The organism is Lentzea flaviverrucosa (assembly GCF_003350445.1).
In the GTDB taxonomy this organism is placed as follows: Bacteria; Actinomycetota; Actinomycetes; order Mycobacteriales; family Pseudonocardiaceae; genus Lentzea; species Lentzea californiensis.
The window spans coordinates 173,015-228,489 of sequence record NZ_QQAU01000008.1; the positions used below are offsets into that span (position 1 = coordinate 173,015).

At 67.5% G+C, this 55,475-nt stretch carries 55 protein-coding genes, 6 tRNA genes and 1 pseudogene (2 of these 62 running past the window's edge); 39 read left to right on the top strand and 23 right to left on the bottom strand.

What is annotated here, in order from left to right; genetic code table 11:
* From DFR72_RS24955 to DFR72_RS24965, 3 genes are all read left to right on the top strand, one after another.
* Positions 1–278, top strand: the 3' portion of a protein-coding gene (locus tag DFR72_RS24955; protein ID WP_090066896.1) for a hypothetical protein. The gene continues 382 nt to the left of window position 1, outside the view; only the last 278 of its 660 coding nucleotides appear in the window; its start codon lies off the left edge, out of view; it ends in the stop codon at positions 276–278.
* Positions 279–730: 452 nt separating this feature from the next.
* The gene (locus DFR72_RS24960; protein ID WP_090066897.1) at positions 731–1,075 is read left to right on the top strand and encodes a hypothetical protein; all 345 of its coding nucleotides are present in this window, start codon (positions 731–733) and stop codon (positions 1,073–1,075) included.
* 50 nt (positions 1,076–1,125) lie between these two features.
* On the top strand, positions 1,126–3,420 hold the full coding sequence (locus DFR72_RS24965) for a tetratricopeptide repeat protein (RefSeq protein WP_211335523.1): 2,295 nt from the start codon (positions 1,126–1,128) through the stop codon (positions 3,418–3,420).
* Between the two features lie 160 nt (positions 3,421–3,580).
* Here DFR72_RS24965 and DFR72_RS24970 read toward each other — a convergent pair whose 3' ends face one another.
* The 9 genes from DFR72_RS24970 to DFR72_RS25010 form a co-directional block, all read right to left on the bottom strand.
* On the bottom strand, positions 3,581–4,528 hold the full coding sequence (locus tag DFR72_RS24970) for a C40 family peptidase (protein WP_245983473.1): 948 nt from the start codon (positions 4,526–4,528) through the stop codon (positions 3,581–3,583).
* 3 nt (positions 4,529–4,531) lie between these two features.
* Positions 4,532–5,563 (bottom strand): replication-relaxation family protein, encoded by a 1,032-nt coding sequence (locus DFR72_RS24975; protein WP_090066898.1) that lies wholly within the window; start codon positions 5,561–5,563, stop codon positions 4,532–4,534.
* Between the two features lie 27 nt (positions 5,564–5,590).
* Positions 5,591–7,981, bottom strand: a complete 2,391-nt coding sequence (locus DFR72_RS24980) for a type IV secretory system conjugative DNA transfer family protein (RefSeq protein WP_177224580.1) — start codon at positions 7,979–7,981, stop codon at positions 5,591–5,593.
* A gap of 114 nt (positions 7,982–8,095) precedes the next feature.
* Complete coding sequence (locus DFR72_RS24985) at positions 8,096–8,884, bottom strand: GP88 family protein (protein ID WP_170176385.1); 789 nt, start codon at positions 8,882–8,884, stop codon at positions 8,096–8,098.
* Between the two features lie 18 nt (positions 8,885–8,902).
* The gene (locus DFR72_RS24990) at positions 8,903–10,687 is read right to left on the bottom strand and encodes a VirB4 family type IV secretion system protein (protein ID WP_090066901.1); all 1,785 of its coding nucleotides are present in this window, start codon (positions 10,685–10,687) and stop codon (positions 8,903–8,905) included.
* Positions 10,684–11,763: a PrgI family protein gene (locus tag DFR72_RS24995; protein ID WP_090066902.1), complete on the bottom strand. Its 1,080-nt coding sequence runs from the start codon at positions 11,761–11,763 to the stop codon at positions 10,684–10,686. The genes DFR72_RS24990 and DFR72_RS24995 overlap by 4 nt, the downstream gene beginning before the upstream one ends.
* Positions 11,760–13,535 carry a TrbL/VirB6 family protein gene (locus tag DFR72_RS25000; protein WP_143086768.1) on the bottom strand — a complete coding sequence of 592 codons (1,776 nt, stop codon included), beginning with the start codon at positions 13,533–13,535 and terminating at the stop codon, positions 11,760–11,762. The genes DFR72_RS24995 and DFR72_RS25000 overlap by 4 nt, the downstream gene beginning before the upstream one ends.
* Positions 13,536–13,537: 2 nt before the next feature.
* Complete coding sequence (locus tag DFR72_RS47760; protein ID WP_342768671.1) at positions 13,538–13,954, bottom strand: pilin; 417 nt, start codon at positions 13,952–13,954, stop codon at positions 13,538–13,540.
* On the bottom strand, positions 13,945–14,883 hold the full coding sequence (locus DFR72_RS25010; RefSeq protein ID WP_090066904.1) for a hypothetical protein: 939 nt from the start codon (positions 14,881–14,883) through the stop codon (positions 13,945–13,947). The genes DFR72_RS47760 and DFR72_RS25010 overlap by 10 nt, the downstream gene beginning before the upstream one ends.
* Positions 14,884–15,753: 870 nt before the next feature.
* Between DFR72_RS25010 and DFR72_RS25015 the strand changes: the two genes are divergently transcribed.
* The 4 genes and pseudogenes from DFR72_RS25015 (at position 15,754) to DFR72_RS47130 (ending at position 17,589) form a co-directional block, all read left to right on the top strand.
* On the top strand, positions 15,754–16,236 hold the full coding sequence (locus DFR72_RS25015; RefSeq protein ID WP_090066905.1) for a hypothetical protein: 483 nt from the start codon (positions 15,754–15,756) through the stop codon (positions 16,234–16,236).
* Positions 16,229–17,080, top strand: coding sequence for a DNA methyltransferase (locus DFR72_RS25020; protein WP_090066906.1), 852 nt, complete (start codon positions 16,229–16,231; stop codon positions 17,078–17,080). Before DFR72_RS25015 ends, DFR72_RS25020 begins: the two co-directional genes overlap by 8 nt.
* A 22-nt stretch (positions 17,081–17,102) precedes the next feature.
* Positions 17,103–17,300, top strand: a pseudogene (locus DFR72_RS47125) (DNA cytosine methyltransferase); the annotation flags it as partial.
* A 55-nt stretch (positions 17,301–17,355) separates the two neighbouring features.
* Positions 17,356–17,589: a hypothetical protein gene (locus tag DFR72_RS47130; RefSeq protein ID WP_245983522.1), complete on the top strand. Its 234-nt coding sequence runs from the start codon at positions 17,356–17,358 to the stop codon at positions 17,587–17,589.
* Between the two features lie 29 nt (positions 17,590–17,618).
* Here the strand turns inward: DFR72_RS47130 and DFR72_RS25030 are convergent, their stop codons facing one another.
* A complete protein-coding gene (locus DFR72_RS25030) occupies positions 17,619–18,320 on the bottom strand; it encodes a TIGR02391 family protein (protein WP_090066907.1) in 702 nt (233 codons plus the stop codon).
* A gap of 168 nt (positions 18,321–18,488) precedes the next feature.
* On the opposite strand from DFR72_RS25030, the gene DFR72_RS46420 reads away from it, so the two are divergent.
* Positions 18,489–18,788 (top strand): hypothetical protein, encoded by a 300-nt coding sequence (locus tag DFR72_RS46420; RefSeq protein ID WP_211335524.1) that lies wholly within the window; start codon positions 18,489–18,491, stop codon positions 18,786–18,788.
* Entirely contained in the window at positions 18,766–19,044 is a 279-nt protein-coding gene (locus DFR72_RS46425; RefSeq protein WP_211335525.1) for a hypothetical protein, read from the top strand. The genes DFR72_RS46420 and DFR72_RS46425 overlap by 23 nt, the downstream gene beginning before the upstream one ends.
* Positions 19,045–19,085: 41 nt before the next feature.
* Here DFR72_RS46425 and DFR72_RS25040 read toward each other — a convergent pair whose 3' ends face one another.
* Complete coding sequence (locus DFR72_RS25040) at positions 19,086–19,445, bottom strand: helix-turn-helix domain-containing protein (RefSeq protein ID WP_245983475.1); 360 nt, start codon at positions 19,443–19,445, stop codon at positions 19,086–19,088.
* 312 nt (positions 19,446–19,757) lie between these two features.
* On the opposite strand from DFR72_RS25040, the gene DFR72_RS25045 reads away from it, so the two are divergent.
* The gene (locus tag DFR72_RS25045) at positions 19,758–19,940 is read left to right on the top strand and encodes a helix-turn-helix domain-containing protein (RefSeq protein WP_245983518.1); all 183 of its coding nucleotides are present in this window, start codon (positions 19,758–19,760) and stop codon (positions 19,938–19,940) included.
* Entirely contained in the window at positions 19,937–21,286 is a 1,350-nt protein-coding gene (locus DFR72_RS25050; protein WP_090066909.1) for a site-specific integrase, read from the top strand. Before DFR72_RS25045 ends, DFR72_RS25050 begins: the two co-directional genes overlap by 4 nt.
* Before the next feature lie 120 nt (positions 21,287–21,406).
* Here DFR72_RS25050 and DFR72_RS25055 read toward each other — a convergent pair.
* The 4 genes from DFR72_RS25055 to DFR72_RS25070 form a co-directional block, all read right to left on the bottom strand.
* Positions 21,407–21,478, bottom strand: a tRNA-Val gene (locus tag DFR72_RS25055).
* Positions 21,479–21,534: 56 nt separating this feature from the next.
* Positions 21,535–21,957 carry a TIGR02611 family protein gene (locus DFR72_RS25060; protein WP_090066910.1) on the bottom strand — a complete coding sequence of 141 codons (423 nt, stop codon included), beginning with the start codon at positions 21,955–21,957 and terminating at the stop codon, positions 21,535–21,537.
* A 22-nt stretch (positions 21,958–21,979) separates the two neighbouring features.
* A complete protein-coding gene (locus DFR72_RS25065; protein WP_090066911.1) occupies positions 21,980–22,765 on the bottom strand; it encodes an anti-sigma factor in 786 nt (261 codons plus the stop codon).
* A complete protein-coding gene (locus DFR72_RS25070) occupies positions 22,762–23,382 on the bottom strand; it encodes an RNA polymerase sigma factor (protein WP_342768672.1) in 621 nt (206 codons plus the stop codon). The genes DFR72_RS25065 and DFR72_RS25070 overlap by 4 nt, the downstream gene beginning before the upstream one ends.
* Before the next feature lie 256 nt (positions 23,383–23,638).
* Between DFR72_RS25070 and DFR72_RS25075 the strand changes: the two genes are divergently transcribed.
* The 10 genes from DFR72_RS25075 to DFR72_RS25120 all read left to right on the top strand — a co-directional run bounded on the left by DFR72_RS25075 (position 23,639) and on the right by DFR72_RS25120 (position 31,001).
* The gene (locus tag DFR72_RS25075) at positions 23,639–24,064 is read left to right on the top strand and encodes an SsgA family sporulation/cell division regulator (protein ID WP_030477975.1); all 426 of its coding nucleotides are present in this window, start codon (positions 23,639–23,641) and stop codon (positions 24,062–24,064) included.
* Between the two features lie 107 nt (positions 24,065–24,171).
* Positions 24,172–24,244, top strand: a tRNA-Gly gene (locus DFR72_RS25080).
* Positions 24,245–24,284: 40 nt separating this feature from the next.
* Positions 24,285–24,356: transfer RNA gene (locus DFR72_RS25085), tRNA-Cys, on the top strand.
* Position 24,357: 1 nt separating this feature from the next.
* Positions 24,358–24,429: transfer RNA gene (locus DFR72_RS25090), tRNA-Val, on the top strand.
* 206 nt (positions 24,430–24,635) lie between these two features.
* A tRNA-Gly gene (locus DFR72_RS25095) sits at positions 24,636–24,708 on the top strand.
* A 1-nt stretch (position 24,709) separates the two neighbouring features.
* Positions 24,710–24,781 (top strand) — tRNA-Val (locus DFR72_RS25100).
* Positions 24,782–24,941: 160 nt separating this feature from the next.
* Positions 24,942–25,550 (top strand): TIR domain-containing protein, encoded by a 609-nt coding sequence (locus tag DFR72_RS25105; protein WP_090066913.1) that lies wholly within the window; start codon positions 24,942–24,944, stop codon positions 25,548–25,550.
* Positions 25,535–27,175 carry a KGGVGR-motif variant AAA ATPase gene (locus DFR72_RS25110; RefSeq protein WP_090066914.1) on the top strand — a complete coding sequence of 547 codons (1,641 nt, stop codon included), beginning with the start codon at positions 25,535–25,537 and terminating at the stop codon, positions 27,173–27,175. Before DFR72_RS25105 ends, DFR72_RS25110 begins: the two co-directional genes overlap by 16 nt.
* A gap of 11 nt (positions 27,176–27,186) precedes the next feature.
* Positions 27,187–27,795, top strand: a complete 609-nt coding sequence (locus DFR72_RS25115) for a hypothetical protein (RefSeq protein ID WP_090067095.1) — start codon at positions 27,187–27,189, stop codon at positions 27,793–27,795.
* Positions 27,792–31,001, top strand: a complete 3,210-nt coding sequence (locus tag DFR72_RS25120; RefSeq protein ID WP_090066915.1) for an ATP-binding protein — start codon at positions 27,792–27,794, stop codon at positions 30,999–31,001. The genes DFR72_RS25115 and DFR72_RS25120 overlap by 4 nt, the downstream gene beginning before the upstream one ends.
* A 41-nt stretch (positions 31,002–31,042) precedes the next feature.
* Here DFR72_RS25120 and DFR72_RS25125 read toward each other — a convergent pair whose 3' ends face one another.
* The gene (locus DFR72_RS25125) at positions 31,043–31,657 is read right to left on the bottom strand and encodes a hypothetical protein (RefSeq protein ID WP_090066916.1); all 615 of its coding nucleotides are present in this window, start codon (positions 31,655–31,657) and stop codon (positions 31,043–31,045) included.
* Positions 31,658–31,873: 216 nt separating this feature from the next.
* Here DFR72_RS25125 and DFR72_RS25130 point away from each other — a divergent pair, with 216 nt between their 5' ends.
* A complete protein-coding gene (locus DFR72_RS25130) occupies positions 31,874–32,053 on the top strand; it encodes a hypothetical protein (protein ID WP_090066917.1) in 180 nt (59 codons plus the stop codon).
* Positions 32,054–32,156: 103 nt separating this feature from the next.
* Complete coding sequence (locus DFR72_RS25135) at positions 32,157–33,341, top strand: helix-turn-helix domain-containing protein (protein WP_090067096.1); 1,185 nt, start codon at positions 32,157–32,159, stop codon at positions 33,339–33,341.
* Here the strand turns inward: DFR72_RS25135 and DFR72_RS25140 are convergent.
* Positions 33,332–36,193, bottom strand: coding sequence for an AfsR/SARP family transcriptional regulator (locus DFR72_RS25140; protein ID WP_245983478.1), 2,862 nt, complete (start codon positions 36,191–36,193; stop codon positions 33,332–33,334). The two genes, DFR72_RS25135 and DFR72_RS25140, sit on opposite strands and share 10 nt — an antisense overlap.
* A gap of 173 nt (positions 36,194–36,366) precedes the next feature.
* Here DFR72_RS25140 and DFR72_RS25150 point away from each other — a divergent pair, with 173 nt between their 5' ends.
* Both DFR72_RS25150 and DFR72_RS25155 read left to right on the top strand, forming a co-directional pair.
* Positions 36,367–36,939: a vWA domain-containing protein gene (locus DFR72_RS25150; RefSeq protein WP_090066919.1), complete on the top strand. Its 573-nt coding sequence runs from the start codon at positions 36,367–36,369 to the stop codon at positions 36,937–36,939.
* Between the two features lie 88 nt (positions 36,940–37,027).
* The gene (locus tag DFR72_RS25155) at positions 37,028–37,960 is read left to right on the top strand and encodes a hypothetical protein (RefSeq protein ID WP_143086770.1); all 933 of its coding nucleotides are present in this window, start codon (positions 37,028–37,030) and stop codon (positions 37,958–37,960) included.
* On the opposite strand, the gene DFR72_RS25160 is transcribed toward DFR72_RS25155, so the two are convergent.
* Both DFR72_RS25160 and DFR72_RS46430 read right to left on the bottom strand, forming a co-directional pair.
* Positions 37,955–38,356, bottom strand: coding sequence for a PPOX class F420-dependent oxidoreductase (locus DFR72_RS25160; protein ID WP_090067097.1), 402 nt, complete (start codon positions 38,354–38,356; stop codon positions 37,955–37,957). The two genes, DFR72_RS25155 and DFR72_RS25160, sit on opposite strands and share 6 nt — an antisense overlap.
* 33 nt (positions 38,357–38,389) lie before the next feature.
* The gene (locus DFR72_RS46430) at positions 38,390–39,409 is read right to left on the bottom strand and encodes a hypothetical protein (protein WP_177224572.1); all 1,020 of its coding nucleotides are present in this window, start codon (positions 39,407–39,409) and stop codon (positions 38,390–38,392) included.
* Positions 39,410–39,491: 82 nt separating this feature from the next.
* Here DFR72_RS46430 and DFR72_RS25170 point away from each other — a divergent pair, with 82 nt between their 5' ends.
* The 8 genes from DFR72_RS25170 (at position 39,492) to DFR72_RS25205 (ending at position 46,704) form a co-directional block, all read left to right on the top strand.
* Positions 39,492–39,992: an HAD domain-containing protein gene (locus tag DFR72_RS25170; protein ID WP_090066922.1), complete on the top strand. Its 501-nt coding sequence runs from the start codon at positions 39,492–39,494 to the stop codon at positions 39,990–39,992.
* Positions 39,993–40,081: 89 nt separating this feature from the next.
* On the top strand, positions 40,082–41,203 hold the full coding sequence (locus DFR72_RS25175; protein WP_245983481.1) for an ABC transporter substrate-binding protein: 1,122 nt from the start codon (positions 40,082–40,084) through the stop codon (positions 41,201–41,203).
* Positions 41,204–41,277: 74 nt separating this feature from the next.
* Positions 41,278–42,117, top strand: coding sequence for an ABC transporter permease (locus DFR72_RS25180; protein ID WP_090066923.1), 840 nt, complete (start codon positions 41,278–41,280; stop codon positions 42,115–42,117).
* Positions 42,105–42,908 (top strand): ABC transporter permease, encoded by an 804-nt coding sequence (locus DFR72_RS25185; protein WP_245983482.1) that lies wholly within the window; start codon positions 42,105–42,107, stop codon positions 42,906–42,908. The genes DFR72_RS25180 and DFR72_RS25185 overlap by 13 nt, the downstream gene beginning before the upstream one ends.
* A gap of 4 nt (positions 42,909–42,912) precedes the next feature.
* Positions 42,913–43,944 carry an ABC transporter ATP-binding protein gene (locus DFR72_RS25190; protein WP_090066924.1) on the top strand — a complete coding sequence of 344 codons (1,032 nt, stop codon included), beginning with the start codon at positions 42,913–42,915 and terminating at the stop codon, positions 43,942–43,944.
* Positions 43,941–45,071 carry a low temperature requirement protein A gene (locus DFR72_RS25195; protein ID WP_090066925.1) on the top strand — a complete coding sequence of 377 codons (1,131 nt, stop codon included), beginning with the start codon at positions 43,941–43,943 and terminating at the stop codon, positions 45,069–45,071. Before DFR72_RS25190 ends, DFR72_RS25195 begins: the two co-directional genes overlap by 4 nt.
* Before the next feature lie 76 nt (positions 45,072–45,147).
* Positions 45,148–45,543, top strand: coding sequence for a VOC family protein (locus DFR72_RS25200; RefSeq protein WP_090067100.1), 396 nt, complete (start codon positions 45,148–45,150; stop codon positions 45,541–45,543).
* The gene (locus DFR72_RS25205; RefSeq protein WP_090066926.1) at positions 45,544–46,704 is read left to right on the top strand and encodes an MFS transporter; all 1,161 of its coding nucleotides are present in this window, start codon (positions 45,544–45,546) and stop codon (positions 46,702–46,704) included.
* 15 nt (positions 46,705–46,719) lie between these two features.
* Here DFR72_RS25205 and DFR72_RS25210 read toward each other — a convergent pair whose 3' ends face one another.
* Positions 46,720–48,162: an LVIVD repeat-containing protein gene (locus DFR72_RS25210; protein ID WP_425459914.1), complete on the bottom strand. Its 1,443-nt coding sequence runs from the start codon at positions 48,160–48,162 to the stop codon at positions 46,720–46,722.
* A gap of 232 nt (positions 48,163–48,394) precedes the next feature.
* On the opposite strand from DFR72_RS25210, the gene DFR72_RS25215 reads away from it, so the two are divergent.
* Positions 48,395–48,997: a DUF305 domain-containing protein gene (locus tag DFR72_RS25215; RefSeq protein WP_090066927.1), complete on the top strand. Its 603-nt coding sequence runs from the start codon at positions 48,395–48,397 to the stop codon at positions 48,995–48,997.
* 51 nt (positions 48,998–49,048) lie between these two features.
* On the opposite strand, the gene DFR72_RS25220 is transcribed toward DFR72_RS25215, so the two are convergent.
* Complete coding sequence (locus DFR72_RS25220; RefSeq protein WP_030477998.1) at positions 49,049–49,375, bottom strand: antibiotic biosynthesis monooxygenase family protein; 327 nt, start codon at positions 49,373–49,375, stop codon at positions 49,049–49,051.
* 79 nt (positions 49,376–49,454) lie between these two features.
* On the opposite strand from DFR72_RS25220, the gene DFR72_RS25225 reads away from it, so the two are divergent.
* Positions 49,455–50,045, top strand: coding sequence for a TetR/AcrR family transcriptional regulator (locus tag DFR72_RS25225; RefSeq protein WP_090066928.1), 591 nt, complete (start codon positions 49,455–49,457; stop codon positions 50,043–50,045).
* Here the strand turns inward: DFR72_RS25225 and DFR72_RS25230 are convergent.
* The gene (locus tag DFR72_RS25230; RefSeq protein ID WP_090066929.1) at positions 50,038–50,862 is read right to left on the bottom strand and encodes an SDR family NAD(P)-dependent oxidoreductase; all 825 of its coding nucleotides are present in this window, start codon (positions 50,860–50,862) and stop codon (positions 50,038–50,040) included. The genes DFR72_RS25225 and DFR72_RS25230 overlap by 8 nt on opposite strands.
* A gap of 3 nt (positions 50,863–50,865) precedes the next feature.
* Positions 50,866–51,774, bottom strand: coding sequence for an SDR family NAD(P)-dependent oxidoreductase (locus tag DFR72_RS25235; RefSeq protein ID WP_090066930.1), 909 nt, complete (start codon positions 51,772–51,774; stop codon positions 50,866–50,868).
* Between the two features lie 70 nt (positions 51,775–51,844).
* Here DFR72_RS25235 and DFR72_RS25240 point away from each other — a divergent pair, with 70 nt between their 5' ends.
* The 4 genes from DFR72_RS25240 to DFR72_RS25255 all read left to right on the top strand — a co-directional run.
* On the top strand, positions 51,845–52,753 hold the full coding sequence (locus tag DFR72_RS25240) for a LysR family transcriptional regulator (RefSeq protein ID WP_090066931.1): 909 nt from the start codon (positions 51,845–51,847) through the stop codon (positions 52,751–52,753).
* A gap of 78 nt (positions 52,754–52,831) precedes the next feature.
* On the top strand, positions 52,832–53,725 hold the full coding sequence (locus DFR72_RS25245) for an ABC transporter ATP-binding protein (protein ID WP_090066932.1): 894 nt from the start codon (positions 52,832–52,834) through the stop codon (positions 53,723–53,725).
* On the top strand, positions 53,709–54,434 hold the full coding sequence (locus DFR72_RS25250; protein ID WP_090066933.1) for an ABC transporter permease: 726 nt from the start codon (positions 53,709–53,711) through the stop codon (positions 54,432–54,434). Before DFR72_RS25245 ends, DFR72_RS25250 begins: the two co-directional genes overlap by 17 nt.
* Before the next feature lie 9 nt (positions 54,435–54,443).
* Positions 54,444–55,475 carry the 5' portion of a sensor histidine kinase gene (locus DFR72_RS25255; RefSeq protein WP_090067102.1) on the top strand. 123 nt of this gene lie beyond the right edge of the window, so 1,032 of the gene's 1,155 nt are visible here — the first part of the coding sequence; the start codon lies at positions 54,444–54,446; the stop codon falls past the right edge of the window.

Consider the following 55,475-nt stretch of genomic DNA (forward strand, 5'->3'; position numbering starts at 1 on the left):
GAGAGCCCAAGTTCGGGATCGGCCTGGGAGAACAGTTCCTCGACCCTGGCCATGCATCCAAGGTCCGAGCGCTTGCTGCTGGACTCACCTACCTCTTCCTGTTGCTCGGCACCATTGCGTTCACTGCCTTCGTGCTCACGAAGGCAGCACAGAACGACGCGGGCGCGTGGGCCGTGTGGGGAGGCGCGGTGTGCTCGGGTCTGTTGATCCTCATCGCCGTCTGGAACCTCGCCCTCAACGGGAAACGGCCGGAAGTGAAGCGCGCGGAATCTGTCTGACGCACGTTCGTGTATGCCCCGCGTCAGGGAGCTGTTCGGTGCCGTTGAACGGTGGTTTGGTGCAGTTGGGCACAGTTCAGGTCGATTCAAGGATTCTTTCTGAGCGAACTACGGCATCGATGCCGCGCTGACCTGCGGAAACAAGACTCCTGCAGGTCAGCGCGGGTCCGTTTAAGTCCATTGAGGACCGTTCGGGCATGTTCAACACACGGAGTTACTCCCACTCCGTGCTCCCAAAGCCTCATCGGGTCTGTCTCGCGTCTGAGGCCGGCGTGCACGCCCCGCGGCATGAGGGAGCATTCGCTGCGGAGCGGAATTTCTGGTGCAGGTGTAGCACTATGCGGCTGAATCACGACTAGTCCGTGCGGATGGTTGTGCTGTGGCGTAGCGCAGGGGGCTTTGTGGTTGGTCGTGGGCGCAGTTGGTGGTTGGCGGCTGCTGGTGGTGCGGCCGTGGGTGGCGTGGTGATGTGGGCGGTGTTGCGGTTCGGTCTGCTCACATGGCTGGGCGATGAGGAGAGCAAGACTCGGCTGGTGGTGGAGGGGTTGAGCTGGGTCGCGGGTATCGGAGGTCTGCTGGTCGGGGCGGCGGCGTTGATGGTCGCGGTGCGGCAGGGGCGTGCCGACGCTGTCGGAGCCCCTGTTGTCGCTGAGCCAGGGCCCCTGCAGACGGGCTCCGATCGAGGCGTAGTCATCAACGGTGGTGTGTCGGGTGGTTCCGGTTCGGGTTCGACGGTCGGGGTGAACTTCGGGCAGGTCGGCGCGCCGCCGGACCCTTCGCCACCGGCGCGGGGATAGGCCGTCCCGCGCCGGGGACATCTGCCGGGCCGGTGGCGATCGAAGGTGGAGTGAGCAGCATCGTCGGTCCCGCTGTGGGTGTTGTGCAGGGCGACTTGGTGCTCATTGGCTCAGGTGCGCCGGCGATGGAGTCGCTCTCGGCGGTGCCGGGTGTGGGTCGCGTCTCAGCGGAGCCTGGCGTGTTCGTGGGCAGAGTGGAGGAGCTGGCACGGTTAGAGGCCGCCGTGGCCGGATCTGACGGCCGCGCGGTGGTGATCGCGGTACATGGCTTGGGCGGGGTGGGCAAGAGCACCTTGGCCGCCAGATTTGCGGAGCTGAACGCTGACCGGTTTTCACCGGTGTGGTGGCTGACAGCGGATTCACATGTAGCGGTCGACACCGGGCTGGCCGAGCTGGCCGCTGCGCTGGCACCGGAGACAGCGGTGTTGCCGTCGGAGCAGAGGACAGAGCTGGGCGTGCGATGGCTGGTGACCCATGATGACTGGTTGCTGGTCTTGGACAACGTAACCAGCCCACAGGATGTGGCAGGGTTACTGAAACGAGTGCGTACTGGCACAGTCGTGATCACCAGCCGTCAGCGCTATGGGTGGCGAACGGTGCAGGCGGTGCCGCTGGACGTGTTGTCCGAATACGAAGCGGTGGAGTTGCTTACCCGGATCGTACTTTCGGACTGGCCCGACGCGGACCTGACCGACGCGGACCGGTTGTGCACGGAGCTCGGCCTGTTGCCGCTGGCAATTGAGCAAGCTGGCGCCTACCTGTCCCAGACCCGCACGAGCCCTGCCGCGTACCTCAAGTTGCTGGCGCGGTTTCCGGCGCGGATGTTCACCGTGACAGCGGAGGGTGGTGACGCGCAGCGGACGATGGCAAGGGTCTGGCATGTAACCCTCGACCTCCTGGCTGACGCTGAGGTCACGGGGCAGGTGTTGCGGCAGCTGGCGTGGTTCGCCTCGGAAGGCATCCCGCGCGCGCTGCTGGCTGGTGCTGTGGAGGAACCGGAGCTCTCGGAGGCGCTTGGCCGCTTGGCGGCCTACAGCATGATCACCCTGACTGCTGACACAGTCGCCGTCCATCGCCTGGTTCAAGCCGTCACTCGCACACCCGACCCTGCTGATCCCCACCGACAGCTCGCCGACATCGCCTCTGCACGCGACACTGCCACGACCATCTTGGCCACCGCCCTCGTTGGAAGGCGCCCGAACAATCCTGCCGACTGGCCTGTCTATCGGCTGGTCTTGCCCCATGCGCGGATTCTGCTGGAACACACCACGTCCGATACCGACACCACGCAGACCGGCTGGCTCCTCAACGAACTAGGCCACTACCTCGACGAGCAGGGCGACGTGACCACCAGGATCGCCTACTTCATCCGCGCCCGCGATAGTTTCCAACGTCTCCTCGGCCCTGATCACCCGGACACGCTGTCTTCGCGAAACAATCTCGCGCGTGCTTACCGGTCGGCGGGTGACTTGGACCGGGCGATCACCTTGCATGAGGCCACTCTCGCCGATCGAGAGCGGGTGCTGGGATCTGATCACCCGAACACGCTGACCTCACGGAACAACCTCGCGAGTGCTTACGAGTCAGCGGGTGACTTGAACCGGGCGATCACGTTGTACGAGGCCATCATCGTAGATAGTGAGCGGGTGCTGGGATCTGATCACCCGGACACGCTGACTTCGCGGAACAACCTCGCGGGTGCTTGCGAGTCGGCGGGTGATCTGGATCGGGCAATCTCGCTGTACGAGGCGAATCTCACCGACATCCGGCGGGTGCTGGGATCTGATCACCCGAACACGCTGGCTTCGCGGAGCAACCTGGCCTACACCTACCTGTCGAAGGGTGACCTGGATCGAGCGATCTCGCTGTACGAGGCCATCATCGTAGATAGTGAGCGGGTGCTGGGATCTGACCATCCGAACACGCTGACTTCGCGGAACAACCTCGCGGGTGCTTACGAGTCGGCGGGTGATCTGGATCGAGCGATCTCGCTGTACGAGGCCAACCTCGCAGACAGCGGGAGGGTGCTGGGATCTGACCATCCGAACACGCTGACATCGCGGAACAACCTCGGGAACGTCTACCAGTTGGCGGGTGACCTGGACCGGGCGATCACGTTGCACGAGGCCACTCTCGCCGATCGAGAGCGGGTGCTGGGATCTGATCACCCGAACACGCTGACCTCACGGAGCAACCTCGCGCGTGCTTACGAGTCAGCGGGTGATCTGGATCGAGCGATCTCGCTGTACGAGGCCACTCTCGCAGACAGCGAACGGCTACTGGGATCCGACCACCCTGTAACCAAGGCCGTTCGCGCGAACCTCAACAACGCGCGATCGACGTGAACTGTCGCCGCATCGTAGTAGCGGAACCGGCTTATTGCAGCGCCGAACTTCCGCTCATGGGCATGAGGGTGAGTTGGGATCGGGGAACTGTCCTCGATACTTGATCAGGTGCTCATCTCGTGGTCCTCTGCGCGCGGAAGCGGTCAAGTGTGCGCGGAAGCTACAGCACATCACCTGCAGTTGGCCGGGATGCCGCGAGATAATCGTCCCCGCCCCAACGGAACGGGCTGATCTGTACGGGCTGGCCAAATGTCGGAGCGTGAACCATCTGTCCGGCGCCGAGGTACAGGCCGACGTGGTGGACATTGATCGGCGTGCCGTAGAAGACCAGGTCTCCAGGCATGAGTGGTTGGCCGGCGGGCACGAGCGGACCAGCTTCATACTCCGGTTGGGTCGTTCGAGGGATGACGATGCCCGCAGCACGGTAAGCCGCCGTGACGAGACCTGAGCAGTCCCAACCGGTTTCGCCGTTGCCACCCCAGACATAGGGCTCGCCTAGCTGGGCACAGGCGAACGCGATTGCCTTTGCTGCGACAGCGTTCGGTGCTTGGATGTTGTTGCAGTCGCCGGTGCCGGTCATTGCGTCGCCGTACTTCTTGGCCTGCGCGAGCACGTCGTTGACGTACCAGTCCGCGTGGTTGTAGGCCCAGATCGCCTTGCGGATGTCCTTCTGGGCGCCGGAATCGCAGAGGTAGTAGGCGGCGGCGTGGATCGCGTCGTGCTTGTTCCACGGTGAAGGCGGCTTCTGGCCACCTGGCGGAAGCGGGTGCCGGGCAATGACACCGTCGAATGTGGGCTGGAGGAACTGCATCGGCCCTCGTGCGCCCGCGTAGTTCTCGGTTCCGTTCGCGACGCCAGCCAGTGGGCTGCGGCCGTGATCGCTCTCGATCTTGCCGATGGCGGCGAGGATCGACCAGTCCAGACCGGGACATGTCGGGGCTGCTGCCTGGTAGAGCGCGAGGTAGTCGCCGGGGATGTCGGCGAGTGCTGCCGTGCTCGGCTGGGTGCTGCTGTTGCTGAACAGCCCTTTGACCATGACCTGTCCGATTCCGCCGAGCAACAGAGGCAGGGCAACAACTACCGCGGCGACGGTGATGGCGATCTTCACGGGTCACCTCCCGAAGTTGCTGATGGGCAGCGGTGGTGGAAGAGGCTGCGGAGCGGCTAGCGCACTTGGCGCCTCGCCAGCGGGGACCGCAGGCGAGACCGGTGCCGCCGATGGAGCGGCCTGAGGCCAGAGCTGTGCCAGCTCGGCGAGCCGTAGGCGGCCCGGTCGTCGTGAGGCGGAGCCGGAGATCGGGAGCCACCTGGCAGAGGCCGGATCGAGTTCGCCCGCGACGTCCGTGGCACTGGTAGCCACCGGCACGAGTGCAGGGTGGTCGAGCTGGGCAAGCGCGGTGGCGAGTGCACCGCGTGCGCTGGTTTCGCGGCGGTTGGTAGGTAGCCACACAAGTACCGGGGTGCTGATTCCCGTAGCGGTCGCGAGCTTTTCGTAGTCGTGGAGCTTGCTGCTGAGGATGGCGAGAGCCTCGGTGCCGAAGTCGAACTCCAGGAAGAACTCGATCTCGCGCTCGTCTTCGCGCCAGCGACCGTAGGCGTCGGGGCGAACCATGTCGCCGAATAGGCGCATGCAGCGCAGCTCAGACCACCACGCGGTCAGGCGGCCGTTGGTGCTCGGCTGTTGGCTGAGCGCTACCAGGCTGGTGAAGAAGCCGTTGACCCCGACGGTGTGGGCCAGGCGCAGGGAGTACGCGAGCCCTATGGCGTCTTCGTGTCGGTAGCCGATCTTCTTCGGGTCCAGGCCGTCCTCGTAGGCGAGAGCTGCCGCGCCGGCGATGTCGAGCACGTAGTGCATCGGCGCGGCGCCCTTGCTGACGAACGGTTGGAAGCGGTCGACGACGCGCCACGTGAACAGGTCGCGCAGGCGGTGATTGGCCGCGCGCTTGCTCGGGTAGCAGAGTTCGATGATCTGCTTTGAGGTGAGGACTTTGTGCTCGTAGAGCATCCTGGCAAGCCACCGGTCACGTGGCGTGAGCCGTCGGGCCAACTGGGCGTGGTGTTCGCCGGTGGTGGCCGCTCGCGGCGTGGGGCGTTGCGGCATGTGCCCTCGCAACGCTCGTTGAGGGGTGGGGTTCGAGATCATGGAACGCACCTCCCATGCGTGGAGGGACTAGGCAGCGCGGCGTGGATCCACAGTGGACGACTTCGGTTCGACGGCATCTGACATCGGAGGGCGCGTGTTCACCCTGGCCGCCTTGCGAATGGCTTTGGCGCGTCCGGGAATGGCCGGCCTGAGCTTCTCGGTCACCGCGGTGAACGCTGGGGTCTCCTCGCCGCCGACTACGAGGCGGGCTGCGACGTGGTAGACGCCGAGGTTTGAGAGGTCGTGTTCGGAGAGCCTTGGCATGGTGTGCCTCGCGAGGCGCCTGGCGTCTTCCGGTGAGACGTTGAAATAGATCTTCGATCGAGCGTTTGTGCTGATGCCCTCTTCGAGTTCCTTCGTGAGCTGGTTCATGTACTGGTGCGCGAGGCTGGTGGACAGCTTGTAGGCGCGTGCCTCGGCGAGCATGTCTTCCGCCGGATAGGGCAGGTTCAGGAAGTTGTGGCACTCGTCGATGTACAGCCCGCAGTGCCGTCGTTGGCGCTTGGGGATGTTGGCGCGGCGAGTGGCGGCCTGCCAGGTGCGTGCGACGACGATCGAGCCGACCAGTTGTGCGGTTTCCGTGCCCAGAGCATCGCGTGCGATGCGGACCAGGCAGATTCCGCCGTTGTTGAGCACGTCGTCCATATCCACGGTGGATTCGCCGCCGGCGATGGCCGCACGGACGAAGGGCCGGAGCAGGAAGCCGCGGACCTTGTTCATCAGTGGTGCGATCACCTGGGCGCGGTTGGCTTCGGAGAGGTCGTCGTACCAGGTCCAGAAGCCTTTGAGTACCTCGTCGTCGATGTGGTCGCGTGCGCGTTGGCGGAATGCCTGCACGGTGAGCAACTTGGGCAGGTCGACCAGGGTCGGGGTACCCGGCATCGCGGTGAGAGTGAGCAGGCTTGCGCGCAGGATGTCCTCGGTACGGGGTCCCCATGAGGACGCGTAGATGCGAGAGAAGATGCTGACCAGGTTGTCGACTGCGCGGACCTTGTCCCTGCCGTCCAAAGGATTGAGCACCGGCGGGCGGGTTTTGGAGTCAGCGTCGAACAGCACGACCTTCTCGCCGAGTTCCTCCGGTAGCCGCATCAGGATGTCGGAGACGAGGTCGCCCTTGGGATCGATGACCACGACGCCGCGGCCGGCTTCAGCGTCGGCCAGGATCATCTGGGCCATGAGTTCGGACTTGCCGGAACCGGTGGCGCCGAGCAGGTGGACGTGGTGCGCTGCGTCCGCGACGTGCAGGCCGACCGGACGCGAGTGACCGGAGTCCGAGCGCCCGATCGGTTTGATGTGCTCGCCGACGTCGGCGATTCCTGGCGGAGGCGGTACGGCCTTCGCTCCGGCCCGTTGCAGTCCTGGAGTGGCCTCGTCGATCGGCAGGTGCGCGAGTGCTGCAAGCTCGCGGATCGAGAGCAGGTCCCCCTTGCCGAATCGGCGATCGGCCAGGGCGGCGGCTGGTCGGCGGAGCCGGGCTCGGCGGTAGTAGTTGTGCTCGGAGTAGGCGGCGAACGCCGAGGCGATCGCATGCCCGCGGCCACGCAGAACCTCCCGCGCAGCTTGGACTTCGCCCGCGGTCGCGTTGTCCGGCACGGTCGTGGTCACCGCGTACCTGATGCGGGTCTCGAACTGGTTCGCCCGCAACTTCTCGACAACAGCGCGGTCTTGAGCTGCGTACTCCAGGCCGGCCTGCCGGTCGAGGCCGTGGATTCGAGTCCTCGGCGACGACTTCGGCGTCTTGCCCGGCGTGACGAGGTCGAGGAGTCGACCGATCAGGTGTGGCGATCCTCCTGCGTGCACGCGCCGGGCAGCTCGCCGCGCTTTAGCTACGCGGTGGCCGGCGACGGGTCGGGCAAGGACCTGTACGCAGGCCTTCTCGTGCGGTCCGAGTCCGACCGGGGCGCCGAGGAGCGCTCGGATCGGATCCACAGGGTGTTCGGTGCGGATCGGCAGAGCCTCGGCCCGCGCGAGTCGGAGCTCACCGCCGACGGCTTCGGCTTTCCGGCCCGCTGCGACGTCAGGGATCGACTTCGCGGGCGAGGTCCGGGTGTGGGCGCCGGGCCAGGCGGCCTCGATCGCGCGCTCGACCATGCCGGGCGGCACGAGGCCAGGCACCCAGAACTGGATCTGGACGCCGTCCGCGGTGAACGTGAGCTCGAAGGCGAGGTGTGGCTGGCCGGAGAAGCGGCGCAGCCACCCAGGCCTGAGCAGCCCGACCAGGTTGGACCACAGGGTGAGCGCGCCGGACGGGTCGACCGTGGGCGGAGCGAGCACGGTGATCAGGCGGGCGTCGCTCATCAGCCGCTGGTGGTACCGGCGTTGCCAGCGACGTCGCGCGAGGATCAAACCTGTCAACGTGATCACGAGCGCAGGGCCGACGACCGGGCCCCAAGTCAGCACGAGTTCGCGCAGGTGCATCACTGCGCGCTGGAACGCACCCAGTGGGTCGCGCAGATAGTCCTGGACGGGCGAGAAGTGGCTGGGGGAAAGGGAAAGCACGAGACCTCCCGTGGAGCGGTCGGAGGGAAGCTGTCAGGCCGCATCAGCCAGCCCGGTGTCGTTGACGACCAACCGCAGGTGACGACGGTGCCGCGACGCGGTGCGCTCGGCGTCCACTTCGGCCTGCAATTCGGAGAACCGGCGTCCAGCGAGCCGCTTGAGGAAGGCCGGAATCCGATTGGCAGGAACGCCAACCAACTGCGGACCGAGCACCGCGAGCAGGTCGCTGGCCTCTTGAGAAGACCAGCCGGCTTCCGCGATCGCGGCCTCGTCCGGGAACACATCGGCCACGCGGTCGACGACCGGATTCAGCGCGAAGTCCTGCGTCCCGCCGTACGAGAAGACCCACAGGAAGTTCGGCGGTGGACTCGGCTCGACAAGGCGGCGGAACCGGTCGACTTCCTTGCTGTAGGCGTAGAAGTTGGTGTCCGGTCGAGCGCGGCAGATGTGCAGCCACGCCTGGAGGTATGCGTCGGAGAAGAAATCGCCGCTGTCGTGGATCCGGACCCACGCACCGCGGAACTTGGCGGCACCCAGCTCGGCGACCATGGCGAGCTCCCAGCCGGGCAGGTCGTCGAGGACGAACATCAGGTTTGCTTGGTGCTTGGTGCGGACGACGGGCCAGGTGTAGGTGCCGTGACGGGCGTAGCAGGCCTGCGCGCAGACGCCTGCGCTCGGGCAGGTGTTGTAGGTGCGGCCGTCCGGAAGCCGACCGGCCCAGGCCGGCAGCGACCAGTTCCACGCGCCGATCTGGCGCATCTCGCGGTTCTGTGTGAGAAGCCGAGCCGGCCGACGACCGGCCTCGGGCAACGAAGCAGGCATGGGTGTCCCCTCAGAGCGCTAGGCGGCGTCGAGCTCGACGAACGCGGACTCGATGTCCGCTGCGGTGCTGGGCATTTCGGCGACTTCTGCCGGGTCCGACGTGACCAGGTAGTGCTCGGCCGGTGAGGCGATCGCCTGGAAGGCCACCCGCTGCGTTCCGGTGCTGAGAAGCCCTTGGCCGCGGTCGGCGGACAACAGGAACTGGCGTTCGCCCAGGGAGAGGTTGAAGACGCTGCAGATCTCGTCGATCGCCTGCGGGGACTGCCGCAGCAGAATCTGGGTCGCGGCGTTCGCGACGACCGCCTTGCCCAGATGGGACGCCAGGAGGTCAGGAGTGTCCTGCGTGATGGCCACGAGACCGGCCTTGTGCTTCCTGAACGTTTTGGAAGCGCGGAACAGGAACTCCGCGCCCGCACGCTCCTTCATCAACAGCCACGCTTCGTCGACCACCACCAGCCGTCGTTTGCGGATCGCCGGGTTGGAGACCTGCCGCCACACTGCGTCGAGTGCCAGCAGGGTGCCGATCGGCTTGAGCTCGTCGGACAGGTCCCTCAGCGCGAACACCACCAGGTGACCTTCGGGACGCGTCGTCGTCGGCCCCGAGAACAGACCGGAGAACGAGCCGGAGACGTAAGGCTCCAGCCCTGCCGCGAGCTGGGTACCGCCTGTTGCCTCGAGGATCTTGGCGAGGTCGGCCAGCAGCGGTGCCGAGCGCGTCCAGGTCCGCGGATCCGAGGTGATGCCGACACGTTGGTAGGTAGCGGCGATGGCCCGGTCCAGCACGGCTCGCTCGGCTGCTTCCAGTTCGCGGCCCAGCAACACCGCGACCACGGTGTGCAGGAACAGCGACCGGCGGACGAGCGCGTCGCGGGGCGCGGTTCGGCGGCCGTCCGGGCGGGTGTGGATCGGCAGGTCCATCGGGTTGAGCCGGACCCCTTCGGCACCGAGACGGATCTGATTGCCGCCGACGGCCGCTGCCAGCCGCCCGTACTCGTCTTCCGGGTCGATGACGTGTACTTCGATCCCGCGGTACAGCGAGCGCAGCAGCTCCAGCTTCACCAGGTACGACTTGCCCGCGCCGGAGCGACCGAGGATCACCGAGTTGTGGTTGTCCAGCGCGAACCTGTCGTGGTGCACGAGGCCCTGGCTGCCGATGTTGAACCCGTAGAGCACGCCGGTCGGGGCACCGACCGAGGTCGGGTCCGGTGGTGGCAGATCCGGCGAAGTGAACGGGAAAGCCGATGCCAGTGCGCTGGTGTCGAACGTGCGGCGCATGCCGATCAGGTCCAGGCCCATCGGCAGGCTGGTGATCCAGCCCTGCAGGCTCCGGTAGGTCGTCGGCTTGCAGTCCAGCAGCAACGACGCCGCGAGCGACCGGACCGCGGCTACCTCGTCGCCGAGCGCCTCTTCGGTCGGCGCGTGCACGGTCAGGTAAAGCCCGAACCTGTACAGCTTTCCCTCACCGCGGGCGACCCGCGCGGACAAGTCGTAGGCGTCCTCGGTGGCCGCCTCGACCTGTGGGTCGAGCAACCGTCCCTTCTCGCTGGTGTGCCGACGTCCGGACTCCAGTTTGGACAGTTGCTTCTTGAGCCGGTTGGCTGCGGTGACGGGATCGATCGGCTCGATGTGCAGCGAGACGTCGACTCGGCCGGGGTAGGTGAGCAACGGTTGCAACCAACCGGGATGGACCTCGCGCGGGTAGCCGGTGACGGCGAAGGACGCGAGCCACTCACCACCGACCTTCAACGAGCGAGGGTGAACGGAGACGGCATCCGGGACGAAGGCGCTGGTCTTGGTGTTCATCGGCCGTACCTCTCGGCGGTGTCGAAGTCATCGGGGTCCTCGGCGGAGTCGTCCCACTCAGGCTCGGGCGCGGTGGTGATGACGTCGTCCGAGCCGGCCAGACCGGAGTTCGGCGGAATCAAGCTGTCGGGGTCGCACGCCGAGGCCAGCACGCCGGTGGCTTGGCCGGCATCCAGCGGGGTGACCACGATTCCCGCAGGGGAGAGCAGCTCGGCAGCCTCTCCGAGGCGGCGCGCGAGCCTTGTCTCTGCGGCTCGCCGAGCAGCCTCGTCCACCACGTTGGTTCGCTTGGAGGCCTTGCGTTTGGCCATCAGCGCCGTGAGAGGGGAGCCACCGCCAAGGCCGTCTGTAGGACCGATGAACAGTGGTTCGCGCAAGATCAGCAGAACCTGACGACGGAGCAGCTCAGTCGCTCGGCCGAGCTGGTCGAGGTACTCGGCGTGCTCGAACGCTGCCTGTTCCAGCGCGGGGTGCGGCAGACCTCCTGCCTGTTCGCGGAGCTCGACGATCTGACCTGACAGGTCTAGTCGCTCGGTGCGCACGAGCACCTGAACCGGGGCGGTGAGGGAGTGCAGGTACCGGCCGAACGAGGCGACGAGCGACTCCTGCTCGGTGTGAGTGCGCAAGCTGAAGTTGACCGTGGAGCACACGGCGACGACCGCGACGCCGTCCTTGCCGAGGTCGATCACGCCGGTGTCGGCGACGCCCTCGGCCGGAAGTCGCAACGCGGCGGGCGACGGCATTGCGGCATCGCCCAGCCACTCCGGAACGTCGTGGATGCCTTCGGGTGCCGCGACACGGTGCCGTGGGTTCGTCCGCTGTCGCAACGCCGCCAGCGCCAGCCGATCCAGGGTGACGCCGTCGCGCTGACCGAGCGCAAGGAACGCGGCCGTGGCGCCGATCGGGATGGCGACGATGAGGAACACCGCCAGCGGCACGAACGAACGCGTGACCGTGTACGTCGCGTACAGCACGATCCCGGTGACGGAGACGATGAGCAGCTGCCGCGCGGTGAGTGGGCCGAGCACCCGGTCCGCGCGATCGACGTCCGAAGGAATTCTGACTGGCTGACTCATTTCCCTTCACCTCCTGGTGGCTTTGGTGCGCGGAACACCGGCGGTGCAACGGAGTGGGTGCGCCGACGGGCATCGCCGATGCGCGGCGCGGGTTGCGCTTGCCGGAACACCGGCGCGGACGGCGCGGCTGCCGGCTTGGGTGTTGGCGCTGCCGGAGGCGGCTGATTTGCCGGGCGGAACTGCAACTGCGGAGGCACGGAGGCCACGCGGACCGGCCGAGCCACCTTGGGTGCGGTCGTGCGACGGCGAGGTCCACCGGCGACCTGGAACTGCGGAGAGCTACCGGGCTTGGGCCCTCGCCGGGGTCGAGTCATGGGTGCGTCCGGGGCGGCGGCTGAGCTGAACTCCGCCTGCGTCGGTCCGAGCGTCGCCGGTACGACGGCGGGATCGTGGATCGTCTGCTGGGGTTGGGGTTGCAGGAACTTCGGGAGCTGGGATGGCACTCGCGGCCGACGGGCGGTCCGCAAGCGTTCCGCGTCGTAGGACTCCTTGAGGCGTTTGGCCACCATCTCCGGAGTCGAGGCGAAGCGAGGTTGCGCCGGCCATGGAGGATCTGCGGCCGCGGTGCGGCCTGTTGTGCTGCTCGACCGTGTTGCCGCGCGGGCTCCTACTGCAGCGGCGCGGCCACCACCGACGAGTGCCATCGCTTTGCCGAACGCGAACGCGTACGCCAGGCCACCGAGGAACGAGCGACGTCCGCCTCCGACTCGCACCTGGTTCATGACCCAGGTCGGGATCTTCACCAGGATCCAGATCAGCGCGATGAGGACGATCAGGTTGATGATGCCGTCTGCGGTCGGCATGCCGAAGAAGTTGAAGCCGCCTGGCTCCAGGAACACTTTGAGTGCCACGACCAGCGCAAGGCTCTGTCCAACCTGGATGCCGAGTACACCGGCACCAGACCGCCAGAACCAATGCGCGACGCCCTCCAGCTGTGGCAGGCCGTGGCACATGAGCGCGAGCGGTGCTCCAGCCAGCAGGATGGCGGTGAGCCCGACCCGCACGACGTAACCGACCAGCAGCCCGATCAACAGGATGGTCAGCGCGAGCGACAACAGCCCGGCGAACAGACCGCCGTCGACCATAGACCGGGCCACCAACGCCACGAACAGTTCCGAGATCGCCTTGCCTGACGTTTGCGGATCCAGGCTGTCGCCGAGCACCGCCATCGACGTGGCGTTGGCGAACCTGATGGCCTGATCACCCAGCAACAAGCTGAGGTTGGCGGCGATGAAGCCCACGACCACACGGGGTGCGATCTCGCGGAACGTGTAGCGCGTCTGGATGCTCTGGTGACCCATGACCAGGATTCCCGCGAGCAGCACCAGCAGGGAGTAAGCGGCGACGACGAACAGCCGGGACTGCTCCCAGATCTCGCCGATGCGTGGCAGCTGGTCGAGCGTCGGCGTCGACAGGAGAGTTTGGCCAAGCATGCTCAGCAACCAGTTCAGGGACTCGCCGACCAGCAGGTTGATGAACGACGAGAAGCCCTCGTTCACGCACGCCGACAGGTTTGTGATGCCGCACTCCGCGCGTTCAGCAGGAGGTTGCTGCGGGCTGATGGTCGGAGGCGGCGTAGTGGTCGGCGCCGATGAGGGCGGCGTTGAAACGGTCGGAGGCGCGGTTGGCGTTGGCGCGGTGGGTGTTGGTGCGGCGGGCTGGGCGGAGGCAGTCACGGCGAGCGCGCCTAGCAAGCTGACGACGATGCACAACACCAGCAAGCCCGCGCGCCACCGACGTCCCTTTGCCCGGGGCGGGGTGATGACGGCCATCGTCAGGCACCCACGATCCCTTTGAGGATCTCGACGACCAGCGGCGCGAGGGCCGCCAATCCGTAGCCCCATCCCGCGGACCTGAACGCGGACTTGGCCTTCTCGACCTCGCCGGGGTCGTTGCCGCCCACGATCCAGCGAGCACCGCCGATGGACAGGAACACCGTCGCCAGGCCGGCGAGGATCCCCATGATCCAGTTGCGGATGTTGTTGAGGACCTCGTCGACCGACTTGGCCAACGCGACGACCATCGTGTCGGCGCCGGCTGCCGAAGCGGACGCCAGCAGTACGAGGACTACAGCTCCCGCGATCACCGCGATGCGCGACCAGTTCGTCAGCGTTGTCGACTGTGGACCGTCGCCGACGAGAGCTTTACTTGACCTGCTTACAGTGGCGGAGAAACGATCGATCAGGCGCATTGGGACCCCTCCGAAGGCCGGGATGAGTGCGGGTGAGTCCCGCATCCCTGAACTCCGGAATTCGTGTCCGTTTTGGACACGCGACCCTGAACTGTCTGCTCCGTATCGCCTTCGACGGCAGCCACGGAGGGTGACGGGCGCGGCAAGTCGCGGGCTGGTCGGACTGTGCGCGCGAGGGCTACCGAGGCAGCCACCTGGTCAGTCAGCGTGTCGGTCGGATCGGCCTCGGCGACGGCCTCGCGGAGGTAGTCGACAAGCCTGAGCTCGGCGCGCTTGCGCGTCTTGTAGACCGCCCACTCGCCGATCTCGTGTTGCGCGGCCCAGTCCGCGACGGACACGTTCTCCAGCCGAGTCGCACCGATCAGCGCCGCCTCGGTCTGGGTCAGGACTCCGTCCGCGACCGCACGAGCGAGCACCAGATCGGGATGCCCCCAAGGAGCGTGCGGCGGTGCCGATCGGAAGCCCGGCGCAACAGGAGTCGGACTCGACAACGCCTCGGAAAGTGCGTCGTGACCAGACCGGTAGGCAGCCCACCGCAGCCGCAAGATGATCCGCGGAGGACGCAGGTCGATGGTCGACAACGCGGCGAGGAAGCCACGCAAAACCTCCGCGTGAACGTCAGCTGGGTCGCCGGCGAACCGGTCCGACAACGTGGCCGCTACCGAGGTCAGTGCGGGCAGCGCAACCCCCACTGCCGCGACGGTCCAGGTCGCTCCCTCAGTCCTGGAGCGCAGCACCAGGTGCGCCCACACCGCGTCCCGCGTCGCCTGCGAACAGCGGCGTGCCAACAGCCGGTCGCGGACCTCGTCGAGCGGGATGTTCCGGTTAGGAAGCTCCGTGAAGAGGCGGCCGTTCAGCGAGACCGGATGCGGCCCGGTGACAAGCCAGTTGAATGCGTCCCGCGCGATGTCCAACGAGTTCGTGGTCATGTCTTGACTCCTGCAACGTCGATGCGAACAGCAACGACGTCAGGAAGCCATGAGTGATACCAAGGAAATACCAAGCCGCTACTAGATAATGACCAGTAGATTCTCGCCAGCCTACCAACTATCTGCTATGCGGGTTCGCGAGTGTGTCTTGGATCGGAGCCCTGCTGGGGTGGTGAACTGCGAAGTTAGTAACCTGCTAGTACCTCACGGTCGGCTCATCGGCGACATCTTGTAGCCCGCGAAAAGAATATTGCAGTCGGGTCGGGCAAGTGAAGATTGGATGCGGGGACAAAAACTTGCTGAGCATGTCCAAAAAGAAGCGCAAAAGCGGAGTTAAGGGGTGTCGGAAAACGCGCCACCATCCGTCGGAGGAGATACACGATGACTCCAGCACACGGAAACGACTCCGCTGAAGGCGACTCGGCGAGCCTCGACGACACCCACCCCTCGCCTGCCCCGATTCCACTGCGGCCTACCCGGCGAACACGCCGTCGGCGCGGCCTGCCGTTCGCGCTTCGCCATGTCGTTCCCGGACGTCCGAGCACCGTCTGGCCGTGCGCTCAGGACGACCTCTGCGAAGGCACAGGCTTGCTCGCAAGCTGGTTGCTGACCGCAGTCGTGAAGATCGTCACCACCTACTCCCAGCCCGGCCAACGAGTGCTCCTGCTCGAACCCACGACCCACCTCTCGGCGTTCGGACCGCACACGGCAAACGACGGCCACGGGCAGTCTCGACCCGGCCCGTACGCCGGACTGCACGAGGCTGGTTGGACGGTCATCCGACTGGGCCGCGGCGTACAAACGCAGACCGCTGTCGCACATACAGAGCAAGTAAGCGAACACCTCCGCTGGGAGTCCGAAACCGGACCGATGGAGTCCGTCAACAGTCCGACCACCGACCACCTCGTCGCACCATCGCCGTACGCGAACTCCGAACCGGATCCAGCTCCGAGCCGACCCAGTCCGGACGCGTACGACCTCGTCATAGCGGCGGCAGAACCGGCCACCCTCGACCGGCTCCGACCGGCTGACTGGAGCAGCTTGCTCACCCCGGCCGGCATCCTCGCCGTCATCACTCACGGTGATCGCTCTGGCAACCGACTCGTCGACCCAGCCAGCTCGTTGGTGCGCGCTGCCGACCAGGCAGGGCTGCGCTACCTCGACCGAATCGCGTTGTTGCGCGCACCCGTCCGTGACACAGCACTCGCCGTCGCGGCGCCAACCAGCCACACCTGTTCGCACACCGCGACGCGTCCGTTCGCAACACCTGTCCGGCACGTGCAGGTGCACGACGACCTCCTGGTGTTCACCCGCAAGCTGACTGCGGATGGACAGGTGAGCTCCGATGCCTGACCACCTCGAGGCTCCTTTGTCGGTCTGGCTGACGGGACAGCGCTATCCGTTCGTACAGTCGCGTGCAGCCGGTTACGTGCCTGGTACCGAGACCGACACAGAGCGAATTCCACCCGCTGTCGCCGCACATGCAATCGCGACTTACACGCGCCCTGGCGACCTCGTCCTGGATCCGGACTGCGGTACGGGCACCGTGCTGACCGAAGCACTGCGGGCAGGACGACACGCACTCGGACTCACCACCAACAACCGATGGTGGTCGCTCGCTCGCGCCAACGTCACCGCCGCAAAGTCTGCAGGTGCCTGGCGCGACGGCTCCGTACTCGACGCCCGCCCGAAAGTTCTCGCGACAGCCCGCGCGGCCGGACTGACCGGCAGAGTCGGTCTCGTCCTGACCGCCATGCGCACGGTCTCGGACCGCCCGAACAGTCCGAACCACGATCCGGTCGAACTCGCCAGGACACTGCGCTGCTGCGAACCGCTTTTGCGCACTGGCGGGCACGTTGTGGTCGTCGCGCGCCCTCACCGGCACTCGGACGGTTCACTCGCAGACCTGACCACCCAGGTCATCGCGGCAGGCACTGCGGCGGGGCTGACACCGGTCGACCGGTGCGTCGCGCTGACCGCGGAGTTGCGTGGTGGCCGGCTGATCACGCGAGCCGCGCTCGCCGAGCGGCGTGCAGCTCGCGCCACCGCCTCGCCAACCTCGCTCGTGGCCCACCACGAAGTGCTCGTCTTCCAGTTCGCCCACGACGCCGAACTTGCTGCCGCGGCAGTCTGCGGTGCCGACGCTTTCAATCTGTTGGACGAGATGGCGGGACGTCGTTGTGACCTCGCTGCGTGAGATCGTCCTTGGCGGCACCGACGTGACTGTCGGCTCGCTGTGCACGGGCTACGGCGGTCTTGATCTCGGCTTGCTCGCGGCTCTCGGCCGCGGACGAATCGTGTGGGTTGCCGACAGCGACCCACACGTCGGCACGATCCTCGCTTACCGCATGCGAGAGGTGCCCAACCTCGGAGACGTGCGCCAGATCGACTGGTCCTCTGTGGAACCGGTTGACGTTCTTACCGACGGCTTCCCATGTCAGGACATCTCCGCTGCCGGAAGGCGGGCGGGCAGTGTTGCTGCTCGCGTGCGAACGCGTGATCCCGCCGTTCGATTGCGCGCTGTTCGCCGACACGCGGTGGGAGCCTCGTGCTGTCTACGCGAACCTGGAGCGGTTGGCCGATCACGCCGAGCGCGCCGGCATACCGGTGCGCATCGTTTCGGCGGGCGACATCCGCACTGACGCTCGACCCGCACCAAGCGCCGACTCCGGCGACCAGCCGTCGCCCTGGGGATGCCGACTCTGAACGGAGGACCTCCAGGGAGGGTCACTAAGTCAATCGGCTGCAACGTTGCACTCATCAACAAGGCGGGCAAAAACACTGAGCGTGGCGAGCCGTTCGAGGGCGATCTGCTCGTCCCATTCCTCGTCTTCATGCGAAGCGGGATTGCGGATGACCCAGATGCAGCCCTGGCCCAGTTGGAGGGCTCCACGCTGTCGGCTTTGGATGCTTTCGTCAGTCGGATCACCTGGCAGACGCAGGCGCGGCTTACCTGGTTCGGGCGCACGGTCGGACAGCACGTCCTGGATCAACTTCACGTCCGAGAGGTCGCGTCGTCCAACCTTCTGCTGCAGCTTGGCGTTGATCGAGGTCGCCGCCGCTTGGACAGCCTGACGAAAATGTTGGGACGACCACAAAGTCTTCGCAGAGTCCCACACCCAAGGATGAAACTTGTCTGCGGACAAGCTAGGGGAGTCCGGAGCGAGCCGGATCGCCCATTCGCCACGATCAAGTGCAAGACCGAGGCAGCGCTCTGCCTGTGCCTTCGCTTCGAACTCGGGAGCCTGGTTGTCCTCCATCCACTCCAGCGTGAACCGTTCCGCCAGCGAAGGCGCCATCGCGTTCATGATCGCTCTGACGGTAGCCTCTCGCCTCCGCAGCGCGGGCATGCAGTCGTTCATCGGCCGAAGCTCCAAGGACTCTTCACACAGCTCGATGAACTCCTCAAGCTTCTGCTGAATCCAGTCAATGTCCACGAGCGGTCAGCTTACGAGCTGCAGTGTCCTGCAACTCGCAAGACGCAAGAGTCCAACCGTCGCTGCCGATGCCACGTCGATGCTCGGCAATTTGGAGTGGTGGAGCTACCCCGATGCGCCAAGCCAGCTCTAGTGCAGATAAGCCCCAGCGAGTACAACATCACCCCGTTGAAGCGGGCGGCTCGACACCTTCTCGGCTATCCGCATCCGCGCCGAGTACCGCGAGGGGTCTATGCGGGGCAGGCGATCGGCATCAGCACCGACGAGTTCGCGCGGGCGAAGGACTCCGGTGTCAACTTCCTGCGGAACGTCTTCCCGCTGCTCGACCTCGGTTGGGATCAAGCTCGTTGCCTCGAGTACCTCGTGGAGCGAGGCTTCGGCCAGACGGTGAAGTCCGCCTGCGTCGGCTGCCCGTTCCACGGCAACGCAGGCTGGCGATGGATCAGTGACCACGATCCTGACGGCTGAGCGCAAGCGGTGGAGTTCGACAAAAGCCATCCGCCACGGCTATCCACACGCAACGGATCAGGGCCAGCCCCTGCGTGGTCAGTACTTTCTGCATCGCTCCTGCAAGCCGCTGGACGAGGTCGATCTCGAGTCGCGCACCAGGGCGAGGCGTCTCCATCTCGTCGCCGTTGATGCGGCGGAGGAAGCTGATCCCGACGGCTGCTCGCCGTGGGCGTGCCGCTCTGGCCCAGCCGTCAGCGGGGAGATCGCGGCATGACGTATTCGTTCGAACGGCGTCGGCTGGCGGTGGCGCTCTGGTCAGTCCGCGTGGGTCGCGTCCGTGGCTTCGGATTCGTTGACCAAGGAGACCTCGCGTGGGGGCGTCACGCCGTAGAGCTCGTTCGGCGTGCATCGCAGCGCGGTGCACAGGGCCTGCAAGGTTTCGGTCTTCATCTGCGTCGGCTCGTTGTTGATCAGCGCGTACACCGACGGCGCGGACAAGGTGAAGTTGGCGCGTTGAGTCAGCAGCTCCCGCAAGTCCTTGCCTGTCCACACTTCGCGTGAGGCCATTACCTGCCTGAGGCGCCATCGAAGCTGCACCGTCACGCCCTTCCATGGTCGCGTGTGCGAGGCGCTCATGAAGCGCGCCAAGTGCGGCTCAGTCTTCCCGATGCGCACCGATGCCTCGTGAGGCTGGCCGTCCCGTCTCATGAGGAAAGGCACTGGCTATCTCAGTTAAGTCTCACCTGTCTCAGTAAGGTGCTACCTTACTTGAGGCGCAGTCGTTGGCCTTGTCGGTGGGCGGAAGCGCACATGCCCGCTGCAGCGGCGGGAGAAGTGGTCCCGCGTGAGGTATGCGGGCTGAAGTTGATGTTGACGCCATCCAGGCACACGAGCCGATCCGTACCACCGCGTCGGCTATGAGCAGCGCTCCGTGTGTCCAGAGTTCGTCTGGAGATCACAGTGATTGATAACGATGGTCCTGCGCTCGTGTCCGTTCCGGAGGCAGCCCGGCTGCTGGGTATCAGTCGAGCCTCTGCTTACCGGTACGCGGATTCGGGTCTGCTGCCGGGCGTTCGCCGGCTGGGACGGCGAGTGTTCGTAGTTCGCGCCCGGCTCGTTGAGTTCCTGGAACCAGAACAGGACAGCGGTGCTGGAGTTGAGGCCGCATGACCGGCAAGAAGAAGCGGCGCGGCAAGCCTTCCGACGGGTCGGTGTTCCGGCGCGGCCGCAAGTGGGCGTACGCGTTTCCAGGACCTCCGCACCCACTGACCGGGGTCCGTGACCGCATCACGAAGAGCGGCTACGAGACCGAAGACGAAGCGTGGGAGGGGATGGAGGAAGCGCGCTCGGCGCTCGCCACGGAGACCTACGTGAAGCCGTCTCGCGCCACTATCAACGAATTCTTCGAGGCGTACTTCCCGTACTTGCGTCTCACTGTCGAGGCGACGACGGCTGCCAACTACGAGACCATGGCGCGGACCTACGTGATGCCCATCGTCGGGAAGCGCCTCGTGCAGGATTTCGTGCCGTCCATGGTCGCGGCGCTGTACGAGTACCTGCTCACCGAAGGGCGGCAGAAGCGTGACACCAATGGCGAGATGTACGCGTTGTGGAAGGCCGCCGGTGTTGAGGGGCGGGAGATCCGGCCGCGAGAGATCGCGGACAAGGTCGGGTTGACCTATGCCGCCGCGCGGCGTGCGGTTCGGCGTTACGAGGTCGGCCGGATCCCGAAGCCGTACGAGCCGGGACTCTCGGCGAAGACGGTCAAGAGCGTGCACATCATGCTCAGTTCGGCGATGACCGTGGCGGTTGTGTGGAAGTACATCAACCTCAACCCGATCCGGAGCGTGAAGGCTCCGTCGGTGCCGAGGCGGAACCACAACACGTGGACGCCCGAGCAGATGATGGTGTTCCTCGAATACGTGCAGCACCACCGCTGGTACGCGTTGTGGGTCCTCGAAGCGTCGACCGGCGTGCGTCGTTCAGAGCTGTGCGGCGTGGAGCTCGCGGCGTTCGATCTCCAGAAGAAGCTCGTTCGCATGGCCGAGACCACGCGAGTAATCGCTGGCGGGAAAGCGGTCAAAGGCACGGGCAAGAGTCAGAAGAGCCGTCGATCGATGGCCCTGGACAGCTTCACGTGCGGAGTGCTGACCGTCCACTTTCAACAAGTGGAGAGGGATAAGGAGGAGTGGGGCGAGACCTATCAGGATCACGGGCTGGCGTTCTGCTGGGAAGACGGTCGGCCGATCTACCCGGACACCATCACCGAGGAGTTCAACCGGATCGTTGATTTCCTCGGGCTGCCGAAGATTCGATTTCATGACGTACGCCACACCTACGCGACTATCGCGCTGCGCACAGGAATCCACCCGAAGATTGTCAGCTCACGGCTGGGGCACGCGACCGTGGCGTTCACCTTGGACACGTACTCGGCGGACGTCGAGGACCTCGACCGCGACGCTGCCGAGGCAGTGATTGGTCTGTTCCTGCCGTCCTTGGCGAGGGGGCTGATCTGACGTGGGAAAACGCCGATCTGCTACCACTTCTGCTACCGATGCCCCCAAAACGGGGTTGTCACGGTATGCAAAAAACCTGAAAGCCCCCGACCTTCGCAGGTCAGAGGCTTTCAGGTTGTGTGGGCGATACTGGGATCGAACCAGTGACCTCTTCGGTGTGAACGAAGCGCTCTCCCGCTGAGCTAAACGCCCGTGTTCTGTTGTCGTGCTGTCCCGCTCTCGCGGTGTGGCCATAGCCTACAACATCATCAACGAGAACCAAAAATCGGGCTCTGCAACCAGGTCCACTCCAGGCCGAACCAGCCGCCTACCAGCGCGAACACGTTCAGGAAGTAGCAGGTCACGAGGACGATGGCGCAGACGCCCGCCATCACCAGGCCGCGGACCCAGGACGGCTGGCGCTTGAGCCAGGCGACCCAGCGGTCGTAGTAGCGCTTGGCGAACTTGAGGACTCGGCCTGCCCACTCGAACTCCGTGGCGAGGATGGCCAGGCCCGCGAACACCACGAGCCAGCCCGGGCCCGGGTACGGGATCATGATGATGCCCGCGATCAGGACCAGGCCGCCGATCACGCCCACGCCGATGCGGTACGCCAGGTTCAGCGCCGGGTTCCTGTGGAACCAGTGGCGCCAGCCCTTGTGCTCTTCGGGCTTCACGTCGGGCTTCGTCATGTGTCGATCATCCTGTTGGGATTCAGGCGGGTGCAACCTGGCCGCCCGCTAGCACTTCCGAGGGTTTCGGAGGGGCCTGGCGGCCTGGTTCGAGCGACACCGCGAAGGTCGTGTGCTTGTGCGCGTCGGAGGACCAGGCCAGCAGTTGCGGGTCGGTCGAACCGGCTCGTACGTCGAACACCGCCAACGGTACCGGCGCCGGGGTGCTTGCGCCCCAAACTACGTAAACGTGTCCCGAGTCGTTGGGTTTGAGGCTGGTCGGCATCACTGCGGCGGAGGTGGGGTTCGAGAGGACCACTGCCACCTCGTCGCCTGAGCCGGTGCGCAGGACCGCTCTGTTCGTCGCCGGGTCGGCGGCCAGGGAGAGGGCCTTGTTCAGGTCGTCGGTGCGGGCCTCGGAGGCCGTTACCTGGTTCGAGAGCTGGTTCACGCGCACGCCCAGGTAGCCGGCGCCCGCCAGGACGGCCAGTGCTGCCGCGGCGGCCAGCAGGACGCGGCCCGTGCGGCGGCGGTGTTGCGGGCGCAGCAACGGGATCGGCGCCGCGTGGCGCGGGGTGTGCGGCTCGGGCACTTCCTGGGGGATGTGCTCGATCTGCTCCATCAGCTTCGCGCGCAGGCGCGGTGGTGGTTGTTCCTGGTGGACCGCGCTGCCTATGCCCGCCAGCACCTCCTGCGTCGCCTGCACGGTGCGCTGGCACGTGGCGCAGGTCGGCACGTGGTCGCGTGCCACTGCTTCCTCGTCTGGCTCCAAGGAGTGCATCGCCCAGCCGACGGCGAGCTCCTCGTGAGCGCACAGGTCGCCGTTCACCGGTGAACTCCTGTCGTCTCGCCGGTCTCTCCGGCCCACAAGTTCCCCAACGTGCCTCTCAGGCGTCTGATCGCCGCGAACGTGCGCGATTTCACAGTCCCCAGCGGGACGCCTGTCAACTTTGCCACCTCGCACTGCGTGTAGCCGCCGAGATAGGCGAGAGCTATTACTTGGCGCTGTTCTTCCGGCAACGTGTGCAGGGCTGCTCTGACCTCGGCGCTCACCACGCTGATCAACGCTGCGTGGTCGGAACCTTCGGCAGGAGGGGAGATGTCGTCGGTGAGGGGAACAGTCCGACGACGCTGAGTGTTCTCTTTACGTACGGCGTCGACCGCGCGGTGGTGCACCAAAGTCATCAACCAGGTGCCGAAACTTCCGCGGGCGGGGTCGAACCTGGCGGGGTGCCGCCAGAGTGCGAGGAAGGCTTCTTGGACGACGTCCTCGGCCAGTTCCGGGTCCACGCAGATGCGCCTGGCCAGCGAATATGCTGGTGTGCCGTACCTGTCGTACAGCTCACCGAACGCCGACCGATCGCCCTGTGCGAGTCTTTGCACGAGCTCGAAATCGGTCGGCCGGCCGTCGCTCGACGCAACGGTTGGGCCGGGCGAGTCAGCCACCAGAGATGTCCTCACGTCCAACATTCGCGCAACAGCCGGTACCGGGTTCAGGTTAGACCCAGCAAGATGGGAGTCGCTGAACACCGGCTAACGAGCGAGGAGGCCACGGAGCGCGTGCAAACGGTCGCGTTGCGGAGTCGAGCTGACCCGATGGGGTGATCTGCACCCGATTCGCGAGCGTTCCTCGCCACATGCACGTCACAACTAAGGTGCTCGGTCGTTTCATTGACCGGGAAGGGAGAAGAGGGTAACGACGATGCGCAACGATCACGTGACGCTCCGCTCGACAGCGGTCTTCGACCTGCTGGCACCGAGGACCCCTGCGGTCCCGGTTCAGGTGGAGCTTCGATACGACACGAAGGACCCGTACGCGGTCGTCGCCGCGTTCCGCACCGGCCGCGCCGGTTGGGTCGAGTGGGTGTACGCCCGCGACCTGCTCGCAGACGGTCTCATCGCCGACGCCGGCGACGGTGACGTCCGGATCCGCCCCGCCGCCGACGACCCCGAGGTCGTCGTGATCGAGCTGAGTTCGCCTTCCGGGCACGCCATGTTCGAGGCGTCCGCTCAGGAGCTCGCCGATTTCCTCGACCGCACCTACGACGTCGTCGTGCCGGGCAACGAGCACCTCTGGGTCAACGTCGACGAGGCGCTCACGCACCTCATCTCGAACGACCTGAGTTGAATAATCCGAGGTAGGGGGCCCGCGATGGCGAAGCGGGCACCCCCGGTGAAACTCGCTTGAACCCCTCGTATAAGCTTCGTTTCAACATCATGAAGTCAGTGATGTACGCGGATGTAGCGCAGTTGGTAGCGCATCACCTTGCCAAGGTGAGGGTCGCGAGTTCGAGTCTCGTCATCCGCTCTATGGTTCCACGGTGTACTTTGCGTGGGGTCATGCTCCTGGCGGAGTGGCCGAGTGGCTTAGGCAAGGGCCTGCAAAGCCCTGTACACGGGTTCGATTCCCGTCTCCGCCTCGGACGATTAGCTCAGCGGGAGAGCACTACCTTGACACGGTAGGGGTCACAGGTTCAATCCCTGTATCGTCCACGGTACTCGGGGCGAGTTGTGTTCGCGGAAAGCGCGAACCAGCTCGCCCCGTAGTGTTTTCCGGGGGTGCAACCCCCCAGACCCCGCCCGGCGGGCTTCGCCCCCGGACCCCCGCCCAGGTTCGTCAGGCTCGGGATCAGCCGATTTGGAGCTTCCGGGGACCGTCGGATAAAGTTCCTCTCGCACCACGGGAAACCGAGGCGCACGCGGATGTAGCGCAGTTGGTAGCGCATCACCTTGCCAAGGTGAGGGTCGCGAGTTCGAGTCTCGTCATCCGCTCGGACGATTAGCTCAGCGGGAGAGCACTACCTTGACACGGTAGGGGTCACAGGTTCAATCCCTGTATCGTCCACTCAGCGCAGAAGCCCTCGATCGAACATGATCGGGGGCTTCTTGCTGTTCTCGGCCCCTTCTCGGTCGCCCAGTTTTTGTCCAATTATTGGTCGGAAGGGCTGAAAATGCCCACTTTTTTGTCTTTTATCGCGGCATAGTCGCATCTACTGTTGGTCGCTGTGTCCGGCTATCAGTTCGATTTCTTCATCAGCTACAGCCGCCAGGGCAGTGTGCAGAAATGGCTGCTGAACCACTTCTACAACAAACTCGTCGAGTGTCTTGCCGACGAGTGCGCGCCCACGCCCAAGGTCTACATGGACCGGTTCATGCCGAAGGCGGTGGAGTGGTCGCACAACCTGGAGACCTCGCTGCGGCGCAGCAAGATCATGATCCAGGTCATGACGCCGCACTACTTCACGTCCGGCTGGTGCATGACGGAGCTCTACAGCATGCGGGCGCGGGAGAACATGCTCGGCTTCGCGAGCGCCAAGATCCCCCAGGGGCTGATCTACCCGATCCTCTACTCGGATTCGGAGAACTTCCCTATCGAGGAACGGATGCGCAGTTGGCACGACTTCAAGGAATACGCGCATCCCGATCCGGTTTACCAGCAGACCGTCCACTACTTCCAGTTCCACAAAGAGGTGAAGCAGCTGGCGCGTGATCTGGTCGAACTGGCGGACCAGGTTCCCGACTGGCGACCTGACTGGCCGATCGTCGAGCGTCCTGACCCGATCGTCACTCCGCGACCGCCCTTACCGAGGTTCAAGCCATGTCCGGAACCGTGATCACGTTCTACTCCTACAAAGGCGGAGTCGGGCGCAGCTTCACCTTGGCCAACACAGCGGTGTTGCTCGCACGCTGGGGTTACCGGGTGCTCGCCGTCGATTGGGACCTGGAGGCGCCAGGTCTTCACCTCTACTTCCGCCCGCACCTTTCCCAGATGCCCGACAGCGGCGTTGTGGATCTCGCGCACGACTTCATCAGAAAGGTCGAAGCGCCTGGACCGCACACGGTCCGGGTCGACGTCGAGGGTGGCGTGCTCGACCTGATGGCCGCCGGCAAGGTCGTGGGCAACAAGCTCGACGCCTCCTACACGTACCGGATGCAGGAGATCGACTGGTCGGACCTCTACGAACAGGGGTTCGCCGCGTTCCTCGAAGACCGCCGCGACGAGTGGACGGCCAAGTACGACTTCGTGTTGATCGACAGCCGGACCGGTGTCTCCGACATCGCCGGCATCTGCACCGCTCAGCTGCCGGACCGACTGGTGGTGGTGTTCACCGCCAACGAGCAGAACCTCAACGAGGTGGTGGACATCGCCCACCTCGCGGACATGGCGAGGGATCGGCTGCCCTACGACCGGCCGCGTCACCAGGTGATGCCTGTGCTGTCCCGGCTCGACAACCGGATGGAGTACCAGCGGGCCGAGGAGTGGCAGCAGAAGTGCGTCGGGGTCGTCGCCCCCTTGTTCGACAACTGGCTGGTCAAGGGCGTCACCCCGGAACAGATGGTGCGGCACTTGACGGTTCCGTACATCTCCTACTGGAGCTTCGGGGAACTGCTCCCCGTGATGGTCGAACGTCCTCCGTCGCCGGACCAGATCTCCTTCGCGCTCGAGACCGTCGCCGCGGTCATAGCGCACGAGTTCGACCGGACCGATCTGCTGGCAGACAACCGAGACGCCTATGTCGCGGCCGCCCGCTCGCGGCGGCGCAAGTTCGACTGGGACCTCCTCGTGTCCAGTCCGCGGACGCTGTGGCGCACGGGAACGGAGCTGATCACCGAGCTGCGGCTGCTCGGGCTGACGGCGGACAGGTCGGTGTCGGGTGACCCCGAGTTCCTGGACCGGACCGGTGACCCCGCCGAGCACCTCTGCCTCGTGGTCGACGGCGAGCTGAGCCGGTGGCAGCTGACCGAGGCGGAACGGTTCGTGCGGCGCACGCTCGGGCCGGATGGTGCCCAGCGGCAGATGTTCTGCCTGCTGACCCGCGGCACGGATCGCGAGCGGCTGCCCGGCTTCCTGCGCAGCCTGAGGCACCTCGAGTTCGACCCGACCTCGCGTCCTGTCCGGGTGGCGCGGGAGCTGCACGACCTCATCAAGGCGACGCCGGCGCCCGAGACCGAACCGGACCTCGAAGCGCTGCGCGGTGCCGAGGCGGCTCTGCGGGAGCTGCCCGAGCTGCTGCCGTACGCGGAGAGGTTCGCGCTCATCGACGAGACGGTGCTCGGCATGGTCTCAGCGCTCGACGACGGGGACATGGACCTGCTGCGCGACCGATCGGCTGACCTCCTGCTGCTCAGCAAGTCCCACCGCGACAGGGCCGGGATCGAGGTACCGGCGCGACTGCGTGCCGAGGTGGGCGCCCTGCTCACCCGGATCGATCGACGAATCAACGCGTTGACGAACTGAAAGGCGGCGTGATGCCGGAGACGTACGGCCCTCAGGCACGGGCGGCACTGATGCAGCTGATGCTGGAAGACCGCGCCATCGAGCACAAGGAGATGACCGACCGGTTCAAGATCAAGCTGCCGCCCAAGGAACGCGGTCCGCTGAACGACGACGAGCTGATGTCGACCTCGAAAGAGGGCCGCAGGCTGGTGCACGAGATCACCGACAAAGGTGTCGAGTGGTGCATGAACGACCTCGTGGGCGGGGAAGGGCCGGCCCGCTCGGGACCGCTGGCGCGGGCGCACACCGAGATCCTTCGCCGTGCCATCGGGTTCCTCCACCGGCGTGGCCTGCTCTCCGAGGCCGTGCGCTCGGGTGACCTGCAGTCGTTGATCCGCGCGGCCTACGCCGATCTGGCCACCGCGCCGGAGGACTGGATCCGCCTGGCCAGGGTCCGTCCCCGGTTGAACGGCGCCGGCAAGAACGAGGTGGACGACACCCTGCTGGAGATGATGAAGACCGGGACCGTCCACCTGGCACCGGACTCGAACACCAAGATGCTCACAGCGGAAGACCGTGCCTCGGCGGTTCGGATCGGTGGTGAGGACTTGCACCTCATCGCGATCGAGGAGTCGTCATGACCGCCCAGTTGCGGGAAGCGCTGGCCGCACTGCGCTTCAACTCCGCCGAGACGCCCGACGACGTCTGGCAGACCTCGCCGTCCCACGTCGACGGTCTGCACCCGAGGGCGGAGCACCGCATCAGCACCGGTATCGCGGATGCCAAGGCGAGCAACGGTCCCAGCCCCATAGGGCTCGCGTTGCAGGGGCGCAAGGGCATCGGGAAGACCCACCTGCTCGGTTCGGTGCGTCGCATGGTGCAGCGGGAAGGCGGGTACTTCTTCCTGATCGAGCTCACGTCCGGTCAGATGTTCTGGGACGACGTCGCCGACGCGATGCGCAGCGAACTGCTCAGGACCAACGATGACGGCGACTTCCAGCTGACGGTGTTGCTGAAGCAGTTGTGCGAGCGGGCGAACGCCTCGGAGGAGGTCACTCGGGCGGTCCTCGGTGAGGCTCCGCTGATCCCGGACGACCTCCGCGCGTTGCTCAACGGCCTGCGCCAGGTGGACGGCCGGATCGCGGTCGAATGCGGTGACACGGTCAAAGCGCTCGTGTTGTACGCCTCCGAGCACGCGGAGATCGGTCGTGCCTACCTGGAAGGGCTGGACGAGTCGCAGGACGAACGTCGTCACTGGGGCCTGCCGGTCAAGCCCAAGCGCCCGCAGACACTCGTGCGGGACATCTCCCGCATCCTCGCGCTGACGGGTCCGTGCGTGGTCGCCGTCGACCAGCTGGACACACTCGTCAACAAGAGCCAGGAAGCCTTCGACGAGGAGACGACGAACAGCGAGCTGGCACAGGAGATCGCACTCATCTCCGACGGGCTGATGCAGCTCCGCGAGACCACGAGGCGAACGCTGACGGTCGTGGCGTGCCTGCCCAACACCTGGGTGAGGCTCGGGTCGATCGCGAGCGACACCGTGGGCGACCGCTTCACGACGACCCCGATCCTCGTCGCCATCACGGATGCCGAGCTCGCCCGCGTGCTCGTGGAGAAGTGGCTGGGCGCCATCTACCAGCGCAAGGGAATCACACCACCGCACCCGACGTGGCCAGTCGCTCCCGAGGCGTTCGGTTCCTGGCAGCCGATGACTCCACGAGAGCTGCTCAAGCGCATCCACGCGCACGCGGAAAGCTGTTTCCACGGCGACATCAGGGAACTGCGCTCGTTCGAGGAGCAGCCCCCTCAGGAGCAGCCGGCCCAGAAGGCGGCCCAGAAGGCGCCCCAGAAAACGGCACGGAAGTCGGCTGGGAAGCCCGAACAGACTCCCGCCACATCCCCGGAGCAGGAGCCCGACGACCTGGCCGAGCTCGACGCCGAGTTCGAGAGACTGCGCGCACTGGCCAGTCTGGCGGCATCGGACGTCAAGCCGCACAACGAGGACGAGGTCATGCCGGCGTTGCTGCTGGCCGGTCTGAAGTCGTGGGTCACCGAGATCGGCAACGACGACCTGACCTGGCATCCGGAACCCCAGGCCGACGACAACAGCCTGCACGCGGGGCTGCGCCACACCGTGGACGAGGAGAGGGACGTCGAGGAGCGCTGGGTGTTCCGGCTCATCGCCAGCAGTCACGGCAACCGCGTGCTGCGCAGGTTGCGGGACGCCCGTGCCGCGGCGGCGAACGTCCGGGGCCGCCACCTGATCCTGATCCGCAACGGTTCCAAGGGGTGGACCGGCGCCAAGACGCGCGGCGAGGTCGCGGAGTTCGAACGCGCCGGCGGCAGGAGCATCGACGTCTCCGATGACGACCTGCGGACCTTCGGTGCGCTCAAGGAGATGTGGTCGACGCAGAGCTATCAGCTGTTCGCGTGGCTCGCCGCGCGCAAACCGGCCAGCAGCACCACGTTCCTGCGGCAGATCATGCCTGGTGCGGTGCGGACCACCGCGAGGAGCGGTCACCAGGAGACACGGCCTCCGCCGGCGCCGGAGACGCCACAGCCGGAGAACCAGCCCGCTAAGCCGGAGGGCCAGAGTGCGAAGCCGGAGCCGCTGCAGGAGCAGGGCGACGGTGAGATCGTGCTCGGGATGGACGGGGAGATCCGGATCGAGCTCGAGTCGTTGCGCAAGCACGCGATCGTGTTCGCCGGGTCCGGTAGCGGCAAGACGGTGTTGTTGCGCCGGATCGTCGAAGAGTGTGCGTTGCAAGGGGTTTCGGCGATCGTGCTGGACCCCAACAACGACCTGGCGCGGCTGGGGGATGCCTGGCCCGAGGTGCCGGAGGAGTGGCGGGCCGGGGACGAGGCCCGTGCCGCCGAGTACCTCGCCGGCACCGAGGTCGTCGTGTGGACGCCTGGACGGTCCGGTGGGCGGCCGTTGAGTTTTCACCCCTTGCCTGATTTCGCGCTGGTGCGCGGGGACGAGGACGAGTTCGGGGCGGCGGTCGAGGCTGCTGTCGCCCGGCTGTTGCCTCACGCGCGGATCGCCAACGGGACGAAGTTCGCTGTTCGGGGGCGGGCTGTGCTCAAGGAGGCCTTGCGGCACTACGCGCGCAACGACAGGCGGGACCTGAACGGGTTCGTGGACCTGCTGGCGGAGTTGCCGGACGGGGTCAGCAAGTTGCACTCCGCGGCGGCCACGGCGGCTGATCTCGCGGAGACCTTGCGGGCCGCGATGGTCAACGATCCCCTGCTGGCCGGGCAGGGGGAGCCCACGGATCCCGGGGTGTTGCTCTCGCCGTCGGAGGGCAAGAAGGCGCGGGTTTCGGTGATCAGTTTCGTGGGGTTGCCGTCCGACGAGCAACGGCAGGGGTTCATCAGCCAGTTGCAGCTGGAGGTGTTCGCCTGGATCAAGCGGAACCCGGCGGTCGATCGGCCGCTCGGCGGGCTGATGGTCATGGACGAGGCGCAGACGATCGCGCCGTCCGGTCAGGCTACGGCCAGCACGCAGACGACGATCCTGCTGGCGTCGCAGGCCCGCAAGTACGGGCTGGGGTTGTTGCTCGCCACCCAGGCGCCGAAGGGTGTGCACAACCAGGTCACCGGTAACGCGACCACGCAGTTCTTCGGGCGGTTGAACAGTCCCGCTCAGATCGCCGCGGCCACGGACATGGCGCGGGCCAAGGGGAGTTCGATCGCGGACATCTCCCGGCTGGAGCGGGGGCAGTTCTACGTCACCGGGGACACGTTCGGGTTCCGGCGGATGCGGGCGCCGTTGTGCCTGAGTCATCACCCGCCGAGTCCGTTGCGGCTCGAGGAAGTGGTCGAGCGAGCCGGCAGGCAGTGAAAAGGGCGGTGTCCCCGACGGGGGCACCGCCCTTTTTCGCGTTACGAGGCCAGCATGTCCTCGATCCGCTGGTGCAGCGTGGAGAGCAGGTCGGTGGTGCCGCCCAGGACGACGAAGTTCACGGTCTCGTCGCGGGCTTCCACCGCGTACACGGTGTCGCCCGCGCGTTCGACGCGGACGGCGATCGTGGTGTCGCCGAGGTGCAGGGTGCCGGAGAGGTCGCGGTGGGCGCCCGCGGCGGCGAACTGTTCGGCCAGGGTACGCAAGGGGCTCGTGGTGGGTGCCTCTTCGGTGGTGGGCGCCACCTCGGCCTCGGTCGCCACCTGAGCGACGGACACCCGTTCCCTGCCCGCGGTCTCAGCCGCCTCCACGCGGCTGACGAGCGTGTCGACCAGACCTTCGTCCGTGCGCAGGAACGATGACGGCGCGGGGGCGTCACCTGTCAGCACCGGCAGCACGTGCTCGTCGCCGTTCACCGCCAGTTCGTCCACACTGGACACGAACGGCACGAAGAAGCGCACTCGTGCCTCTGGCAGGTCGTTGCCTTCCAGCACGGTCAGGCCGCGTTGCCGGCACGCCTCGACCACCTCGCCGACCACGGCGCGCTGCTCTTCTGCGAACGACACGGCGATGTCGTAGGTCGCGGATTCGGTCACTCCAACCTCCTCGATGAGGCCGGCCGGCGGCCGGGTGCGCGCAGCATCCACGCAGGGTGTCGATCAGAAGTGGATGAGGAGTGGACGTGTTGACCACCTCGGTGGGCAACGGGAAACACCTGTTTTTGCGAATTCTGAAGATGAATCCTCGAAGTAGCCCGCAGAACGGCGGGCGAAATTCCGAAATCAATTGCGATTTCCTTCGGAGGATTCGTCATGTCCAAAATCGTGTCCACTTTCGTCGCCGGTGCCGCCACGCTGGTGACCGCTCTCGCGGTCGCCGCCGCTGTTTCCGGTGGCGGCACGGCGAACGCGGACGACACCCCGCCGCCGCCTCCCACCACCACGACCACCACGGAGAACCAGAACGGCGGCGGCAACCCGTGGCACGGATGACGTAGTCGCTAATGCGCCCTGGCCATTTTTTGTCATGGCCAGGGCGATTGCGTCGGACAGACCCTGGTGATGTACTCGGATGACGCCGGAACGGGAGGCAGTCGTGGCCGGAAGTTTTGGTGAGTTGCTGCGTGAACACCGCATCGCCGCGGGTCTGTCGATGGGGCAGCTGGCGAAGTCGATCCATTACAGCAAGGGCTATCTGAGCAAGATCGAGAACGATCTGAAACCACCGACGCCGACGGTGGCCCGTCTGTGCGACGGCGTGCTCGGCGTGGGCGGGCGGCTGATCGAGGCCGCGATGCACGGCACCCCGGCACTCGCCCGCCGTCAGGTGCTGGTGGCGGGCACGATGCTCGGCGCGGGCGTGCTCGCCGGCAGCGGGCTCCGGCCGGCCCCGGACGCACAGGTGGTCGCGGGGATGCGCACCTCGTTCGAGAACCTGCGCGCACTGGGTCTGCGCACCAGTCCGATGGTGCTCATCGAGCCGCTGAAAGCGTTGCAGCACACGGTGCACGGAATGGCGCGGGAGAACACGGGCTCGATCGGCACGGGGTTGCTGAAGCTCGCCGCGCGCCTCTCCGAGTACACCGGCTGGATGAGCCAGGAGGCAGGCGACGAACAGGCGGCGCTGTGGTGGACCAGGCAGGCCTCCGAACTGTCGCGCGCGGCGGGGGACGCGGACATCGCGAGCTACTCGTTCGTGCGGGAGGCGGGGATCGCGTTCTACCGGCAGGACGCCCGGAGCACGATCAACCTCGCCCAGCAGGCGCAGTGGATCGGCAACGCCGGCTCACGAGTCCTCGCGCTGGCCGCCCGACGTGAGGCGCAGGGCCACGCACTCGCCGGAGATCGCTACGCCGCCGAAAGCGCGTTCGACCGCGCCGTGCGACTGATGGACTTCGCGCAGCCCGACAGCCCGTACCCGGCGCTCGGCCCCAGCGCGCCCGATCCGCTGGAACTGGCCAGGGGATGGGCGTTGAGCGACCTCGGGCTCAACGCCGAGGCCGCCGTCGTGCTGGACCGGCAGTTGGCGCTGGTGCCCGTCACGTCGCGCCGCACCAGGGCCCGCTTCGGCACGCGCAAGGCCCTCGCCCAGGCGTTGTCCGGTGACGTCGACCAGAGCTGCCGCACGCTCACCGCCACGATCGACGACGCGGCGCACGTCGACTCGGCCACCGTCCGGACGGATCTGCGGCAGCTGGCCAGAACCCTGGGCAGGTGGCACAACCACGCGGCGGTGCGCGAGGTCTACCCCGACCTGAAACGGCTCCTGTCTCACCGCTGACCGCACGCACAGGTCATCGCCGCACGCTCGGCCCGCACCTCCTGCGCCTCCGGCTGGTCGAGCTCGGTGAACACGGCCTCGGCCGCGTTCCAGTGCGCCGCCGCGTCGGCATGCCTGCCCAGCGCGTGCATCGTCCGTGCCACACCGATTTCACCGTGGGACTGGTGCGTGCGGTTGCCCGTGCCGGTGGCCACGTCCAGCAACGCCAGGTAGAGGCGCAGCGCGCCGGCCAGGTCGCCTCCGTCGCGTGCCGTGGCGGCCCGGTCGCGGAAGAGCCTCGCGCGCAGGTCGGCGTCTGCGAGATCTGCCGCGGTGGCGGAGGCCAGTTCGTGGTGGTGCAGTGCTTCGCTCAGCCGGCCGGCGAGCCGGTGGGCGTCGGCGATGTTGGTCAACGCGTAGGCGGCCACGCAGTCGTCACCGAGCTCGACCGCGATCTCGTGCGCCTCCAGGTGGTCGGGGATGGCGTCCTCCAGCATCCCGAGGTGCTGCCGGTTCGCACCGCGGTTGTTCAACGCGTGCGCCAGCCCCTGCTGGTGTCCGATCTCCCGCAGGATCCGCACGGCCTCCCCGTGCTGCCGCAACGCGATGTCGTACCTGCGGTGCTGTTCGTTGAGATAGCCCAGCATGCTGAGCGCGTGGGCGCGGCCCCGGAGGTCCCCGCACTGCTCGTACTTCGTCAGTCCGGCTTCGAAGCACCGGACCGCCTCGTCGTGGGAGCCGAGTTGCATCGCGGACATGGCCAGCGCGCACAGCGTCGCCGCCTCGCCCGCCACGTCGCCGAGCCGGGACCACCTCTTCAGCGCCTGTTCGGCGAACTCGAACGCCTCGCTGTGCCTGCCGAGCCTGTCGTGGGCGGTGGACAGGCGCAGCAGCACGTGCGCCTGGCCGTGGTCGTCCTCCGGGCGAACGGAGTCGACGGCCTCGATCCAGTCCTCGAACCGGTTCGCCGTGTTGAAGTGCCGCCAGATCAGCGCTGCCAGCCGCCACGCGTGGTCCGGGCCTGAACGCCGGATGGCGGCCATCAGGTTGTCGCGCTCGGAGGTGATCCACGCCAGCGCCTCGTCCTCGCGGGTGAACCGCAGACCGAGCGGGCTCACGCGGTCCACCGGCGGCTGGACGGTGCGGTCGAACGGGTAGGCCGCGCTCACGGCGCTGCTCAGCGACACGAGGTAGAAGTCGAGCAAGCGCACCAGTGCGTCCGCGGGCGGGGGTTCGAGAGCGGCGAACTCCTTGATCGGGTCGAGCATCTGGTACCGGTCCGGCGCGACCTCCTCCAGCAGGCAGACCTCGTGCAGGTCGTCGAGCAGCTCGCGGGTGGCGGCGACGGTGAGCCCCGCCAGGGCCGCGGCGCCGACGAGGTCGACGTCCGGTCCGGGAAGGTGTCCGAAGAGCCGGAAGAGCTGCTGCTGCCGGTCGTCGAGTTGCCGGTAGGACGCCAGCACCGCGGCGTCTTCCCGCAACGGCCCTTCCTCGTCCATCAGGCCGAGCAGGTGGTCGAGCGACCACCGGTCGTGCCTGCGCAGCAACGCCGCCGCGACCGTGATCGACACCGGCAGGTACCCGCAGCGCTTCACCAGGCCCGCGATGTCCGCCGCCCTGCCGCGCACGCGGAACGGGTCGGTCAGCCGCCGGAACAGCGCGGACGCGTCGGCCGCGGGCATCGGGGCCAGCCGCACGTGTTCGCTGATGTCCGGCTCGCCCATCCTGCGGCTCGTGACGATGGCGAAGCAGTCGTGCGCTTCGGGCAGCAGCGGCCGGATCTGTTCGGGTGACGCCGCGTTGTCCAGCACCACCAGGGTTTTCGTGCCGTAGAGCTGGGTCTGGTAGAGCGATGCCTTGCGGCCCACCGTGTCCGGGATCTGCTCGGCCGGCACGCCCAGCTCGGTGAGCAGCTGGCTCAGCGCGTCCGAAACGGACATCGGCGCGACGTTCGGGGTGAACCCGTTGAGCCGCAACAGGAGCTGGCCGTCCGGGAAACGGGGGCGCAACCGGTGCGCCGCCTCGACGGCCAGGCCGGTCTTGCCGACGCCGAGCGCGCCGCTGATCCACACCGCACGTCGCTCGTCCGAGCCCGCCGCGGCCGCCTCGATCGTCTCCAGTTCGCTGGACCGACCGGTGAACCCGCCTGGGCGGGATGGCAGCGAGCTGACCGGCTCACCGTGTTCCGCCCGCGCCGCGAGCTTGCGCAGCGCCGACCCCGGTTCGTAGCCGGCTTCTGCGAGCGCCGCGCAGGCGTTCTTGTAGACCCGGATGGCGCCCACACCGTCAGCACCCGCGATCAGCGCGCGCATGAGGAGTTCGGCATACCTCTGGTTGGCGGGGTCTTTCGGCAGGGCGCGGCGCATGCGGTCGCGCGCGGAGCGGTGGTCACCTACGAGCAGTTCCAGTTCGGCTACGTCACCCAGTGCGTCGGCGAAGCTTTCTGCCGGTGAGATCACCGCAGCGCCGCCGACCCGGTCGATGTCGATGTCCTCCAAGAACCTCCCGCGCCACAGGTCGACTGCGGCACACAGCAGATCGACGGCCTGACGCTGGTCGTTGTTCCGCAAGGCTTGTGCGGCTTCCGCACGCAACCGGTCGAAGCGCACGGTGTCGATCTGGTTCTCGTCGACGCGCAGCACGTAGCCGGTCGGTGTCGTGTCGATCGCGGCGTCGGTGTGTTCGAACGCCTTGCGCAGTTTGTTGATGTAACCGCGGACCAGCGTTCTGCGTTCGGGGTTGTCGGGCCACACGGTCTCTGTGAGCCGTTCGGGTGACACGGGCTTGTTCGCGTGCAGCAGGAGGACGACGAGGATGAAGCGTTGTTGCTGGTCTCCCAGGGGCACGGAAGTGTTGCCGTGCCAACATTCCAACGGACCCAGCATACGAAATTCCACGCCGTCCTCCCGGTGCACGAGCTGCCATCTGGGTGGAATGTCGCGCAAAGCCCCGTTGGCGTGTCAGCGAATCAGCTTTTTGTCCACGTTTGATCAACGCGATCCGGTAACGGTGTTTGCACCACGCATCGTGTTGAGGGGGAAGTCCGATGGTTCTCGATGTGTTGCCGTGCTATCTCGTGTGCGACGTGTCGTTCTCGATGAGCGACCACATCGACGAGGTGAACGCCGGGATGCGCGAGTTCCGCGGGGTGGTGCACGCGGATCGGCACGCCACGGCCCAGATCCGGCTCTGCGTGGTCGTCTTCGCGGACAGCCCGCTGGTCGTGCGGCCGTTGCTGCCCGCACTCGACCCCGCCGAGGAGATCATGCCGCGCGAGGAGCCGGGTTCTGACTTCGGTGCCGCGTTCACCCTCGTGCGCACCATCGTCGAGCGCGACGTGCACCGCCTCAAGACACAGCGGGTCCAGGTGCGCAGACCGCTGCTGTTCTTCGTCTCCGACGGCAGGGCGACCGATCCGGCGTGGCCCGCGGCACTCGCGAGGCTCACCGCCACCACGCTGTGCCCGGAGATGGTCGCGTTCGGGCTCGGGGCGGTCGACCAGCAGGCGCTCGGCCGCATCGGCAGCTCGCGCGTCTTCCTCGGCTGCGACGGTGTGCGCCTGGGCATCGCGCTGGCCTCTTCGGTGGCACGGACCGTCCTGCGACCGGAGCACGTCTGACCGATCCACGGCGTGTCCACTTCTCGTCCACACGCCCGCCGCAACCTGACTCCGCCGCACGTGAGCGAGCAAGGGGAGGAGAGCGGAGATGTTGAGGAACCTGGTCCGTGAGCTGAAGACCCTCCGTAAAGGACGAGGCGTGCACGCCGGACGGATCGTGGACAAGATCGGCCCGTCGCTGGCCGCCGCCTGCGGGATCACCAGCGCGGACGGCTCGGTCGCCGCGAAGCAGAAGCTCGTCACGAGGCTGACCGAGCTGATCGAGCAGCTCCCCGACGACCTGCAGCTCGCCGCGCGGGCGGCGTTCGGGCTGATCGCCGACGTCCGGCAGCCGCTCTACCAGGAGCGCGTCACCTGGGTGGCCGCGCGGATCGACCGCGACTCCCGCACGGTGCGCCGTCGTGTGGACGAGGCCGTGGAGCAGTTGGCCGAACTGGCGGCCACGACGTCTCCGCGTGCCGACGGCGGCTGGCACACCTCGGAGCTCAGCGTCGCCGTGGTGCTGGACCAGGGGCAGCCGGAGGTGCTGGAGCGCTACCAGGTCGTGGTGGACCAGGACGGCGTCGAGTCGCTGGACTTCGCCTCGGTCTTCCCGGTCCGGCGGCGCGACGTCGACGTGCACCTGCTCTACGGAGGCACGCTGCGGGAGCGCGGTGACGGCGGGCGTCCCGGCTTCACGCTGGTTCCGGCCGAACCGCTGGTGCGCGGCGAGATCCACGACTTCGCGATCCGCTACCGGATGTCGCACCGCGACGCCATGCACCCGTGCGTGCTGCACGTGCCTGAACGGCCGTGCGACCTGTTCGACCTGCGCGTGCGGTTCGAGCACGACCGCAAGCGACTCGTGCGGGCGTTCGACGGCGTGCTGGTGCAACGGTCCGATGCCGAGCCGGCCGGGTCGCAGCGGACGGTGGACCGGGCGGGGGAGATCCACCTGCGGTTCCGGCGGCTGCTGCCCGGACTGCTCTACGGCGCGCGGTGGGGCAGCGCGGCGGTGTGCTCGGCGCGCAGGGCCTCATGACCGGCGGGGCTCGTACCAGGTCTCGCCCACCGGTTCGCCCGCCATGTTCCACGCCCAGACGCGGGTCGGGGTGATCCGGCTGTAGACGCCGGGGCCGACGACGCCGGTGCGTTCGGCCGGGTCGTCGGCGATGCCGTAGATCCGGATGGCTCTCGCGACGAACGGGCTGAACGAGACCAGGTCGTCGACCACGAGCGACACCTGGCGGCGGCCGGCGGTGATGTTGCGGAACTTGCGGGTGTTCCTGACCTGGTCACCCGCACCGCCGACCCAGATGTGCGTGCCGTCGCACTCGAACGCCAGCGGCACCACGTCGGGCTGGCCGTCCTCGTTGACGGTCGCGAGGCGGGCCAGGGGCTGTTCGCGCAGGTAGGCGATCTCCTCATCGGTGAACATGCCTCCCATACGAACAGAAACCCGCGTTTTCGACTACTTGGCGTCGCTGTTGAACGTGAAGAGGCACCAGCCGTCGGACTCCTTCTTCAGGAACCCGCCCGCCTTGGTCTCCGTGCCGTTCAGCGTGTACCAGAGCCGGGCCTGGCCGGAGTCCTCCGCCTTGGTCGTGACGACCTTGTCGTGCAGCCGCAGCTGCCCGCCCGCCGCGATGGCCTTCTCGGCCCACGTGTTGACGGCGCGCGCCGTCGAGCAGATGTAGAGACGAGCGGCCGCGATGTCCTTGGCGTTCACCGCCTTGGCGAAGGCCTGAACGCGGCCCGTCGGGCTGGTCGGGTCCGGGTCCGGCGGCGGCTCCTGGGTGGTGGCCACCGGCACGAAGCCCATCTCGCAGACGACGTACCTGTTGTCCTCCTGGAAGAGCGCCAGCACACCGCGCCGCTTCTCGGGCCCGCTGTCCGTCGGGTACTCGACGGACATGATCGCGACGGTCGCGTCCTTGTTCCCGTCGTTGTAGACCGGGTCGCTGGGCTTGATCTTGCGGACCTCGTCGACCTTGAAGACCGGCTTGGCGTCGCTCTTGCGCTTGGGGTCGAGCGGCTGGACGTCCCGGTAGAGGGTCTCCTCGGCGAGTGAGATGTCCTTGTTCTCGGCTTTGTTGCGCCCGTCCTTGCACGTCAGCACGTTCACGAACTGGTCGATGTCGCGCCGGTTGAGCGCGTCCTCGACGGCCTTCGCGGCGTTTTCCGGCGTGGACTGGTCCACCTGGGCGGAGCTGGTCGCCGGTCTCTGCTTCATCCAGCCCGGCCAGAGCAGGCCCGTGCCGAGGACGCCGGCCGTGCCGAGCAGCAGGGCCACCAGGCCGATCACGACGAAGACCACCGGGGACTTCTTCTTCGGCGGGCCGGGCGGCATCGGTGGCATGCCGGGGTGGGGCTGACCCCAGGGCTGTTGACCCCGCTGCTGCTGGTCCCACGGTTGCTGACCCTGCGGCTGCTGGTTCCACGGCTGCTGTGGTCCCTGCGGCGGTCCGGGCTGGTAGGGCGGCTGCGTCACGCCGGTCAGTCTGCCGGAGCCGGTGGCGCGGTGTGGTCTGAACGGCCGAACGTCCACCTGAGACGTGGGCTACCGTCGGGGCATGCCGCCTGACGCGAGACCGCTGATCGTGATCGACGTCGACGGTCCGCTCAACCCGTGGGCGGCGAACCCCAAGGCGGCCGGCTACCGGCTGTTCGAGATCAAGGTCGGCTGGCGCCGCAGGCTCCGCATCTGGCTCGACCCGGAGCACGGAACCCAGTTGAGACAGCTGGCGGAGGAGACCGGCGCCGAACTCGCGTGGGCCACGACGTGGCTGCACCGGGCGAACACCGAGATCGGACCGCGTCTGGGCCTTCCGCCGCTCAAGGTCATCGAGTTCCACGACGCGACCGGCTGGAAGTACCCCGCGGTCGCGCGGTACGCCTACGAAAGGCCCCTCGTCTGGTTCGACGACGACTTCGGGCTGCACGCCGAGCGCCGCGAGCAGTTCGTCCACAAGCGACGGCACCTGACCACCGCGCTGATCCACGTCGATCCCGGTACCGGGATCTCGGCGCAACACCTGGGTGAGGCACGGAAAGCATTCAGCGGCAACCCGTAGGCCGCCGAGAATTCACGGTTGGAGTCGAGAAGGTCTCAACCGGCGCGGCTGGCTTGACAACGAAAGCATCCCGAGCCAATCCTCCGCTGGTGCTGAAGCGAGGGAACGTCACGACGAAGTTGATCGGCGTCGGTGCGCTGGTGCTGGCGGTGGCCGCCTGTGGCGCCCCGCCCGCCAAGGAGACGCCGGCTGGTGCCGCCGGAACCGCGAAGTCGGCGAGTGAGCTCGGTGGCATGGACAAGCTGGTCGAGGCCGCCAAGAAGGAGGGCAAGCTCAACGTCATCGCGCTGCCTCCGGACTGGGCGAACTACGGCGAGATCATCAAGGCCTTCGAGGCCAAGTACGGCATCAAGGTCGACTCCGCGCAGCCGGACGCCTCGAGCCAGGAAGAGATCAACGCCGCCAAGCAGCTCAAGGGCAACGACCGCGCGCCCGACGTGTTCGACCTCGGTCTGAACGTGGCGCTGGCCAACAAGGACCTGTTCGCGCCCTACAAGGTCAGCACCTGGGACGACATCGCCGCGGAGCTCAAGGACGCGGACGGTGCGTACTACGGCGACTACGGCGGCTTCATGTCGATCGGCTACGACGCCGCGAAGGTGCCGGCGCCGACGAGCGTGAAGGACCTGCTCAAGCCCGAGTACAAGGGCAAGGTCGCGCTCAACGGCGACCCGACGCAGGCCGGTGCCGCGTTCTCCGGGGTCGTCATGGCGGCGCTGGGCAACGGTGGCTCCGCCGACGACATCGCGCCCGGTGTCGAGTTCTTCAAGCAGCTCAAGGCGGCCGGCAACTTCCAGCCGGTCGACCCGTCGCCCGCGACGATCGAGTCCGGTCAGACGCCCGTCGTCATCGACTGGGACTACACGAACGCCGCCCAGACCGACAAGCTCAAGGGCAAGCTCGACTGGAAGGTCGTCGTCCCGGCCGAGGCCCAGATCGGCGGCTACTACAACCAGGCCATCAGCAAGGACGCGCCGCACCCCGCGGCCGCTCGCCTGTGGCAGGAGTTCCTCTACTCCGACGAAGGCCAGAACCTCTACCTGAAGGGCATGTCCCGCCCGGTGCGCCTGGACAAGATGGGCGACAAGGCGGACGCGGCCGCGAAGGAGAAGCTGCCCAAGACCGACGGCAAGCAGGTGTTCCAGACGCAGGCCCAGGCCGACAAGGCCAAGGCCGTCCTGACCGCGACCTGGGCACAGGCCATCGGATGACCTCGGTCGCTCCTGTAGCGGCGGCAAAGCCCGGCGGTCCCACCCCCAGGGGTGGGGCCGCCGGTCGGCCATCTGTGGCCGCCTGGCTCGTCGCGGTGCCGTTCCTGGCCTTCGTCGGCACCTTCCTCGTCTACCCCACGGTGCTCGTGCTGTTCGGTGCCTTCCAGGACTCGAACGGCGCGTTCACGCTCGACAACCTCACGACGCTGTTCACGGGCGTCGTCTTCGACGCCTTCGTGCGCAGCATCGAACTCTCCGCGCTCACGGCGGTCATCGGCGCGATCTTCGGCGCGCTGCTCACGTGGGCGATCGCGGTCGGCAACCCCGACGGGATGCTGCGCCGGACCGTCGTCGCGGGCAGCGGTGTGCTCGCCCAGTTCGGTGGTGTGCCACTGGCGTTCGCGTTCCTCGCGACGGTCGGCTTCGAGGGCCTTGTCACGAAGTTCCTGCGTGACAACGTTGGCATCGACCTCTTCGCCGGCAGTGCGTGGCTGTTCGAGCTGCCCGGCCTGACGCTCGTCTACACGTTCTTCCAGATCCCGCTGATGGTGATCGTGTTCCTGCCCGCGCTCGACGGCCTGCGCCCGCAGTGGCGCGAGGCCAACGCGAGCCTCGGCGGCACGAGCTGGACGTACTGGCGCCACGTCGGCGGCCCGATCCTGACGCCGCCGTTCCTCGGCGCGCTGCTCCTGTTGTTCGCCAACGCCTTCAGCGCCTACGCCACGGCCGCGGCGCTCGTCTCGCAGGGCAGTCCGATCGTGCCGCTGCAGATCCGCGGGTTCCTCACCGGCGAGGTCGTGCTCGGCCAGGAGAACCTCGGCAAGGCGCTCGGCCTCGGCATGGTGATCGTGGTCAGCATCGCCATGGGCGTGAACGTGCTGCTGCAGAAGAGGGTGGCCAAGTGGGTTCGCTAGTGAAACAGCGCGTCCTGCGCACGATCATCCTGCTGGTCCTCGGCGTCTACTTCATCCTGCCGTTGATCGCGATGGCGGAGTTCTCCACGCGGGGCAAGGACGACACGCGCAGCCTCGAGTCGTGGACGTCCATCGTCGACGACGAAGGGCTGATGGAAGCCCTCGTGAACTCGCTGCTGTTGTCGGTGACGAGTGCGGTGCTCATGTTGGTGCTGCTCGTGCCGACCATGGCGTGGATCCGGCTCAGGCTTCCCCAGCTGCAGCGGCTCGTCGAGTTCCTTTGCCTGCTGCCGCTGGCGATTCCCGCCATCGTGCTCGTGGTCGGCATGGCGCCGCTCTACGCGTGGGTGAACTACTTCTTCGGCGACTCGCCGCTGACGCTGACGTTCGCGTACACGATCCTGGTGCTGCCGTTCGCCTACCGCGCGGTCGATGCCGGACTCGCCGCCATCGACCTGAAGACGCTGGCCGAAGCCGCGCGCAGCCTCGGCGCGTCGTGGTTCACGGTGCTGTGGAAGGTCGTCGTGCCGAACATCCGCGTCGCACTGATCGGTGCTTCGCTGCTGTCGGTGGCGTTGGTGCTCGGCGAGTTCACCATCGCGTCGCTGCTCAACTTCGACACGCTGCAGGTGCAGGTCAACCTGCTCGGCAAGCGCAACGCGGGTGTGTCCATCGCGGTGTCGTTGCTGTGCCTGATCTTCGCGTTCGTCCTCTTGTTCGCACTCTCATACGTCGGCCAGCGGCGCCGTCAGACCGTTGCCGAAGAAGAAATCTTGCAGGGGAGTAACTGAGACCATGAGCCACCTGCAACTCAAGGGACTGCGCAAGTCCTTCGGCGGCAACACCGCTTTGGACGGCCTCGACCTGGAACTGGCCGAGGGCGAGCTCGTGTCGCTGCTCGGCCCGTCGGGCTGCGGCAAGACGACGGCGCTGCGCATCGTGGCGGGCTTCGAGACGTCCGACTCCGGCACGGTCACCGTGGGCGGCAAGGACATCACGAAGGTGCCGGCCAACAAGCGGGACATGGGCATGGTCTTCCAGGCCTACAGCCTCTTCCCGAACATGACCGCGGCGCAGAACGTCGCGTTCGGCCTGAAGATGCGCAAGGCCGACGCCAAGAAGGCCGGCGAGCTGCTCGAACTGGTCGGTCTCGCCCACCTCGGTGGCCGGTACCCGCACCAGATGTCGGGCGGTCAGCAGCAGCGCATCGCACTGGCGCGTGCTCTTGCGATCCAGCCGCGCGTGCTGCTGCTGGACGAGCCGCTGTCCGCACTGGACGCCAAGGTCCGCGTGAACCTGCGCGACGAGATCCGTCGCATCCAGACGGAGCTCGGCATGACGACGCTGTTCGTCACGCACGACCAGGAGGAGGCGCTCGCCGTCTCCGACCGGGTCGGCGTGATGTCGCACGGCCGCCTGGAGCAGCTCGACACCCCGTCCGTCGTCTACCGCGAACCGAAGACGGCTTTCGTGGCGCAGTTCGTCGGTGTCACGAACTCGGTGGAGGCCAAGGCCGAGGGCCAGACCGTCGTGGTGAACGGCGTGACCGTGGCGGCGACGCACGACCAGCCGTCCGGCAGCGACGTCCGTGTCATCGTGCGTCCGGAGGACATCGGCATTTCCGCGCACGACGGCGACGCCAATGGCAAGATCGTGGGCGACGTGCTGACCCAGTCGTTCCTCGGGCCGGTCACGCGGATCTCGGTCAGGGTGGGGGAGCAGGTGCTGCGCATCGACCAGCCCTCCAACACCGCCGCCGCGTACCAGCCGGGCACGCGGGTCGCGCTCGACCTCAGCGAATCAAGGATCATGGTGGTACCGGGATGATCAAGAAGCTCCTCGCGCGCGACACGGCGGAGGCCCATCGGGTCGCGACGCCGCTGGAGCTGCTGTTCGACCTGAGCTTCGTGGTGGCGGTCGCCCAGGCCGCCGCCTCGTTGCACCACGCCGTCTCCGAGAACCACGCCGGGACCGGTCTGCTGGCGTTCTGCATGGCGTTCTTCGCGTTGTGGCTGCCCTGGCTGAACTTCACCTGGTTCTCCAGCGCGTTCGACAACGACGACACGCTGTACCGGATCATCACGATGGTCCAGATCGCCGGTGTCCTGGTGATCGCGGCCGGCATCCCCGCCGTCTTCGAGCACCAGGACTACCGGATCGTCGTCGGCGGCTACGTGGTCATCAGGCTCGCGATGGTCACGCACTGGCTGCGTGCCGCGCGGGACAACCCGGAGCACAAGGCGTGCGCGTACCGGTACGCGGGCGGCATCGCGGCCATGCAGGTGCTGTGGGTGCTGTGGCTCTTCGTGCCGCCGGGCCTCGCGCTCGCGTTCTGGGTGCTCGGCATGGTCACCGAGCTGCTGATCCCGGCCTGGGCCGAGCGGGCGAGCGCGACGACGTGGCACCCGCACCACATCGCGGAGCGGCACGGCCTGTTCACGCTGATCGTGCTCGGTGAGTCGATCCTGGCGGCCACGCTCGCGTTCCAGAAGGGCTTCGACAGCGGCGTCAACCTCATCTCGCTCGCCGCCGCCTCGCTCGTCATCGTGTTCTCGGTGTGGTGGATCTACTTCGAGGCGCCGTCGCACCTGCTCAACCTGAAGAAGGCGTTCCTCTGGGGGTACGCGCACCTGTTCATCCTCGGGTCGATCGCGGCACTGGGCGCCGGTCTGGCGGCTTCGGTCGACTACGACCTGCACATCTCGCACGCGCCGGGCACGACGGTCGCCGCGTTCACGACGGTGCCGCTGGCCGTGTTCTTCCTGTGCGTCTGGTACGTGCAGGACTGCCCCGGCCAGGACGGGCTGCGCAAGTACCTGCTGCCGATCGGGTCGGTGGCGGTGCTGGCGGCGACGTTCGGACCGGCGCCGATCCACGTGACCGCGGGGATCTCGCTGCTCCTGGCGGTCGCGACGCGGCTGGTGTCCGGGCAGCCGCAGCGCACCGAGGTGTAGTCCCGGACGCCCTGACAGCGCGGGGAGTTCGGCGGGTTCGCCTCGTTCTGACACCGGTGGTGCGATGATCGTCGCCATGACCGGTGTCCGTGAACTCCGCTTGGTCGTCACCGCTGACGACTACGACGAGGCCCTGCGTTTCTACCGAGACGTGCTGGGGCTTGAGCAACGGGCGGCGTTCACGTCCGACGGCGGCAGGGTCACGATCCTCGAAGCCGGCCGGGCCACGCTGGAGATCACCGATCCGCCGCACGCCGAGTTCATCGACGAGGTCGAGGTCGGCAGGCGCGTCGCGGGGCACGTCCGGGTGGCCTTCGAGGTGGACGACTCGGCCGCGGCCACCCGTGCCCTGGAAGCCGCCGGGGCCGAGGTGATCGCGGAACCGACCCGCACGCCGTGGAACTCGCTGAACGCCCGCCTCCAGGCGCCGGCCGGGTTGCAGCTGACGTTGTTCCAGGAGCTGGGCGACTAGATGACGATCTCCGCTGCCGGTTACCGCGACCTCGCGAACCGGGACGTGCTGGCGTGCGCCGTGGTGACGGTCGCCGCGAAGCTGCCGATGTCGATGACGCCGCTGATGATGGTGTTCCTGACGAGGGGACTGCCCGGCGGGTACGTGCTGGCCGCGTCGCTGGTCGCCGTCTACGTGCTGGGCGAGGTCCTCGGTGCCGCGCTGTTCGGGCTCTTCCTCGACCCGTCGCGGATGCGCGGGCAGCTGTCGGTCGGGCTGCTCGTCGGCGCGGGGGCGTTCACGACGCTGGCGCTGACGCAGAACGTGACGGTGCTGGCGATCGCGGCGTTCGTCGCGGGTGCCGGGCCGTCGACCACGCCCGGCGGGTTGCGCGCGATGCTGCTCGGCCTGGTGCCGGACGCGTTGGTGCCCAAGGCGATGGGCTTCGACGCCATGATCACGCAGGTGGTCTGGGCGGTGGCGCCCGCGCTGGTGACGGTGCTGGCGCTGAGCGTCGACCACCGGGCGCCCGTCGTCGTGTCCGTGTCGCTGGTCGTCGTGGCGGCGTGGCTGGTGTTCATCCTGCCGCGCGGGCACGTGACGTCGCGGTCCGGCACGGCGAAACCCCGTGTGGTGGCGTCGGCCTGGCCCATCTACCTCGTGAGCGCGGCGGCGCTGGCACAGCTGGCGGTCGCGGAGCTGGTGCTGCCGGCGTTGCTGGAGCACCGGGGGATCGGGATCGGCTGGATCGGGCCGCTGCTCATGGGTTTCGCGGCGTGCAGCGCGCTCGGCGCGGTGCTGTACGGGCTGCGGCCGTGGCCGGGAACGTTCCGCACCCAGGGTCTGGTGCTGCTCGTCGTCACGGCGACGTGCGTCGGCGCGCTGGCGTTGTTCCCGAACCTGCCGGGCATCGCGGGCGCGTTGCTCGCCGCCGGGCTGTTCCAGTCCGGTGTGCTGGTGACGCGCAGTCTCGCGTTGCGCGAACGGCTTCCCGTCGGCGCGCACGCCGCCGGGTTCTCGATGATGTACGCCGTGACGGGCGCGGGCTACGGGCTCACGGCCGTCGTCGCCGCGTGGGCGATGGACGTCGGCTCACCGGTGTGGGCGGTCTTCGGCGGCGTCGCGGTGACCCTGGTCCTGACAGCAGTCAGCGCGGCTGCCGAACGCCGGCAGCCGCGCTGATCTGGGTGGCAGCTCCTACCCGCGGTAGAAGTTGCCCTGGGTCTGCACGTTCAGCTCGTCCGTGCGGAACAGCTTCGCCACGAACGTGCGCGGGTCGCGCATGTCGATGACGTCGAAGCCGCGGCCCATCTCCGAGGAGTAGATGTAGCCGTTGTACCAGTAGGTCGACCAGGTGCCGCCGCCCAGGCCGTTCGGCATCGGGCCGCGCTCGAAGAAGCCGATCTCACGCGGCTTGGCCGAGTTCGTGAAGTCCCACACCGAGATGCCGCCCTGGTACCAGGACTGCACCATGATGTCCTTGCCGGGCACCGGGATCAGCGAACCGTTGTGCGCGACGCAGTTCTCCGTGTCACCCTGCATGCGCGGGATCTTGTAGTAGGACTTGAACTCCAGCTTGCGGTTCTTGCCCTTGCCCACGATGTCGTAGATGCCGTTGGCACCGCGCGTCGGGCCGATCTTCTCGTTGCACGTCGCGGCGCCACCGCCACCGAGCTCGTCGGTGAAGACGACCTTGGTGCCGCTGTTGTTGAAGGTCGCGGAGTGCCAGAACGCGAAGTTCTTGTCATCCTGCACGCGGTTGATCTCGACCAGGTTCTCCCGGTCGGAGATGTCCCAGAGGACGCCGTCACCCATGCAGGCGCCGGCCGCGAGGTCCAGCTGCGGGTAGACGGTGATGTCGTGGCAACCCGAGGTGGCCGAGGTGTAGCCGGTCTCGATGGTGCCGGTGCGACCGGCGTTGCCGCCGTCCGGGAAGAGGACCGGGGCCTTCAGCAGCGAGGCCGCGGCCGGGTTCTTCACCGGCACCTTGACGATGGAGATCTTGTCGTGCGGCGGCTGGCAGTCCGGGAACGTGGCGTTGGGCGAGTAGGAAGAGACGTAGAGGTACACGTCCTTCTTGTTCTTGCTCGGCACCATCGTGTGGGTGTGCGAACCGCAGGCGGTCTCGACGGCGGCGACGTAGCGCGGCGCGCTCTTGTTGCTGATGTCGAAGACCTTGATGCCCTCCCACGACTCCTTGATCGTCGCGGGCTGGGAGACGCTGGTGCACGAGTTGTCGCTGCGCGACGAGTCGGTCGACAGGAACAGGAGGTTCCCGTACACCGAGATGTCGTTCTGCGAGCCGGGGCACAGGACCTGGCTCTTGATCGTCGGCTTCTTCGGGTTGCGGATGTCGTAGATGACGAAGCCGTCGTAGTTGCCGACGAACGCGTAGTTGTCCTGGAACGCGATGTCGGTCTGCGTCGAGCTGAGCGGAGCCTGCTTGTCCAGGTGGGCGACCGGGACCATGTTGCGGCTGCGGCTGATCTCGTCGACGCCCGGAATGCCGTTGGCGCCCTCCGCCCGCGACTCGAGCTGAGCCTCGCTCAGTCCCTTGCCGTCCGCCGGCAGGTCGGGCTCGGCGTACGCGGGCGCGGTCACCGTCGACAGCGTCAGCGCGAGCGCCCCCAGAACCGCCAATGGCGCTCTGCGACGCCGGGCCGTTGCGCTTGAAGTCACAGCTGTACCCCCTCGGTACGGGTTGGTGAGGGGGAGTATGACCCTTTCGCCTTGCTAAGGGCCAGCTTCTTTCGGAGGGTTCTGCACACTTTGTCCACAGTCGAAAAGCCGGACAAAGCAGTCGATCACCTGTTCGACCGGGTCGCTCGCCGGAGTGGCGCCCGCCGTGACGGCGAACTGTATTGTCCGGAGCATGCGTTCTGGGGTCGTGGTCATCGTGGCGGCATTCGCCCTGCTGGCAGGCTGTACGTCGGAGCCGGGTGCGGCACCGGTCATCGCGCCGGACACGCCCGGCGGCTCGGCGCCGACCGTGGCGCCGTCGGACGTGACCGGCAGGATCCCGCCGCCGCCGAACGACGCCGACCGCGAGTACGTGGCGATGATGATCGCCCATCACGAGCAGGCCCTCGCCATGACGAGGTTCGCTCCCGACCGCGCGCAGAACGAGACGGTGAAGGGCCTGGCGGACCGCATCCGCTTCAGCCAGGAACCCGAGATCGGCGCCATGAAGCAGTGGCAGCGCACGTTCAACGCCATCGGGACGCACGGTGACCACGGCTCGATGCCGGGCATGGCCACGCAGGACCAGTTGAACGCCCTGGGCGCCGCGCGCGGCAAGGACTTCGACCGGATGTTCCTCGAGCTGATGATCAAGCACCACGAGGGTGCGATCAAGATGGCGACCGACGTGCGCGGGGCCGGCACCAACGTCCAGGTCGAGGAGATGGCCGACGACGTCGTCGCCACGCAGGACGACGAGATCAAGCGGATGAAGAAGCTGCTGACGGAGCTGTGAGACGGCCGCGGGCCTCGGCGGTGTCGGCTGGCCCGGGCGCTCGTAGATCTCCTACTCGGTGCGCTGCCGGGGCAGAACCATGTCTTCGGCGTGCGTGAACCGCTCCGGCTCGTTGCCCGTGACCAGGCGCGCGATCGTGCGGTGGCCCTTGTGCGCCTCGCGGAACGCGTCGGAGGCGACCCAGGCGCGGAAGGCCTCTTCGGACTCGAACTCGTTGACCGAGACGTACGGCTGGTCGTCCTGGGTCGGCTTGAGCAGCGTGCTGCGCAGCAGGCCGGGGACTCCGGGCAGGTGGGTGCGCATGTTGCCGCGGAAGTACCGCTCGAACTCCTCGGACATGTCCGCGTTCACGAACATCCGGTTGGTCGCGATGAACATCCTGGCCTCCTGATCCCGACGCTCTGTCGGGAACTATTCCAACTCCCCGTCGGGAAATCAAGCGCGATACGATCCCGATGTGCCGAGGATCAGCGCAGACACCGTGGCGGAACACCGCGCCAACCGGTTGCGTGCCCTGCTGGACGCCGGGCGGGACATTGTGGCGACCGAGGGAGCGGAGGCGCTGACGCTCGCGTCGCTCGCCAGACGTGTCGGGTTGTCGCGGCCGAGCCTCTACGAGTACTTCCGGTCGCGTGAGGAACTGGTCGCCGCGATCGTGTCCGACGCGCTGCCGGAGTGGGCGGACAAGCTGGAGGACGCGGTCAACAGCGCGTCCTCCGTGCCGGCGAAGATCGAGGCGTACCTGCGCACCGAGCTCGCGATCATCACCGACGGCAGCCACGGCGCGGTGGTGGCGTTGTCCGCGCACACGCTGCCGGACTCGTCGCGCGAGCAGATCCGGGCCGAGCACGAACGGTTGCTGGCGCCGCTGGTCGGTGTCTTCAGGACGGCCGGGGTGGAGCGGGCGCCGTTGCGGGCGATGCTGGTGCACGCGATGGTCGAGGCGACGTCGCGGATGATCACGCCGGGTCGCACCGAGCACAACGAGGCGGTCATCCGGACGTTGCTCGACCAGGTGGTGCACGGGCTGGACAAGCCCATCAGCTGAACGGCACGACCTCGCCGTGGCGGACGAGCTCGCCGTAGTGCCGCGGTTCGAGCGGGTCGAGTGCCAGGTCCAGCAACGCCGTCGCGGCCTGGGCCGGGGTCGGAGCGGTGCTGACGTCCCACCACAGCGCGGACGTGGGCGTGTTGATCATCCCCGGGCACACCGCGGCGACCAGGACTCCTCTGGCCAGGTCGGTTTCACGGCGTTCCTGCGCTAGCACGCGCACGGCGGCGACCTGGCCGATCTTGGACGGGATGTTCGCGAAACCCGGCCACGCCCCGGCCCTCGCCCTGCCGTCCTTCACCTCGTCGCGCCAGTGGGCGATCTGCTCGTCCACCTCGTCCAAAGAGGACGGTTCGGTGAACCGCCTGTGCAGCACCGGTGCCAGCTGGCGCAGGGTGCCGAGCGAACTGGCGACGACGATCAGCCTGCCGTTGTCGTTCAGGAGAGGTGCGAAGGCTCTCAGGAGCCTGGTGGTGCCGAAGTTGTTGACCTCGGTGTAGGTGTCGATGAACGCGGGCGGGTCGTCGCGGGGGCCGACGCGCATGACGGCGTTGCCGAAGACGATGTCGACGCCGCCATGCCGTTCTTCCAGCTGTGCGGCGAGTTTCGCGGCGGCGCCCGGATCCGCGACGTCGAGGAGTTCGCCGCGGACCTCGGCGCCGTTGCCGGGAACGTGCTGCACGGCGGCGGCGACCTTCTCGGCGTCCCTGCCGGTGAGGTAGACGGTGTCGGTGGGCCGCAGGCGTTGTGCGAGCCCTTCGACCAGTGCCAGGCCGAGGCCCTGGGTGGCGCCGGTGACGAGCGCGATCGTCATGCCTCAGGCCTTCGCGAGGAGGGTTTCGGAGTACGTCCAGAGGCGGGCCGCGTTGTCCGGGTCGACGGCGTAGCGGGCGACGCCGTGCAGCGGAGGGGCCTCGTCCGGGTGGTCGACGGTCGGCGTCTCGTTGCAGTCGTCGAAGTAGCGCCCGCCGACGCCCTCCAGCAACGGTGAGGTGGCCAGCAGCACCGACGTCGCCGCGCCCTGCTCCGGCGTCTTGATCGTGGAGAGGTCGACGTCGCTCTCCTTGATGCCGAGGTGGGCCGACAGCTTCGTGAAGATCGCGCCGGGCATGGCGGCGTTCACCGTGATGCCGTCCCCGGCCCAGCGGCGGTTCGCCTCGACGGTGAACAGCACGTTGGCGGTCTTGCTCTGGCCGTAGGCGGTCCACGGGTCGTAGGTGCGGAACGCGTAGTGCACGTCGTCGAAGACGACCGGCGAGAGCATGTGGCCGGTGGAGGTGAGGACGACGACGCGCGCGTTGCCCGCGGCCCTGAGCGCCGGGTGCAGGCCGGTGGCGAGCGCGAAGTGGCCGAGGTGGTTGGTGGCGAACTGCCACTCCCAGCCCTGCTCGGTGTACCGCTCGGGGACGGCCATGACGCCGGCGTTGGCGATGAGGACGTGCAGCGGGCCGTCCCACGCGCGGACGAACGCGTCCACGGAGGCGAGGTCGGTCAGGTCCAGCTCCGCGACGCGGACGTCGCCACCGATGTCCCGCGCGGTCTTCTCGCCCGCGGCGACGTCGCGGACGGCCAGGGTCACCTCGGCGCCCCGCCCGGCCAGCGCCCGCGCCGTCTCGACGCCGATGCCGGAGGCCGCGCCGGTCACGACCACGCGCTTCCCGGTCAGGTCGATGCCTTCGGCGACCTCGGCGGCGGTGCTGCTGAATCCGAACTGAGTTTTGATCACGCTTCCACGCTAGGCCGCTCGGAGGCATGCGGGTAGCGAGAGATTCTCATCTGGGGTATGCGTAGACCTCATGGCCCTGACCGATGCGTCGCTGGTGGCGCTGCGAGTGTTCCGCGAAGTCGCCGAGCGTGGCACCTTGACCGCGGCGGCGACCGCGCTCGGCTACACGCAGTCCGCCGTGTCGCGGCAGATCGCGGCCCTCGAACGTGCGGCGGGCGCGGAACTGCTGGAACGGCGCCACGACGGGGTGCGGCTCACCCCCGCCGGGCGGCTCGTGCTGCGGCGTGCGGCCGTCGTGGTGGACCAGGTCGACGCGGGTGCCCGTGAGCTCGCGGGCCTGCCGGAGGACGTGAGCACCATCAGGCTCGGCTGGATCGCGACGGCCGGCGCGTGGATGGTCCCCCGCGCGCTGACGGCGCTGGCACGCACGCATCCGTCGATCACCGTGGTCACGCGCGAAGGGAGCACGCCGGCGTTGGTGCGTGCGTTGCGGGCGGGCACCTTGGACATCGCGTTGATCTCGTCGGCGCCGCCGTTCCGCGCACCTGACGACGAGACGCCGCCGCTGGCGGTGGACACCCTCGTCGAACGCAGCCTGCGTGTGGCCGTGCCCTCCACGCATCCGCTGGCGCGCAACGACTTCATCGACGTCGCCGACCTGCGGGGCCAGCGGTGGATCTCGGGCCCCGGCGACCAGTGGGTGATGGGGGTCTGGCCGGGGCTCGACGAACGGCCCGTCGTCGCCCACACGGCGCGGGACTGGCTGGCGAAGCTGCACCTGGTCGCGGCGGGGCTCGGCATCACGACGATCGCCGCGTCGCTGGTGGCCGTCGCGCCCGCGGGAGTGCGGATCCTGCCGGTGCGGGGCGGGCCCGCCGAGCAGCGCCGCACCATGCTCGCGCGGCTGCCCGGACCCGTGCCGGAGCCGGTGGCACGCCTGGCCGCCGCGTTGCGGGCCGCCGTTCTGGAGACCGAGTAGCGGCATCAACCGATCGGTTGATCCGGGTCCCGCCCGTTGTTCGATGATCTTCGCTCGCCGCTGGCCGAGGCTGGGGACATGGCGATCATCGAAGTGCGCGACCTCGGGAAGAGGTACGGGCCCCGCGTGGCGGTGGACTCCGTGTCGTTCGAGGTGGCCGAGGGGGAGATCTTCGGGGTCCTGGGGCCGAACGGGGCGGGCAAGACGACGACGGTCGAGTGCGTGTCGGGGCTGCGGACACCGGACCGGGGGACCGTGTCGGTACTGGGGCGGCGACCGGCCGACGTCCGCGCGTCGATCGGCGTGCAGCTGCAGGCCTCGGAGCTGCCGGAACGGATGCGGGTCAGCGAGGCGCTGGCGTTGTTCTCGTCGTTCTACCCGTCGCCGGTCGACTGGTCCTCGCGGCTGGGCCTGGTGCCGCACCTGAAGGCGGAGTTCGGGCAGCTGTCCGGCGGGTTGAAGCAGCGGTTGTCGATCGCGCTCGCGCTGATCGGGTCGCCGCGCATCGCGGTCCTGGACGAGCTGACGACGGGGCTCGACCCGCAGGCGCGGCGGGACACCTGGTCGGTGATCGAGGACGTGCGGTCGGCCGGCGTGACGATCCTGCTGGTCACGCACTTCATGGAGGAGGCGGAACGGCTCTGCGACCGGGTTGCGGTGTTTCGCGCCGGCCGGATCGTCGCGCTGGACACACCCTCCGCCCTCGTGTCGCGTGTGGACGGTGCCACTCGGGTGCGGTTCGTGCCGTCCGCCGCGCTGGACGTGTCGTTGCTGGAGGCGCTGCCGGAGGTCACATCGGTGTCGTCGGCAGGAGAGCAGCTCGTGGTCAGCGGGTCGGAGAACCTGCTGCACGCGGTGACCTCCCTGCTGGCACGGCGGCAGGTCGTGGCACGCCAGCTCCGCGTCGACCAGGTCTCACTGGACGACGCCTACGTCGAACTGACCGGGGGTCGTGATGTTGAAGATCATTGAGATCGAGGCGCGGTTGTTCGTCCGCGATCGGCTGAACTCGTTGTTCGCGCTGGTGTTCCCCAGTGTGCTGTTGCTGGTGCTGGGAGCGATCCCGGCGTTGCGGACGCCCGATGAGAACTTCGGCGGGCAGCGGTTCATCGACAGCTACGTGTCGGCGCTGGTCGTGTTCACGCTGGCGTTCATCGGGTTGCAACGCCTGCCCGCGGTCGTGGCGACCTACCGGGAGAAGGGCGTGCTGCGGCGGCTGTCCACCACGCCCATGCACCCGGCGCGGTTGCTGGCCGGGCAGATGGTGGTCAACTTCGCCGCGGTGATCTTGTCGGTGCTGCTCCTCATAGTCGTGGGGTACGTCGTTTTCGGCGTCGACCTGCCTCACCACCCCCTCGGCCTGGCGTGTGCCGTGGTGCTGGGAGGCGCGGGCACGTTCGCGCTGGGCCTGGTGATCGCCGCTCTGGCCCCGAACGCGCGTTCGGCCGGTGGCTGGGCGACGGTGGTGTTCATGCTGCTGATGTTCTTCGGCGGTGTGTACCTGCCGCGGTTCATGCTGCCTTCGGCGATTCAGGCGATCGGTTCGTACACGCCTCCCGGTGTGGAGGCGCTGCAACAGGCGTGGCTCGGCACCGCGCCGGACTGGAGGCATCTCGCGATCATGGGGCTGGTGAGCCTCGTGGCAGGTACCGTCGCGGCCAAGACCTTCCGCTGGGAGTAGTTCGTGGACATGGTCGCGTTGGACAGGTGGGAACGCAGGCTCGTCTCGATCGCCCGCGTGATCCCGTACTTCGTGCTGACCGTGACGACCGTGTTGTACTCGATCTTCACCACGCAGTCGGTGCCGGAGCGCTGGTTCACCTACGGCGTCGTGGCGTTCGGTTTCGTGTGGATGTTGTGGTGGTTCACGCTGCATCCCGCGTGGCACCGCAGGCCGGAGCTCATGGCCGTGTTCGTCGGTGGCATGGTCGTGTTCTACGGCGTGCTCGGCTTGCAGGAGCACTGGTTCGGCGCGGTGTCGTACGCGGTCTACATCCACGCGAGCGAGGTCCTGCGCGGCCGCTGGATGTTCTTCGTGGTGGCGGTGACGGCCGGGCTGGCGACGCTGTCGTTGTTCGGCGGCTACCCGCCCGCCGGCGAGGAGGCGGCGTTCTGGTTGCTGCTGCTCATCTTCGTGGTGGTGGCGTGCACCTTCACCTACGTAGGCCACGTGACGACGGAGCAGTCCAGGCTGCGCAAGGAACTCCTCGAGGAGAACGAGGGCCTGCACGCCCAGTTGGTGGTGCAGGCGCACGAGGCGGGTGTGCAGGACGAACGCCACCGCATGGCCGGCGAGATCCACGACACCCTGGCCCAGGGCCTGGCGGGCATCATCACGCAGCTGTCGGCGGCCACGGCCACCGACTGGGAACGCCGCGTGGCGGTGGCCGCGGAACTGGCGCGCGAGAACCTGGCCGAGGCCCGCCGCTCGGTGCACGCCCTGCGTCCACCGGCCCTAGACTCGGCGGCGCTGCACGAGGCATTGGACGACGTGGCGTCGGGCTGGTCGAAGCACAACGGCGTGCCGATCTCGGTCACGCTGACCGGAGCCGTGCGCGAAACGCACCCGGAGGTGGAGGTCGCGTTGCTGCGCACCGCGCAGGAGGCCCTGGCGAACGTGGCGAAGCACGCCTCGGCGTCCCGGGTCGGCCTGACCCTGTCGTACATGGAGGACGTGGTGACCCTGGACGTGCGCGACGACGGAGTGGGCTTCGACCTGGCG

Bases quoted from the DNA above. Each gene is read 5' to 3' on its own strand.
- DFR72_RS25230 (WP_090066929.1), bottom strand. From the start codon at position 50,862: ATGACGATCGCGCTCGTCACCGGCGCCACCCAGGGCCTCGGCCTGGCA.
- DFR72_RS25130 (WP_090066917.1), top strand. From the start codon at position 31,874: ATGTCCAAAATCGTGTCCACTTTCGTCGCCGGTGCCGCCACGCTGGTG.
- DFR72_RS25155 (WP_143086770.1), top strand. From the start codon at position 37,028: ATGTTGAGGAACCTGGTCCGTGAGCTGAAGACCCTCCGTAAAGGACGA.
- DFR72_RS47760 (WP_342768671.1), bottom strand. From the start codon at position 13,954: ATGCGCCTGATCGATCGTTTCTCCGCCACTGTAAGCAGGTCAAGTAAA.
- DFR72_RS25205 (WP_090066926.1), top strand. From the start codon at position 45,544: ATGACGATCTCCGCTGCCGGTTACCGCGACCTCGCGAACCGGGACGTG.
- DFR72_RS25160 (WP_090067097.1), bottom strand. From the start codon at position 38,356: ATGTTCACCGATGAGGAGATCGCCTACCTGCGCGAACAGCCCCTGGCC.
- DFR72_RS24975 (WP_090066898.1), bottom strand. From the start codon at position 5,563: ATGATCTCGAACCCCACCCCTCAACGAGCGTTGCGAGGGCACATGCCG.
- DFR72_RS25020 (WP_090066906.1), top strand. From the start codon at position 16,229: ATGCCTGACCACCTCGAGGCTCCTTTGTCGGTCTGGCTGACGGGACAG.
- DFR72_RS25200 (WP_090067100.1), top strand. From the start codon at position 45,148: ATGACCGGTGTCCGTGAACTCCGCTTGGTCGTCACCGCTGACGACTAC.
- DFR72_RS25060 (WP_090066910.1), bottom strand. From the start codon at position 21,957: ATGACGAAGCCCGACGTGAAGCCCGAAGAGCACAAGGGCTGGCGCCAC.
- DFR72_RS25190 (WP_090066924.1), top strand. From the start codon at position 42,913: ATGAGCCACCTGCAACTCAAGGGACTGCGCAAGTCCTTCGGCGGCAAC.
- DFR72_RS24995 (WP_090066902.1), bottom strand. From the start codon at position 11,763: ATGAGTCAGCCAGTCAGAATTCCTTCGGACGTCGATCGCGCGGACCGG.
- DFR72_RS25110 (WP_090066914.1), top strand. From the start codon at position 25,535: ATGTCCGGAACCGTGATCACGTTCTACTCCTACAAAGGCGGAGTCGGG.
- DFR72_RS24990 (WP_090066901.1), bottom strand. From the start codon at position 10,687: ATGAACACCAAGACCAGCGCCTTCGTCCCGGATGCCGTCTCCGTTCAC.
- DFR72_RS25075 (WP_030477975.1), top strand. From the start codon at position 23,639: ATGCGCAACGATCACGTGACGCTCCGCTCGACAGCGGTCTTCGACCTG.
- DFR72_RS25250 (WP_090066933.1), top strand. From the start codon at position 53,709: ATGTTGAAGATCATTGAGATCGAGGCGCGGTTGTTCGTCCGCGATCGG.
- DFR72_RS25220 (WP_030477998.1), bottom strand. From the start codon at position 49,375: ATGTTCATCGCGACCAACCGGATGTTCGTGAACGCGGACATGTCCGAG.
- DFR72_RS25240 (WP_090066931.1), top strand. From the start codon at position 51,845: ATGGCCCTGACCGATGCGTCGCTGGTGGCGCTGCGAGTGTTCCGCGAA.
- DFR72_RS25150 (WP_090066919.1), top strand. From the start codon at position 36,367: ATGGTTCTCGATGTGTTGCCGTGCTATCTCGTGTGCGACGTGTCGTTC.
- DFR72_RS25245 (WP_090066932.1), top strand. From the start codon at position 52,832: ATGGCGATCATCGAAGTGCGCGACCTCGGGAAGAGGTACGGGCCCCGC.
- DFR72_RS24985 (WP_170176385.1), bottom strand. From the start codon at position 8,884: ATGCCTGCTTCGTTGCCCGAGGCCGGTCGTCGGCCGGCTCGGCTTCTC.
- DFR72_RS24980 (WP_177224580.1), bottom strand. From the start codon at position 7,981: ATGCACCTGCGCGAACTCGTGCTGACTTGGGGCCCGGTCGTCGGCCCT.
- DFR72_RS25010 (WP_090066904.1), bottom strand. From the start codon at position 14,883: ATGACCACGAACTCGTTGGACATCGCGCGGGACGCATTCAACTGGCTT.
- DFR72_RS25215 (WP_090066927.1), top strand. From the start codon at position 48,395: ATGCGTTCTGGGGTCGTGGTCATCGTGGCGGCATTCGCCCTGCTGGCA.
- DFR72_RS25170 (WP_090066922.1), top strand. From the start codon at position 39,492: ATGCCGCCTGACGCGAGACCGCTGATCGTGATCGACGTCGACGGTCCG.
- DFR72_RS25000 (WP_143086768.1), bottom strand. From the start codon at position 13,535: ATGGCCGTCATCACCCCGCCCCGGGCAAAGGGACGTCGGTGGCGCGCG.
- DFR72_RS25195 (WP_090066925.1), top strand. From the start codon at position 43,941: ATGATCAAGAAGCTCCTCGCGCGCGACACGGCGGAGGCCCATCGGGTC.
- DFR72_RS25115 (WP_090067095.1), top strand. From the start codon at position 27,187: ATGCCGGAGACGTACGGCCCTCAGGCACGGGCGGCACTGATGCAGCTG.
- DFR72_RS25120 (WP_090066915.1), top strand. From the start codon at position 27,792: ATGACCGCCCAGTTGCGGGAAGCGCTGGCCGCACTGCGCTTCAACTCC.
- DFR72_RS25050 (WP_090066909.1), top strand. From the start codon at position 19,937: ATGACCGGCAAGAAGAAGCGGCGCGGCAAGCCTTCCGACGGGTCGGTG.
- DFR72_RS25015 (WP_090066905.1), top strand. From the start codon at position 15,754: ATGGAGTCCGTCAACAGTCCGACCACCGACCACCTCGTCGCACCATCG.